49 protein-coding genes and 1 pseudogene (2 of these 50 running past the window's edge) are annotated in these 57205 nt (G+C 71.6%); 28 read left to right on the top strand and 22 right to left on the bottom strand.

Features of this window, described 5'->3' with window-relative positions:
* Window positions 1-250, top strand: partial view of an ATP-binding protein gene (locus ACQP00_RS46455; protein WP_433209979.1) — the end only. The gene continues 1424 nt to the left of window position 1, outside the view; 250 of the gene's 1674 nt are visible here — the last part of the coding sequence; the start codon falls outside the window, past its left edge; it ends in the stop codon at window positions 248-250.
* Here the strand turns inward: ACQP00_RS46455 and ACQP00_RS46450 are convergent.
* The 6 genes from ACQP00_RS46450 to ACQP00_RS46425 form a co-directional block, all read right to left on the bottom strand.
* Window positions 210-1709 (bottom strand): glycosyltransferase family 2 protein, encoded by a 1500-nt coding sequence (locus ACQP00_RS46450; protein WP_433209977.1) that lies wholly within the window; start codon window positions 1707-1709, stop codon window positions 210-212. The two genes, ACQP00_RS46455 and ACQP00_RS46450, sit on opposite strands and share 41 nt — an antisense overlap.
* On the bottom strand, window positions 1709-2839 hold the full coding sequence (locus tag ACQP00_RS46445) for a HEAT repeat domain-containing protein (protein WP_433209975.1): 1131 nt from the start codon (window positions 2837-2839) through the stop codon (window positions 1709-1711). Before ACQP00_RS46445 ends, ACQP00_RS46450 begins: the two co-directional genes overlap by 1 nt.
* Entirely contained in the window at window positions 2836-3210 is a 375-nt protein-coding gene (locus ACQP00_RS46440; RefSeq protein ID WP_432978563.1) for a response regulator transcription factor, read from the bottom strand. Before ACQP00_RS46440 ends, ACQP00_RS46445 begins: the two co-directional genes overlap by 4 nt.
* Before the next feature lie 92 nt (window positions 3211-3302).
* A complete protein-coding gene (locus ACQP00_RS46435; protein ID WP_433209973.1) occupies window positions 3303-3995 on the bottom strand; it encodes an SRPBCC family protein in 693 nt (230 codons plus the stop codon).
* 129 nt (window positions 3996-4124) lie between these two features.
* Window positions 4125-5780: a S8 family serine peptidase gene (locus tag ACQP00_RS46430; RefSeq protein ID WP_433209971.1), complete on the bottom strand. Its 1656-nt coding sequence runs from the start codon at window positions 5778-5780 to the stop codon at window positions 4125-4127.
* Between the two features lie 276 nt (window positions 5781-6056).
* Window positions 6057-7697 carry a CBM96 family carbohydrate-binding protein gene (locus ACQP00_RS46425; RefSeq protein ID WP_433209969.1) on the bottom strand — a complete coding sequence of 547 codons (1641 nt, stop codon included), beginning with the start codon at window positions 7695-7697 and terminating at the stop codon, window positions 6057-6059.
* 448 nt (window positions 7698-8145) lie between these two features.
* Between ACQP00_RS46425 and ACQP00_RS46420 the strand changes: the two genes are divergently transcribed.
* On the top strand, window positions 8146-8364 hold the full coding sequence (locus ACQP00_RS46420; RefSeq protein ID WP_433050807.1) for a DUF7455 domain-containing protein: 219 nt from the start codon (window positions 8146-8148) through the stop codon (window positions 8362-8364).
* A gap of 156 nt (window positions 8365-8520) precedes the next feature.
* On the opposite strand, the gene ACQP00_RS46415 is transcribed toward ACQP00_RS46420, so the two are convergent.
* Window positions 8521-8709, bottom strand: a complete 189-nt coding sequence (locus tag ACQP00_RS46415; protein ID WP_433209967.1) for a hypothetical protein — start codon at window positions 8707-8709, stop codon at window positions 8521-8523.
* 190 nt (window positions 8710-8899) lie between these two features.
* On the opposite strand from ACQP00_RS46415, the gene ACQP00_RS46410 reads away from it, so the two are divergent.
* Window positions 8900-10435 (top strand): putative bifunctional diguanylate cyclase/phosphodiesterase, encoded by a 1536-nt coding sequence (locus ACQP00_RS46410; RefSeq protein ID WP_433209965.1) that lies wholly within the window; start codon window positions 8900-8902, stop codon window positions 10433-10435.
* Between the two features lie 274 nt (window positions 10436-10709).
* On the opposite strand, the gene ACQP00_RS46405 is transcribed toward ACQP00_RS46410, so the two are convergent.
* On the bottom strand, window positions 10710-11654 hold the full coding sequence (locus ACQP00_RS46405; protein ID WP_433209963.1) for a GGDEF domain-containing protein: 945 nt from the start codon (window positions 11652-11654) through the stop codon (window positions 10710-10712).
* Between the two features lie 110 nt (window positions 11655-11764).
* On the opposite strand from ACQP00_RS46405, the gene ACQP00_RS46400 reads away from it, so the two are divergent.
* Together ACQP00_RS46400 and ACQP00_RS46395 are read left to right on the top strand one after the other, a co-directional pair.
* Window positions 11765-12010 carry a hypothetical protein gene (locus ACQP00_RS46400; RefSeq protein WP_433209961.1) on the top strand — a complete coding sequence of 82 codons (246 nt, stop codon included), beginning with the start codon at window positions 11765-11767 and terminating at the stop codon, window positions 12008-12010.
* A 38-nt stretch (window positions 12011-12048) separates the two neighbouring features.
* Entirely contained in the window at window positions 12049-13593 is a 1545-nt protein-coding gene (locus tag ACQP00_RS46395) for an ATP-dependent DNA ligase (protein WP_433209959.1), read from the top strand.
* A gap of 485 nt (window positions 13594-14078) precedes the next feature.
* Here the strand turns inward: ACQP00_RS46395 and ACQP00_RS46390 are convergent, their stop codons facing one another.
* The gene (locus ACQP00_RS46390) at window positions 14079-14885 is read right to left on the bottom strand and encodes an SURF1 family cytochrome oxidase biogenesis protein (RefSeq protein WP_433209957.1); all 807 of its coding nucleotides are present in this window, start codon (window positions 14883-14885) and stop codon (window positions 14079-14081) included.
* A 97-nt stretch (window positions 14886-14982) separates the two neighbouring features.
* Between ACQP00_RS46390 and ACQP00_RS46385 the strand changes: the two genes are divergently transcribed.
* Both ACQP00_RS46385 and ACQP00_RS46380 read left to right on the top strand, forming a co-directional pair.
* Window positions 14983-18783 carry a cobyrinate a,c-diamide synthase gene (locus tag ACQP00_RS46385; RefSeq protein WP_433209955.1) on the top strand — a complete coding sequence of 1267 codons (3801 nt, stop codon included), beginning with the start codon at window positions 14983-14985 and terminating at the stop codon, window positions 18781-18783.
* On the top strand, window positions 18784-19359 hold the full coding sequence (locus ACQP00_RS46380; RefSeq protein ID WP_433209953.1) for a GNAT family N-acetyltransferase: 576 nt from the start codon (window positions 18784-18786) through the stop codon (window positions 19357-19359).
* Window positions 19360-19383: 24 nt separating this feature from the next.
* Here the strand turns inward: ACQP00_RS46380 and ACQP00_RS46375 are convergent, their stop codons facing one another.
* A complete protein-coding gene (locus ACQP00_RS46375) occupies window positions 19384-21558 on the bottom strand; it encodes a transglycosylase domain-containing protein (protein ID WP_433209951.1) in 2175 nt (724 codons plus the stop codon).
* A gap of 47 nt (window positions 21559-21605) precedes the next feature.
* Here ACQP00_RS46375 and cobC point away from each other — a divergent pair, with 47 nt between their 5' ends.
* The 4 genes and pseudogenes from cobC to ACQP00_RS46355 form a co-directional block, all read left to right on the top strand.
* On the top strand, window positions 21606-22622 hold the full coding sequence (gene cobC / locus ACQP00_RS46370; protein ID WP_433209949.1) for an Rv2231c family pyridoxal phosphate-dependent protein CobC: 1017 nt from the start codon (window positions 21606-21608) through the stop codon (window positions 22620-22622).
* Window positions 22623-22627: 5 nt separating this feature from the next.
* Window positions 22628-23671 carry a nicotinate-nucleotide--dimethylbenzimidazole phosphoribosyltransferase gene (cobT, locus tag ACQP00_RS46365; protein ID WP_433209947.1) on the top strand — a complete coding sequence of 348 codons (1044 nt, stop codon included), beginning with the start codon at window positions 22628-22630 and terminating at the stop codon, window positions 23669-23671.
* Window positions 23668-24897 (top strand): uroporphyrinogen-III C-methyltransferase, encoded by a 1230-nt coding sequence (gene cobA, locus ACQP00_RS46360; protein WP_433209945.1) that lies wholly within the window; start codon window positions 23668-23670, stop codon window positions 24895-24897. Before cobT ends, cobA begins: the two co-directional genes overlap by 4 nt.
* 355 nt (window positions 24898-25252) lie before the next feature.
* Window positions 25253-25998 (top strand): annotated as a pseudogene (locus tag ACQP00_RS46355) (IS110 family transposase); the annotation flags it as partial.
* 67 nt (window positions 25999-26065) lie between these two features.
* Here ACQP00_RS46355 and otsB read toward each other — a convergent pair.
* Both otsB and ACQP00_RS46345 read right to left on the bottom strand, forming a co-directional pair.
* Window positions 26066-28624: a trehalose-phosphatase gene (gene otsB / locus ACQP00_RS46350; RefSeq protein WP_433209943.1), complete on the bottom strand. Its 2559-nt coding sequence runs from the start codon at window positions 28622-28624 to the stop codon at window positions 26066-26068.
* A 108-nt stretch (window positions 28625-28732) separates the two neighbouring features.
* Entirely contained in the window at window positions 28733-30133 is a 1401-nt protein-coding gene (locus ACQP00_RS46345) for an alpha,alpha-trehalose-phosphate synthase (UDP-forming) (protein WP_433209941.1), read from the bottom strand.
* A 110-nt stretch (window positions 30134-30243) separates the two neighbouring features.
* Between ACQP00_RS46345 and ACQP00_RS46340 the strand changes: the two genes are divergently transcribed.
* The 8 genes from ACQP00_RS46340 (at window position 30244) to ACQP00_RS46305 (ending at window position 37485) form a co-directional block, all read left to right on the top strand.
* On the top strand, window positions 30244-30813 hold the full coding sequence (locus ACQP00_RS46340) for a hypothetical protein (RefSeq protein ID WP_433209939.1): 570 nt from the start codon (window positions 30244-30246) through the stop codon (window positions 30811-30813).
* A gap of 99 nt (window positions 30814-30912) precedes the next feature.
* The gene (gene ettA / locus ACQP00_RS46335) at window positions 30913-32592 is read left to right on the top strand and encodes an energy-dependent translational throttle protein EttA (RefSeq protein WP_433209937.1); all 1680 of its coding nucleotides are present in this window, start codon (window positions 30913-30915) and stop codon (window positions 32590-32592) included.
* Window positions 32593-32609: 17 nt separating this feature from the next.
* Window positions 32610-33011 carry an acyl-CoA thioesterase gene (locus tag ACQP00_RS46330; RefSeq protein WP_433209935.1) on the top strand — a complete coding sequence of 134 codons (402 nt, stop codon included), beginning with the start codon at window positions 32610-32612 and terminating at the stop codon, window positions 33009-33011.
* Window positions 33011-33634, top strand: coding sequence for a hypothetical protein (locus ACQP00_RS46325; RefSeq protein WP_433209933.1), 624 nt, complete (start codon window positions 33011-33013; stop codon window positions 33632-33634). Before ACQP00_RS46330 ends, ACQP00_RS46325 begins: the two co-directional genes overlap by 1 nt.
* A 169-nt stretch (window positions 33635-33803) precedes the next feature.
* Window positions 33804-34358 carry a YbjN domain-containing protein gene (locus ACQP00_RS46320; RefSeq protein WP_433209931.1) on the top strand — a complete coding sequence of 185 codons (555 nt, stop codon included), beginning with the start codon at window positions 33804-33806 and terminating at the stop codon, window positions 34356-34358.
* Window positions 34359-34759: 401 nt separating this feature from the next.
* Window positions 34760-36637, top strand: coding sequence for a translation elongation factor 4 (gene lepA / locus ACQP00_RS46315; RefSeq protein ID WP_433209929.1), 1878 nt, complete (start codon window positions 34760-34762; stop codon window positions 36635-36637).
* Window positions 36634-37134: an NUDIX hydrolase gene (locus ACQP00_RS46310; protein ID WP_433209927.1), complete on the top strand. Its 501-nt coding sequence runs from the start codon at window positions 36634-36636 to the stop codon at window positions 37132-37134. The genes lepA and ACQP00_RS46310 overlap by 4 nt, the downstream gene beginning before the upstream one ends.
* Before the next feature lie 72 nt (window positions 37135-37206).
* Window positions 37207-37485, top strand: a complete 279-nt coding sequence (locus tag ACQP00_RS46305; protein ID WP_433209925.1) for a GlsB/YeaQ/YmgE family stress response membrane protein — start codon at window positions 37207-37209, stop codon at window positions 37483-37485.
* A 72-nt stretch (window positions 37486-37557) separates the two neighbouring features.
* Here the strand turns inward: ACQP00_RS46305 and ACQP00_RS46300 are convergent, their stop codons facing one another.
* The 3 genes from ACQP00_RS46300 to ACQP00_RS46290 form a co-directional block, all read right to left on the bottom strand.
* On the bottom strand, window positions 37558-38478 hold the full coding sequence (locus tag ACQP00_RS46300) for a phytanoyl-CoA dioxygenase family protein (protein WP_433209923.1): 921 nt from the start codon (window positions 38476-38478) through the stop codon (window positions 37558-37560).
* Between the two features lie 146 nt (window positions 38479-38624).
* Window positions 38625-39518 (bottom strand): hypothetical protein, encoded by an 894-nt coding sequence (locus tag ACQP00_RS46295; protein WP_433209921.1) that lies wholly within the window; start codon window positions 39516-39518, stop codon window positions 38625-38627.
* Between the two features lie 56 nt (window positions 39519-39574).
* A complete protein-coding gene (locus ACQP00_RS46290; RefSeq protein ID WP_433209919.1) occupies window positions 39575-40351 on the bottom strand; it encodes an enoyl-CoA hydratase-related protein in 777 nt (258 codons plus the stop codon).
* 17 nt (window positions 40352-40368) lie between these two features.
* On the opposite strand from ACQP00_RS46290, the gene hemW reads away from it, so the two are divergent.
* Complete coding sequence (gene hemW / locus ACQP00_RS46285) at window positions 40369-41565, top strand: radical SAM family heme chaperone HemW (protein WP_433209917.1); 1197 nt, start codon at window positions 40369-40371, stop codon at window positions 41563-41565.
* A 24-nt stretch (window positions 41566-41589) separates the two neighbouring features.
* Here the strand turns inward: hemW and ACQP00_RS46280 are convergent, their stop codons facing one another.
* On the bottom strand, window positions 41590-42177 hold the full coding sequence (locus tag ACQP00_RS46280; protein WP_433209915.1) for a DUF4870 domain-containing protein: 588 nt from the start codon (window positions 42175-42177) through the stop codon (window positions 41590-41592).
* A 184-nt stretch (window positions 42178-42361) separates the two neighbouring features.
* Here ACQP00_RS46280 and hrcA point away from each other — a divergent pair, with 184 nt between their 5' ends.
* Genes hrcA through ACQP00_RS46265 form a run of 3 tightly spaced genes read left to right on the top strand, consistent with a single transcriptional unit; the run spans window position 42362 to window position 45233 of the window.
* Window positions 42362-43384, top strand: a complete 1023-nt coding sequence (gene hrcA / locus ACQP00_RS46275; RefSeq protein ID WP_433209913.1) for a heat-inducible transcriptional repressor HrcA — start codon at window positions 42362-42364, stop codon at window positions 43382-43384.
* A 26-nt stretch (window positions 43385-43410) separates the two neighbouring features.
* Window positions 43411-44538: a molecular chaperone DnaJ gene (gene dnaJ, locus ACQP00_RS46270; protein ID WP_433209911.1), complete on the top strand. Its 1128-nt coding sequence runs from the start codon at window positions 43411-43413 to the stop codon at window positions 44536-44538.
* Window positions 44535-45233 carry a 16S rRNA (uracil(1498)-N(3))-methyltransferase gene (locus ACQP00_RS46265; protein ID WP_433209909.1) on the top strand — a complete coding sequence of 233 codons (699 nt, stop codon included), beginning with the start codon at window positions 44535-44537 and terminating at the stop codon, window positions 45231-45233. The genes dnaJ and ACQP00_RS46265 overlap by 4 nt, the downstream gene beginning before the upstream one ends.
* 11 nt (window positions 45234-45244) lie before the next feature.
* Here ACQP00_RS46265 and ACQP00_RS46260 read toward each other — a convergent pair whose 3' ends face one another.
* Window positions 45245-45967: an SDR family NAD(P)-dependent oxidoreductase gene (locus ACQP00_RS46260; protein ID WP_433209907.1), complete on the bottom strand. Its 723-nt coding sequence runs from the start codon at window positions 45965-45967 to the stop codon at window positions 45245-45247.
* 59 nt (window positions 45968-46026) lie between these two features.
* On the opposite strand from ACQP00_RS46260, the gene ACQP00_RS46255 reads away from it, so the two are divergent.
* The gene (locus ACQP00_RS46255) at window positions 46027-47349 is read left to right on the top strand and encodes a serine hydrolase domain-containing protein (protein ID WP_433224235.1); all 1323 of its coding nucleotides are present in this window, start codon (window positions 46027-46029) and stop codon (window positions 47347-47349) included.
* Window positions 47350-47454: 105 nt separating this feature from the next.
* On the opposite strand, the gene ACQP00_RS46250 is transcribed toward ACQP00_RS46255, so the two are convergent.
* Window positions 47455-48240, bottom strand: a complete 786-nt coding sequence (locus tag ACQP00_RS46250; protein ID WP_433209905.1) for a VOC family protein — start codon at window positions 48238-48240, stop codon at window positions 47455-47457.
* 232 nt (window positions 48241-48472) lie between these two features.
* Between ACQP00_RS46250 and ACQP00_RS46245 the strand changes: the two genes are divergently transcribed.
* Genes ACQP00_RS46245 through ACQP00_RS46230 form a run of 4 tightly spaced genes read left to right on the top strand, consistent with a single transcriptional unit; the run spans window position 48473 to window position 51674 of the window.
* Window positions 48473-49546, top strand: coding sequence for a PhoH family protein (locus ACQP00_RS46245; RefSeq protein WP_433209903.1), 1074 nt, complete (start codon window positions 48473-48475; stop codon window positions 49544-49546).
* A gap of 14 nt (window positions 49547-49560) precedes the next feature.
* Complete coding sequence (gene ybeY, locus ACQP00_RS46240) at window positions 49561-50016, top strand: rRNA maturation RNase YbeY (RefSeq protein ID WP_433209901.1); 456 nt, start codon at window positions 49561-49563, stop codon at window positions 50014-50016.
* 4 nt (window positions 50017-50020) lie between these two features.
* Window positions 50021-51343, top strand: a complete 1323-nt coding sequence (locus ACQP00_RS46235; RefSeq protein WP_433209899.1) for a hemolysin family protein — start codon at window positions 50021-50023, stop codon at window positions 51341-51343.
* Entirely contained in the window at window positions 51336-51674 is a 339-nt protein-coding gene (locus tag ACQP00_RS46230; protein WP_433209897.1) for a cytidine deaminase, read from the top strand. Before ACQP00_RS46235 ends, ACQP00_RS46230 begins: the two co-directional genes overlap by 8 nt.
* Window positions 51675-52050: 376 nt before the next feature.
* On the opposite strand, the gene ACQP00_RS46225 is transcribed toward ACQP00_RS46230, so the two are convergent.
* The 4 genes in view from ACQP00_RS46225 to ACQP00_RS46210 are tightly spaced (at most 15 nt apart) and all read right to left on the bottom strand, a layout consistent with a single transcriptional unit that may run on beyond the window.
* Window positions 52051-52848 carry an isoprenyl transferase gene (locus tag ACQP00_RS46225; protein ID WP_433209895.1) on the bottom strand — a complete coding sequence of 266 codons (798 nt, stop codon included), beginning with the start codon at window positions 52846-52848 and terminating at the stop codon, window positions 52051-52053.
* Window positions 52845-53639: a DNA repair protein RecO gene (gene recO / locus ACQP00_RS46220; protein WP_433209893.1), complete on the bottom strand. Its 795-nt coding sequence runs from the start codon at window positions 53637-53639 to the stop codon at window positions 52845-52847. The genes ACQP00_RS46225 and recO overlap by 4 nt, the downstream gene beginning before the upstream one ends.
* Window positions 53639-54532, bottom strand: a complete 894-nt coding sequence (gene era, locus ACQP00_RS46215; protein ID WP_433209891.1) for a GTPase Era — start codon at window positions 54530-54532, stop codon at window positions 53639-53641. The genes recO and era overlap by 1 nt, the downstream gene beginning before the upstream one ends.
* A gap of 15 nt (window positions 54533-54547) precedes the next feature.
* A protein-coding gene (locus ACQP00_RS46210) for an FtsK/SpoIIIE domain-containing protein (RefSeq protein ID WP_433209889.1) crosses the window boundary here: on the bottom strand, window positions 54548-57205 show its 3' portion. It continues 555 nt past the right edge of the window; only the last 2658 of its 3213 coding nucleotides appear in the window; its start codon lies beyond the right edge, outside the window; the stop codon is at window positions 54548-54550.

The raw sequence follows: 57205 nt of genomic DNA, 5'->3' as shown, positions 1-57205 counted from the left end.
CGAGCACGTCGAGATCGAGGTCCGCGACAACGGCGTCGGCATCGACCCCGAGGAGCAGCCGCAGCTGTTCACGCGCTTCTTCCGGGGCGCGTTCGCGGTGCGCGAGGCGGTCCAGGGCGCCGGGCTCGGCCTGGCCATCACCAAGACCATCGTGGAGGGCCACGGCGGCGAGATCGCGGTGGACAGCCTGCTCGGGCACGGCACCACGTTCACGATCCGGATTCCGCGCGCGCGTCCTCTCTGGCTTTAGCCGGCTCGTCCGCCGTCTGTTCAAAAGCCTGCGTTTGTACTGTCTGAAACCCCGTCCGCGTCATCTCGCCCCACACGTGCTTGCTCCCGCGGATCGCCGACCACATGCCCATGACCCGCCACAGCGCGGTGAGCTGCCGGTAGCCGACGTTCTCCAGAATGGACGCGAGCACCGAGGCGACCAGGTCCGTCCACCGGTGGTAGCGGTGGAACGAGTACTCCTCCACGGTGAGCGCGATCAGGTTCAGCAGCAGCGCGTAGCCGTAGGCGACGGAGATGTACATGAGCGCCAGACCCGCGTTGATGGCGCCGATGTACAGCCCGAGCGGCACCAGGATCACCCCGGCCAGCTCGATCAGCGGGGCCAGCAGCTCGAACAGGACGTAGTAGGGCAGCGCGACCATGCCGATCCGGCCGTACCGTGGATTCAGGATCATGCCCTTGTGCTTGCCGAGGATCTCGCTGATCCCGCGGTGCCAGCGGCGGCGCTGCTTGCCCAGGACCTTGAGCGTGCTGGGCGCCTCGCTCCAGGAGACCGGCTCGGCCACGAACACGATGCGGTAGTCCCGCTTCTGCCGGCGCAGGTGCTTGTGCAGCCGCACCACCAGCTCCGCGTCCTCGCCGATGCAGTCGTGGGCGAGGCCGCCGACCTCGATGAGCAGCTCGCGGCGGAAGATGCCGAAGGCGCCGGAGATGATGAGCAGGCCGCCGATGCGCGACCAGCCGGTGCGTCCGAGCAGGAACGCGCGCAGGTACTCGACCACCTGCACCCGTGGCAGCCACGCCTTCGGCATCTTGACGTCGACGATGCGGCCCGCCACCACGGTGCAGCCGTTGGCGACCCGGATGACGCCGCCGGACGCGACCGTGCGCACCGGGTCGTCGGAGAACGGCTTGGCCACCGACAGCAGCGCCTGCGGGTCCAGGATGGAGTCCGCGTCGACCATGCACACGAGCGGATGCTGTGCGACGTTGATGCCGGTGTTGAGCGCGTCGGTCTTGCCGCCGTTCTCCTTGCGCACCACCACGAGCGGGTCGGGGCGGTCGCGGGGCACGTGGATGGAGATGATGCCGCCGCGGGTCGGGGTCGCATCCGGTACCACCCGGGGCACCTCGACGAGTCCGAACTCCTCCCGCAGCCGCTCGAAGGTGTCGTCGGTGGAGCCGTCGTCGATGACGATGACCTCGAAGACGGGGTAGCGCAGGGCGAGCATGGCTTGGACGGACTGCACGATGCCGGCCGACTCGTTGTGCGCCGGGACGAGGACCGAGACGGGTTCGGTGAGCGGGCTGCGGTACGTCTCCTCGTGCCCGGCGAACGGGATCCGCCGCAGGTGGTGCACGAACTCAGCGCCCGCCAGCACGATCAGCACCAGGTAGCTGGTGTTGATGAGCAGGAAGTACGTCAGGATGAAGACATCGGTGACCTTGAGGATGTCCCGGATCCACTCGGCGAGCACTAGGGCACCGTCTGCTTCCGGCGGTCGTCGAGCTCGGCGGCGGCCAGGGCCTCGCGGGCGTGGGCGGCGCCGAGCACGATGTCGGGGTCGGGCTCCTCGTCGGGATCGGCGCTGTGCCGGGGCCGCACGTGCGCGCGGTGCTCGGTGGCGACCAGGGCGGCCCGGCCGGCGTTGCCCAGCCGCAGCAGCGAGCGGGCGGCGTTGTGGGCGACGGCGTACTCCCCGTCGGCCAGCAGCGCGGTCAGGTTCGGGGCCGCGCTCACCGCGCCGAGCTCGCCGAGGGCCCGGGCCGCCTCCGCGCGCAGGACCGGCGGGTGCTGCGGCTCCAGAGCGTCCAGCAGCGGGGCCAGGGCGGTGCGGGTGCCGAGCCGGCCCAGGGTGCGCGCGGCCGCGACGCGGACCTCGACGGCCGGATCGGCCCGCAGCGCGCTCTCCACCCGCACGGTCGCGCCGGCCGCCCCGATCAGCCCGAGCACCTCGGCCGCGCAGGCGCGGATCGGCGCCCGCGGGTCGTCGAGGGAGGCGAGCAGGGCGCCCTGGGCGGCGGTACCAAGGCGGGTCAGGGCGGTTGCGACCACGTGCGCGGGCACCGTGCGGCGGCTGGGCAGCGTGGCCAGCAGCGGCTGGGTCGCGCCGGCGTCGCCGATGCGCCCGAGCGAGCGCGCCGCGACCACGCGCACGTCGGCGTCCGGGTCGCCGAGCAGGTCGCACAGCGGCAGCAGCGCGTCCTTGCGCCCGAGGTTGCCCAGCACCTCGGCGGCGAGCGCCCGCGCGACCGGGTCGCGCCGCTTGAGCTGGCTGCGGGCCCGCCAGGCGGCACCGCGGCGCTCGAAGACGTCCACGAGCGCGGTGTGCGCCTCGCCGCGGACCTTGCCCAGCAGGGCGATCGCGCTCGGCTCGACGGCGAGCCAGACGTCCTCGGGAAGGCGCACCAGTTCCTCGATCTGCGCGGGGTCGTCGTCGCCGGCGGCGATGGCGAGCAGCAGTTGGCGGGCGGGCTTGGCGAGCCGCGCGCGCCGGGCCTCGCGGGAGCCGCGCACGGTGCGGCCGACCACGATGAGGCCACCGAAGAGGAGCGCGGCGAAGAGCAGGACGATCAGCGCCACCAGCGCGGCGCTCGCGAGCGTCACGTGCGCATGCGGGCCAGGACCGCCTCGACCCGGCTCACCAACTCCCGCGGGCTGAAGGGTTTGACGATGTAGTCGTCCGCGCCGGCGCCGAAGCCGACCTCGACGTCGCCCTCCTGGGCGCGCGCGGTCAGCAGGATGATCGGCAGGGCCTTGGTGCCCTGCTCCTGGCGCAGCTGCCGGCACACGTCGATGCCCGACATGCCGGGCATCATGACGTCGAGCACGACGAGGTCCGGGGGGTTCTCGGTCGCCGCGGTGAGGGCGGCCAGGCCGTTGTCCACCGCGACCACGTCGTAGCCCGCCTGCTCCAGCTTGAAGGCGACGAGGTCCCGGATGTCCATGTCGTCGTCGGCGACCAGGATCGCGGTCATGTCTTGATCTTATGCGGCATTTACGTTTGATGACCCGAAATATGGCGAAAGGGCGCCGGCCGTTGGCCGACGCCCCGTGTGCCTGGTGGCGGTCAGAGTGGCTGCTGCGGCGTGGGGCGGGTGCGCGAGGCGCGCTCGGGCGAGTGGTGCCCGCCGAGGTTGCCACTCGCCGGCATCGGCTGCGCGGGCCGCTCGTTGGCCGCGTGCGTGACGCCGGACGCCGAGGCGATGCCGCGCGCGACGGTGCCCGGGTTCGGCCGCGCCCCGGGCATGTTCGCCGGCGACGGCTTGATCTCGCGGGTCGGGGCGGTGCTGCTGGTGCCACTGGCCGTGATCGTCGTGTTCGCGGTGGTACGCATCGACGTGGTCTTCGCCGACTCCTCGCAGAACCGCTTGAAGCCCTTGAGGTCGGCCTTGAGCCGGCGGTTGAGCACCTCGACGGCATGCTCCTCGGCGGGCATCAGCTCGCGCGCGTCGATCTGCAGCTCGGCGATGACCCGCGTCATGTCCCCGGCCATCGGCTCCAGCCGCAGCGCCTCGATGACCTGCGGGCCGTCCGTCGCCTCCCAGCACAGGAACTCGTCCGTGCGGCTCTCGGTGATCCGCGCGTCGAACTCGGCCCGCGTGCCGCCGATGTCGAGCACCATGTGCGCGGTCGAGGCGTCGATCGGGGCCATGCTCATGACGCCGGACATGAACTGCGGATAGTTCTCGAAGTGGGTGAGCTGCTCGTAGGCCACTGCCACCGGTACGGCCACCTCGATCGATTCACGGGCGGTGCTCATGGTGGTCCCCCTTACCTTGGAATGACCAAACCGTACGGCCGATTCGCACCCTTTGCGGGTGATTTGCGGGAATGGAAGAGGGCCCCCGCCGACTCGGCGAGGGCCCTCGTGGTAGCTGTTCTGCGTGGGTCAGACGTTCAGCGTCCAGCCGGTCAGGGTGCCGGCGTCGCCCGCGAAGACGTCCTTGACCTGCAGGGTCCAGGTGCCGTTGCGGACCTCGGAGGACAGGTCCACCGTGTAGGTCGCGGTGCCGAAGGCCACGTCGTCGGCGGCGATGGAGCTCTTGACCTTGTAGTCGGTGCCGTCCGGGGCGATCAGGTCGATGCGCAGGTCGCCGCGGTCGGCGTGGTTGATCGCGACCTTGACGGTGGCGGTCTTGGCGCCGGTGCCGGCGCAGTTCGCGACGACGACCTTGCTGGCGACGGTACCGCGGTCGGCGATCGCGATCGGCGTGCTGTTCACGGCCGGGGTGCAGGTGGCCGGGGTGCTCGGGGTGCTCGGCGTGGTGGGCTTGGCCGGGGTGGTGACCGGCGTGGCCGGGGTGGCCGGCGTGGTCGGCGTGGCCGGGGTGGTCACCGGGGCGGTCGGCGTGGTGGCGCCCAGTGTGCCGGTGAACAGCAGCTTGTTCGGCGAGCCGCTGCCGCCGTTCTTCACGGCGCCGTTGGTGGCGGCGGCGACGAGGGCGTCACGGACCTGCTGCGGCGTGGCGGTCGGGTGCGCGGCCAGGTACAGCGCGGCCGCACCGGCAACCTCCGGGGTGGCCATCGAGGTGCCGCTCATCTTCTGCGTGCCGGTGTCGGACGCCTTCGAGCTGGAGGTGATGTTCACGCCCGGCGCGAAGATGTCGAGGCAGTTGCCGAAGTTGGAGAAGCTGGCGCGGGTGTCGTTGCTGTCGGTCGCGCCGACGGTGATCGCCTCCGGCAGGCGGGCCGGGGACTTGGTGCAGGCGTTGGCGGAGTCGTTGCCACCGGCGACCGCGTAGGTCACGCCGGACGCGATCGACTTCTTGACCGCGTTGTCCAGGGTGGCGCCCGCGGAACCGCCGAGGCTCATGTTCGCCACGGCCGGCTTGACGGCGTTCTTGGTGACCCAGTCGACGCCGGCGATGATCTGCGAGTACGAGCCGCCGCCGGAGCAGTCCAGCACGCGCACCGCGACGAGCTTGACGTCCTGGGCCACGCCGTAGGTCTTGCCGCCGACGGTGCCGGCCACGTGGGTGCCGTGACCCTGGCAGTCGCTGGCGTCCGCGTCGTTGTCGACGAAGTCGTAGCCGGAGCGGACCCGGCCGGCGAACTCGCTGTGCGTCATGCGGACGCCGGTGTCGATGATGTAGGCCGTGACGTTGCTCGCCGGACCGTACGTGTAGCTCTTGTCCAGCGGCAGCGCCTTCTGGTCGATGCGGTCCAGGCCCCAGGTGGCGTTGGACTCGACCGACTCGACCTGCACGCGGCGGTCCTGCTCGACGTAGGCGACGGCCGGGTCGGCCGCCAGGCGGCGGGCACCCTCGGCGCTCATGTGCCCGGAGAACCCGCGCACCGCGCTGTCGAAACGGTCCTTGACCTTGCCGCCGACCTTGCCCGCGAGGGCGTCCGAGGTCGTCGTGCTGCCGTCCTTCATGACCACGATGTACTGGTCCTTGAGCGCACCCGGGGCGTCCGTGTTCTGCACGGTGCCCTGGGCGGGCGCGGCGAAGGCGGCGGCGCCGAACGTGAACGCGGTAGCGGCCGAGGCGGCGGTGCCGAGGACGATTCCGGTAATGGCGCGACGGGCGATGTTCTTCGTCATTATGTCTGCATCCCTTTACGGTTAGCCGGCATATCGTTGCGTCATAAGATTTGCCGAGATGAGGTGGAGCATTTCCTTGCATTTCCTTGCTGAAATAAGATTGCGGGACCAGGGTGGTTGCTCCGGGACTCCTCCGGTAGCAGGGCAGTTGCCGCGCTTCTTTTCGCGCCCGCGGGGGCCGGTTGCACCGGGTTGCCGAACGGTTCTTGAGGGAAATGGCGAAGGCCGCCAGGACTTTTGTCCTGACGGCCTTCGCTCACCGGGGGGAACCGGGTGTCACAGCTTCACGTTGAAGCGCGGGTCGGCGGCGATCTTCTTGAAGCCGGCGAGCGCCTCCGGGGTGTCGTCCATGCGGATGTCGTGGCCGCTCTGGTCCTTGGCGGTCTCGAAGTACACCAGACCCTTGATCTGGGGCATCTTGGCGAGCTGCGGGAGCACGGTGGAGTACACGTCGGCCTTGTTCTTGCCCTGGACCGTCTTCGACGAGTCGTAGACGCCCCACTCGGCGACCATGATCGGCTTGCTCGGGTGCTTGGTGGTGGCCCAGGTGTAGAAGCCCGGGAACTTCGGGTCGTTGGTGCGGTTCATCAGGTAGTTGAAGTCGCCGTAGTGGAACGCGCCCTTCTCGGCGTTGTTGTACGTGTCCACGCCGACCCAGTCCACGACGTCGTCACCCGGGTACAGGTCGCCCCACCACGCGGTGTTGTTCCACTTCTCGTAGTTCATGTACGCGACGGTGAACACGGCGTTGGTGACGCCGTCGGCCTTCAGGCGCAGCGCGGTGTGCCGGAACATGGCCGCGAAGTCCTTGGCGGTCTGGCCGGAGCCGGCCGCCGGGTTCACGTCGTTCTCCGGCTCGTGGTGCAGCACCAGGAAGAACGGCTTGGTCGGGAAGTTGGCCTTGAGGTACGCGGCGGCCTTGTCGATGCGGGCGTCCTGGGCACCGGAGGCGACCTTGGCCCACGTGGTGCCGTAGCCGACCTTCCAGTTCAGCATCAGGGTGCGCGGGTGCGCCGGGTCGTTGGTCATGGCGATCTCGTCCTTGGTCGGCCAGACCTCGTCGCCCTTGTGGTACGTGTGGTAGATCGTCGACGTCCGGCCGGACTTGGCCTCGAACGTCTTCAGGGCCTCGTCGCGCGGCACGTCGGAGAAGCCGCCGGCCGCCGCGCCCCACAGCACGCCGCAGGTCGGGACGAGCTTGACGTCCACCTTGCAGTCGGCCGGGTTGGCCGGCGTGGTGGCCGGGGTGGTCGGGGTGGTCGTGACGGGCTTGGTGGCGACCGGGGTGGTCGGCTTGGTGGCGACCGGGGTGGTCGGCTTGGTCGCGACCGGGGTGGTGGGCTTGGTCGCGACCGGGCGGGCCACGGACACGTCGAGCGCCGGCTGGCCGGTGGTGGCCTCGGCCGAGCGGAACCGCGCCTGGGCGTTCGCGACCGTCGAGGTGACCGCGAAGGTGTACGTCCCGGCGCCCTTGACGACCGAGCTGACGTCGAACGTCACCGCGTTGGCGGTGGCGGCCGGCTTCACGGTGGCGACCGCGGCACCCAGCTTCGGGGCGGTCTTGCCGGTCAGCGACTTCTCGGTCCACGCGGTGTCGGCCACGCGGCTCAGGGTCACCGAGGCCGGCAGGGTCTTGGCGGCGTCGCGGGTCAGGGTGACCTTCGCGCCCTTGGCCGTCACGCCGGTGCCCAGCGGGCCGACCGTGAACTTGACGTAGCCGGTCAGCGTGTCACCGGCGTTGCGGCCGACGGCCAGCGTCGGGGCGGCGCCGAAGTTGTACGTGGGCCGGGTGGACGAGCTGTAGGTGTCCTCCGCGGCGCCCGAGCGCACGACGTCGGTCGTCTCCGCAGCGGCGGCAACCCCGCTGTGGATGGTGGTGCCGAATCCGGCACCCAGCGCAAGCGCGGCGATCGGCATGAATGTACGGGCGTTACGGCGAATCATCTATTCAAAGCCCTTCCGTGGCTGGTGAAATCCTGTGGAGCAGGTATTGCGTCCGGCGTTGTCATCCGGACCTCCACAAGATTCGGCCGCCCGGGTTACGCCCCTGGTTCGCCGCAAGTTGCCGTTGGGTTGTGCGCCCGCCGGCGGGTCTGTCCACTGTGGATTTGTGCCGTGTCCGCCACGCTCAGTGCCACCCTCCCGGGGGCCTGGTGTCGAAATGTTGCCGAGCGGGTATGTGAACCGCTCCAGTGATGCATCAGACGAACGGACAGAGGTGGCAACCGACTGGCGACCCAATGCCAACGCTTCCGAACTAGGCGGTCAAATCCGGCGAACGTAATGTTGGTCAGGTACGACGCAAGACACGGATAAGCCACAAATCGGACCGCAACTTCCCCGTCGCGACCTCGAGGAGACTGAGATGACCCCGATGCTGATCTCGCGCCCGGCCGTTCACGTCGTCCCCGAGCTGGCGGGTGAGCGCTGCGACAGCTGCGGCGCCGCGGCGAAGGCGATCGTGACCTTCGGTGCCGCCGGCGACCTGGCCTTCTGCGGCCACCACGCGAAGAAGTTCGCGGATCGGATCACGGCTACGGCGGACAAGGTCGTGGTGGAGCAGGGCTTCGACTGGCGTAGCTAGTTTTTTTTCTGAAGGGCGTCGCGGCTTTCTCTCTGGCCGCGGCGCCCTTTTTTTGTCCGATAAGTCGGGCGCTGGCGCGCCACGACTTATCGGATTTATAGCCCGACGGGGTTTATGTCGGGTTCGTGCGGTTTCTAGGCCATGATCGTTTCCGGTTCAGCGCTGGCCGAACAGGCCGGCAATGCGGCGCTGCCAGCCGGCCAGGATGCGCGGCGGTCGGTCGTGGGTGTGGGTCCTCGACGCGTGCCCGTGTGCGTGGGCGCGCGTCGCGTGCTGCCGGTTCTCCCGATGCTCCGGGACGCCGGGGATGCGGTGGAGCAGGCGGTGCAGCAGGTTGTCGGGCATCGCGGCCTCCGTCGCGGTTGACGTACGTCGTACTCCGTGGACGTATGGTGTACGTCTTAGACGTTAAACGTACGGTGTACGTCGCGTCAACGGGCGCGGTGGGGACACGTGGTCGGGGACGCCGGGGAAGCGTTCAGCGTGTTGGTCCTTAAGTCGGAAATATCGGACATTTGCCCGATAGCATGCGTGTGTGCGTCGCAAGCCGAGCCCTGGTCCGCGGCGGCCCGGGCTCGTGGGCCGCGAGACGGGGCTGCTCGTCGCCGTGTGGGTGGCCGGGGTGGCGTTTTTGGCGGCGGTACCGGCGATGCTGCACGAATTCTCGTCCCTGCTGGCCGGCTGCGTGGCGCTCGTGGCCGCCGCCGTCGCCGTGCTGCTGGTCCGCGCGCGGGCGCGGCGCCTCGCCTGCTCGCTGGAGCACTCCTCCGAGCGGCGGCGTGACCTGGAGCTGGCCCTGCGGGAGCGGGCCACCATCGACCCGGTGACCGGCCTGGCCAACCGCGCGCTGCTGACCGCCGTGCTCGACGGGCGCGGACCGGTGCGCGGGCCCGACCTCACCGTCATGCTGCTCGACCTCGACGGCTTCCAGGCGATCAACGACGAGCTCGGGCACGCGGCCGGCGACGCGCTGCTGCTGGAGGTGGCCGGGCGGCTGCGGTCCGCGCTGCCCAAGGCCGACCTGCTGGCCCGCCTCGGCGACGACGAGTTCGCGGCCGTCTGGCGCGGCGCGGCCCCGGCGGGCGCGGCCGAGCGGGCCCTGGCGCGGCTGCGGCCCGGGTACCGCCTCGAGGAGCGCACCGTCTACCTCACCGGCAGCGCGGGCCTGATCGTCGCCGACGGACGGCGCAGCTCGGCCGAGGTGCTGCGCGACGCCGGGCTGGCACTGCAGGCGGCCAAGGACGGCGGCCGGGACCGCATCGTGCGCTTCGAGGCCGGCCTGCGCACGGCGGCCGACCGCCAGCGCGAGCTCGCGGGCGGGTTGCGGCGGGCGCTGCGGGAGGGCGAGCTGGAGGTGTACTACCAGCCGGTCGTACGCCTCGCCGACGGCCGCATCACCGCCGTGGAGGCGCTGCTGCGCTGGTTCCCGCCGGGCGCGGAGGCGATCCCGCCGGGCGTGTTCATCCCCGTCGCCGAGGCCACCGGGCTGATCGTGCCGCTGGGCTGGTGGGTCCTCGAACGCGCGTGCGCGCAGGCCCGGGAGTGGCACGAGGGTGCCGGGATCAGCCTGACCGTCAACGTGGCCGCGCACCAGCTGCGCGAGCCGGACTTCGTGGACCGCGTCCGCGCCGCCCTCACCGCGGGCGGCCTCCCGGCGAGCGCACTGGTGCTGGAGGTGACCGAGAGCACCATGGTCGCCGACGCCGAGTCGACCGCCCGCCTCGACACGCTGCGCGCGGACGGGGTGCGGGTGGCGATCGACGACTTCGGCACCGGGTACTCCTCGCTCGCCTACCTCGTCCACCTGCCCGTCGACGTCCTGAAGATCGACCGCACCTTCCTGGCCACGGCGGTCGACACCACGCTGATGCGGGCGATCCTGCAGCTGGCGGGCGGGTTGTCGCTGCAGACGGTGGCGGAGGGCGTGGAGACCGAGGACCAGGCGGCCACCTTGCGGGCGCTCGGGTGCGAGCATGCGCAGGGCTTCCTGTTCTCGCGGCCGGTGCCGCCTGGGGAAATCGCGCCGCTGCTGTCGGGCCGCCTCGAACTGGGCGCCGCCCGCGCGGGCTGATCGGCGCGCCCGCGCGTGGTGGCGGCTCGTGCGGCGGACGTTGATTTTGGTGCGCGCAGGTTGATTAGCGCCCTCAACGTTGATTTTCGTCAACGTGGGTTGATGAGACGTTGATGAGCGCGCGGACGTTGATTGAGCGGCCATGCGGAGGTGCGAGGTGGCCGCGCGGCGAGCTGCGGCGGCGATGGGGTGCGGCGGGCGGCGAGGTGGGCCAGGCGGCGAGGTGGGGCCGAGCGGTGCGGTGCGGCGGGCGCGGCGAGCCCGGGGCGGTCTGTCAGGCGGCCTCGAGCTTCGTGCGGCGCGGGCGCGGCAGTGGAGCGGGCCACTCCTCGGTATCCGACGGCGGCCGGCTGGCCCCGTCGACCGAGATCCAGTCGCGCGTCGCCGTGGCGCTGGCGACGACGCGGTCGCGGCCGGTGCGCTTTGCGGCGTAGAGAGCGCGGTCGGCCAGGGGGATCAGCTCGTCGGGGTGGGCGGTGTCGGTGGGGAGCAGGGCCGTACCGGCGGAAATGGTCACGGAACGCAGCACTCCATCGCCCAGGTCGAGCGCGGCCGCGCCGATCGCTGCGCGCACCCGGTCGGCCAGGTCGGCGGCCCGGGTGCCGTCCGCGTCCGGGATGAGCAGGGCGAACTCCTCGCCGCCGTAGCGGGCGACGGTCACGCCGGGACCGGCGGTCGTGCGCAGCGTGTCCGCCACCGTGCGCAGGACCCGGTCGCCCGCGGGGTGGCCGAACGCGTCGTTGATGCGCTTGAACCGGTCCAGGTCGAGCAGGACCACGGCGGCCGGCCGGCCCGGGACCAGGTCGCGCAGGCGCTCCTCGAAGGCGCGCCGGTTCTCCAGGCCCGTCAGGGCGTCCGTGGTCGCGATCCGGTGCTGGCGCGCGAGCTCCACCGCCATGCGCCCGAGGACCAGGAGGAACAGCAGGGCACTGGCGGCCGCGACAACCGGGACGTCGTGCGTTTGGCCGCGGGTGTACTGCACGAGCAGTACACCCGGAGCGAACAACGCACCGAGCACCAGGGCGAACGGGCCGGCCGGGCTGACCGGCAGAGGCAGCCGCGGCCGAGGTAGCGCGATCACGGCGAGCAGCACCGCCGGCATCACCAGCAGGGCGCCCGGCCGGTCGAGGAATGCCCAGCTGAGCAGGCCCGCAGCGGTGGCCGCGACGCCGGCGTCGAGCAGTGCCGGGGCCGACCTGCGCTCACGGAACGTATTCACACCGCTATTTTCCGTCATTTGGTCAAGCGGATCCAACCCTGTCTGCAACCCGACGGGCACGGCCGTGCTCTGCGCGAAGCGTGGACTTGAGGCAGCGAAGGGAGCACAGCATGACGCCACAGCTGCTCGAACACGTTCGCGCGGAGGCGCTGTTCGTGTCGAACGTACAGTCGACGGACGCGCTTGATCCGGTGCACATCCGGGAGGCGGTCATGGTCACCGTCCGCCGGCACGGGCCCCGGGGGTGTGCCGCGCTGGTGGCGCACGAGTTCGGCGAACACCCCGACACGGCCGTGAGCCGGATGGGCTGGGTGCTGGACTGCATCCGGCGCGCCTACGCCCGCGCGATGGCCTGAAGCGATTTTTTGTCGTACCCCTGCGCGAGAATCCCAATATGCGATTCGAGCAGCTGGCAGAGGTTTCCCGGGCGGTGGCGGCGACCAGTGCCCGCAACGCCAAGATCGACCTGCTGGCCGCCGCCCTGCGCGACCTGGCCGCCTCCGGGGACGAGCGGACGGTGGCCGCAGGGGCCGGCTATCTCGCCGGTGAGCTGCGACAACGCCAGACCGGGGTCGGGTATGCGAGCCTGCGCGACCTGCCCCCACCGGCGGCCGAGCCGGCGCTGAGCGTCGCCGACGTCGACCTGGCCTTCGAGCGGATGGCCGCGCTGGCCGGCAAGGGTTCCCAGGCCGCCCGCCGGGCCGAGGTCGACGCGCTGTTCGGCGCCGCGACCGACGTGGAGCGGGGCCACCTGATCGGGCTGCTCAGCGGCGAACTGCGCCAGGGCGCCCAGGCCGGCCTCCTCGCCGACGCCGTCGCCCGCGCGGCCGGCATCCCCTCCACCGCCGTGCGCCGCGCCCTGCTGCTCGCGGGCGATCTCAAGGCCGTCGCCGCCGACGCGCTCCTGCACGGACCCGAGGCCCTGGACGCATACCGGCTCACCGTCGGCCGCCCGCTCGCCCCGATGCTCGCCTCCAGCGCGCCCAACGCCACCGAGGCCCTGACCGACACCGGCCTCCCCGCGGCCGCCGACATCAAGATCGACGGCATCCGGATCCAGGTCCACAAAAACCCCGAAATCATCCGTGTGTACAGTCGCAGCCTCGACGACATCACCGCCCGCCTCCCCGGCGTCGTGGCCACCGTCGCGGCGCTGGACGCGGCCACGATCGTCCTCGACGGCGAGGCGGTCGGCGTGGATCCCGGCACCGGGCGCGCCCTGCCGTTCCAGGAGACCTCCAGCCGCGCGGCCCGCCGCGACGGGGTGTCGATCCTGCACCCGTTCTTCTTCGACGTCCTGCACCTCGACGGCGAGGACCTGCTCGACCGCCCGGCGGGGGAGCGGTGGGCGGCGCTGGAACGGGTCGTACCCGAGCCGCTGCGGGTCGGTCGCACCATGGTCGACTCGCCCGAGCAGGCCGAGGAGGCCTTCGCGGCGGCGGTCGCGGCCGGCCACGAGGGCCTGGTCATCAAGTCCGTCGCGGCCACCTACGACGTGGGCCGCCGCGGCGGGGCCTGGGTCAAGGTGAAGCCGCGGCACACGCTCGACCTGGTGGTCCTGGCCGTCGAACGGGGCCACGGCCGCCGGCGCGGCTGGCTGTCCAACCTCCACCTGGGCGCCCGCGACCCGGAGACCGGCGGGTTCGTGATGCTGGGCAAGACCTTCAAGGGCATGACCGACGAGATGCTGCGCTGGCAGACGGAGAAGCTGCAGTCCCTGGCCGTCTCGGAGTCCGACTGGGTGGTCACGGTGCGGCCCGAACTGGTAGTCGAGATCGCCTTCGACGGGGTCCAGACCTCGCCCCGCTACCCGGGCGGGATGGCGCTGCGGTTCGCGCGGGTGCTGCGGTACCGCGAGGACAAGACCCCCGCCGAGGCCGACACGCTCGACACCGTCCGCGCCATCCACAAGGGCGCGCCCCACCGGGAGTCGACGTGAGCGGCTCGGTCGCTCCGATCACGCCCCGGCCTGGCGCACCATCCACAAGGGCGCACCCCACCGGGAGGAGACGTGAGCGGCTCGGTCGCTCCGATCACGCCTCGGCCTGGCGCGCCGCCTCGGGGTTGTTCCGAACACGCCTCGGTCTGGCGCGCCGCATCGGGTGTTGACGTGAGCGGCTCGGTCGCTCCGTCGCCCCGGCCGCCGCCGGCGAGTTGCCGCGCGGGTTGTTGTTGCCGGCCGCCGGCGAGTTGCCGCGCGGGTTGTTGTTGCCGGCCGCCGGCGAGTTGCCGCGCGGGTTGTTGTTGCCGGCCGCCGGCGAGTTGCCGCGCGGGTTGTTGTTGCCGGCCGCCGGCGAGTTGCCGCGCGGGGTCGGGCGTGCCTGCTGTCGGCGAGGTCCCGCAGACGGCCGGCCTGGTTCGGAGGAGGGGTGCCATTGGGAGCGTGGTGATCCGCCTGGTCTGGCCGCTCGCGCCGCGGTGGCCTCAGCGAGGCGATTCGTGCAGCTGGTCCTCGTCCTCGTCCTCGTCGTCCAGCAGGTTGTCCGGGCGCGGTCCGCGGCCCTCGCGGCGGGCCAGGTAGCCGAAGCCGTAGAGGGTCATGGCGGCGAACAGCCACCACTGCAGGACGTAGCCCGCGTTCTGCAGGGCGTTCTGCTTCTCGGCCGGCACCGCGACGAAGCCCGGGGCGGGTTCGTCGGCGCTGACGTAGGCGTCGAACAGGGCGTACGGCATGGTGGGGGCGATCGCCGTCGGGGTGATGCGGCGGATCTCCGCGTGGCTGGAGACCTCCTGCGGGCGGCCGCCGCGGCTCTCCGGGGGACGCAGCCGGCCGGCGACGGTGACCGGGCCGGAGGGTGCGGCGGGCACGTCGGGCGTGGTCAGGGCGCCGGAGGAGGCGGGCCGGACCCAGCCGCGGTCGACCAGGACCGCGGTGCCGTCGGGCAGCACGAGCGGGGTGAGCACCTCGAAGCCGACGGCGCCCTCGACCGTACGGCCGCGGACGAGGATCTCGTGCTCCGGGTCGTAGTGGCCGGTCACGGTGACGCGCGTCCACTCGGTGTGCTCCGCGGGCTGCGGGCCGACGGTCCCGGCGCCCCCGTGCGGCGCGCCGACGACGTCCGTCAGCGCCACCGGGGTGGCGGAGGTGCCCGCGTCGATCCGGGCGTTGATCTCCGCACGCTGGTGGTAGCGGTCGAGCTGCCACAGGCCGAGCAGCACCATGACCGTCGCCGCGGCCAAGGTCAGCGCGGCGTAGCCGAGCCACCGGGGCGTCGCGAGAAACCGGTACACAACCATGCACGGTAGCCCGTCCACTTTGCGGACGGTCATGGTGGCGCCCGTTCGGTATCGTCCGGGTCACACGTATGCCTCAGGGCCGGAGGAGCACATGAGCACGATCCCGCGGCTGGTGATCAGCGCCCCGTCGTCCGGTCACGGCAAGACGGCCGTGTCGGTCGGGCTGCTCGCGGCGCTGTCCGCGCGTGGCTACCGCGCCGCCGGGTTCAAGATCGGACCGGACCACGTCGACGCCTCCTACCTGGGGCTCGCCGCCGGGCGGCCCGGCCGCAACCTCGACCCGCGCATGGTCGGCGCGAAGCGGATGGGGCCGCTGTTCGCGCACGGGGCCGCGTCGCTGGACATCGCCGTCGTCGAGGGGACGATGGGGCTGTTCGACGGGCTGGCCGGGCGTACCGACAGCGAATCCACCGCGCAGATCTCCGGCCTGCTGCGCGCCCCGGTGATCCTGGTCGTCGACGTCGGTGCCATGGGGCAGTCGGTCGCGGCGCTGGTGCACGGCTTCCGCGCGTACGACGAGCTGCTCTGGCTCGGCGGCGTCATCCTCAACCGGGTCGCCTCCACCCGCCACGAGCAACTGCTGCGGGAGGCGTTGGACGACATCGGCGTACCGGTGCTGGGTGCCCTTCGCCGGCACGCGCTCACCGACGCCGGCGAGTCCGGCGCCCCGCTGCCCTCCCGCCACCACGGCGTCGCGCCGGTGGTGCACCACAATCTGGACGCCGTGCGCGCCGTACGCCGCCTGGGCGAGGTCATCGCCGGCGCCGTCGACATCGACCGCACCATGGCCCTGGCCCGCTCCGCCCCGCGGCTGACCTCCGACCCGTGGAGCGCCGAGGCCGAGATCGCCGCGGCCGCCGAGTCGCAGTCCTCGATCGCCGCGACCCGCATCGGCCGCCGTCCGGTGATCGGCGTCGCGTTCGCCTACCCGGAGACCGCCGAGCTGCTCACCGCGGCCGGCGCCGAGGTCGTCCCGTTCGACCCGCTGCGCGACGAGGTCCTCCCGGCCGGCGTCGACGGCCTCGTCATCGGGGCCGCCCTGCCCGAGTCGTACGCCGAGGAACTCACCTTCAACGGCCGCCTGCGCACCGCCGTGGCCGCCCACGCCGCCGCGGGCAAGCCGATCGCCGCGGAGGGCACCGGCCTGGTCTGGCTCTGCCGCGACTACAACGGCCGCCCGATGTGCGGCGTGGTGGACGCCTCGGCCCGCGAGACCGACCTGGTCGTCCTGGGCTACCGCGAGGCCACCGCCCGCTCGTCGTCGGTCATCCTGCCGGTCGGCGCCCAGGTCATCGGCCACAAGATGCACCGCACGAGCATCACCCCGCGCGCCGGCCTCCAAGCCGCCTGGACCTGGGCGGGCGGCCCGGCCGAGGGCTTCGTCCAGCGCGGCGTCCACGCCTCGTACCTCGGCCTGCACTGGGCCGGCACACCGGCGATCGCGTCGCGCTTCGTGACCGCGGCCGGGGCGACGGCGGCCCCGCAGCCGGGCCTGTGGAGCACCCCGTCGACGAGCCCGTACGGCCGCCCGTCAGTCCCGGTGATGAACTTCCCGACCGCCCCGATGCTGTCGGCGGCGACCCCGGTCACGGCGGTCCCGGCCGCGGCGGCCCCGGCCGCGGCGCCGGTCACTCCGGCGATGGTCGACATGCCGGGCGGCACGCCGAGCTACGCGGCCGACTACACGACCCCGGACGCCCCGCCACCCCGCCTGCCGGCCGCGATCCCCGGCTCGATCCTGGCCAGCCCGGCCGGCCCGGGCTCAATCGCCGCCTCGGGTGGCCCAGGCTCGGCCGCCACGTCCTCCGCTCCGGGTTCGGCCGCCACGTCGGGTGGCCCGGGTTCGGTTGCCGCGTCGGGTGGCCCGGGTTCGGCTGCCACGTCGGGCGGCCCAGGCTCGGTTGCTGCGTCGGGTGGCCTGAGCGATCCTGCCGCCCAGCCCTCTGTCCCTGTCATGGCCACCCCGGCTGATCCGGCGGCCGCAGGGTGGGACGCCGCCTCCGCTGCTGCGGGCGATGCGTCGGCGGTGGGTGGTGCGCCGGCTGCGGGTTGGAACGCCACGTCGGCCGCCGCGGGCGATGCGTCGGCCGTGGGTGGTGCGCCGGTCGCGGGTTGGAACGCGCCGACGGCCGCCGCTGGCGATGCGCCGCTCCCGGGCTGGACCGCCTCATCGGCCGGCGGGCCGGTCGCGGGGTGGATCGCGCCGTCGGCCGCGGCGGGCGATGCCGCGGCTCCCGGCTGGACCGCTCCGTCGGCAGCGCAGGGTGCCCCGACCGTTCCGGCGACCGCCTCGGCCACCGGGTCGTATCCGGTGACCGGCACGACCTACCGGGCCGCGGTTCCCGCGAGCGCGCCGACCTCACCGGGCGCGTCGTCGCCGTTCGGCCCCGCGCTCGGCCCGGCGATGCCCACGCCGTGGACCTCGTCCGACGGCGCACCGAGGGGCTCGGCGGCCGCCCAGGGGGCTTCGCCCGCCACCGGCTCCGCCTCGGTCGCGGCCGCATCGGTTTCCAGCCCGGCCGCTTCCGTGGCGTCGGTTTCGGCTCCGGCCGCCTCCGTTTCGGCTGTTCCGATCTCCGCGGTTCCGGTTTCCGCTCCGGGTGGCTTTGTTTCGGGCACGACTCCGCTGACCCCGCCGCCGAGTGGCTCCGTCTCCGGTGTCCCTGGGCCGAGCGCCCCGCTGTCCGCCGTCCCTGCCTCGGGCGCGCCGAACTCCAGCACTCCTGTCCCAGGCGCCCTCGTCTCCGGCTCCGCTGGTCCGGGCCCGAGCGCGCCGGTGGCCGGCGTGAAGAGCGAAGAGTCGTCGGCCGAGGGCGTGACGAGCGAAGAGTCGTCGGCCGAGGGCGTGACGAGCGAAGAGTCGTCGGCCGAGGGCGTGACGAGCGAAGAGTCGTCGGCCGAGGGCGTGACGAGCGAAGAGTCGTCGGCCGAGGGCCTGACGAGCGAAGAGTCGTCGGCCAAGGGCGTGACGAGTGACGGTCCGCTGGTCGGGGGCGCGACGACCGACGGTTCGCCGAACGCGGGCGCAGTGGCTGGCGGCGTGGCAAGTGAAGGGCGTGAGCGGTCAACTGCCTCCAATGCTTCGGCTGAGGTGACTTCGGGCGGGGAGGCCGGCGGCTCGGGCTCCATCCCCTCATCGTTTTCCGAGACCGGTTCGGTTCCCGCCGGCGCCAGGGCTACGGGCAGTGCATCAAGCGACATTTCAGACACCAACCCCGACCTGCGCGGCGACGATGGTGAGGCCACGACCGTGTTGGGTGTGGCCGGTGGTGGGGGTGGGAACGGCGAGGCGAGCGTTGGGGTGCCTTCCGCGGGGAACGGGCCCGCGGCGGCGAGTGGGCTGCCATCGTCTTTGGTTGTGCCCGTCCAGAGTTCCGCAGCTCAGCCCGTCTCCTCGCCCTCCAGTGCGCCGGTTTCGGGGTCGGTGACGGGGCCGATCACCGCGTACGGGCCGGGGGCGGTCGCCGGGCCCGGGCCCTCGACCTCGGCCGCCGTGCCGGTGTCGTCGGCGCCGGTTCCTGTGTTTGCCGACTCGGCTTCGCAGACCTCCGCGCCCGTGTCCGCCGCGCCCGGTGGGGTCACCGCCATGCCCGCGGGGGAAGCCGGACTCCAAGACGCCACCGCCATGCCGGCGGGGGACGCCGGGCTCGAGGACGCGGCGCCCGTGTCGGCGCCTCCGGTCTCGGGGCCGCCGGCGGCGCAGCGTTCTGTCGGAACTGCGTCGATTCCCGTCGTGTCCGTGTCGGGGCCCATCTCGGTACCCCCGGGTTCGGTAGTGTCCGATTCCGTGCCCACTTCGCCAGTTTCAGGAGCGGCGTCCCAGAACGCCGAAGAAAAGCCCGCAGCGGGAACCGCAAAAGGCAAGAACGGCGACGGGGACGAGGCGGCCTAGGTGTCGACCTGGTCGGTGGCGCTGCGGCGCTTTCCATCGCTGCTCGTCCAAACGCCGCGGCTCACCGTGCGGCCGCTGTGTGCCGATGACGACAAGCGGGTCGGAGAGATTTTCGCCGACCGGCTCGTGCGGCGGTGGCTTCCGGTCGCGGCCGACGAGCTGGAGGCCTTCGACGGGTACGCCTGGTGCACCGAGCTGGCCGTCGAGCGGCGCGACAGCGGCGCCGGGGACCATTACGGCATCGTGCGCCGCGAGGACGAGCGGCTCGTGGGCTGTCTGTGGACCAAGAACACGGACTGGCTGACGCGGTCGACCGAGATCGCGTGCGCGGTGGCCGCCGACGCCCGCGGGTTCGGGGTCGCGCCCGAGGCGGTCGACGTGCTCGCGCTGTCGCTGCTGCTGGAGCACCGGTTCCAGCGCATCGAGCTGCGGGTCGCGCCCGGGAACGTGGCGTCGCGGCGGGTCGCGGAGAAGGCCGGGTTCACGTACGAGGGACTGCTGCGCAACGCCGGCTCCCTCGCCAGCGGCCGGGTCGACCTCGAAAGCTGGTCACTACTCCCGTCAGACATCCGCTAAAAAACTACTCCCGTCAGACATCCGCTAAAGGCCGCGCGACGATTTCACAGCCTTCTTGCCGACGATCTGGGGACTCGGCGGGGTGAATCCGCGCCAAGGCATGGCCGCCAGGGAGTCGTGCAACGTGTCGGCCACCGTCTCCCGCGGCTTGGAGGCGTTCCCCGCGCCCACCCGATGCAGCGGATTGTCCGGGTCGGCGATGAACCCGGCGATCGTGAGACCCGGTGTCATCCCGACGAACCAGGCCGTCCGGTCGTCGTCGGTCGTGCCGGACTTGCCGGCGACCGGACGCCGTACCGTCGAAAACACCCGGGACGCCGTCGACCATCCGCCGCAGTCCCCGGTCGCGGCCTTGTAGCCCGTCACGCACCGCGCCGCGTCCACCGCGCCCCGCGCCACGTCCGGCGAGAGCACCTGCGCGCACCGCGGCTTGGCCACGTCGACGCCCTTGTCGTCCACGACCGGCTTGCCGTGCACGTCGGTGATGGACACGACCGGGGTCGGCTCGCAGTGCACCCCGTCGGCGACGACCGTGGCGAACGCGTTTGCCATCTCCATCGGCGTCGTGTCCGCCACGCCCAGGGTGAACGCGCCCCAGCCCTTGGCCCGCGCGGGGGAGGCGAGCTGCTGGTCGATGCTGGTCCGCCAGTGCAGGCCCAGCCGCTCGGCCATGCGCACGGCGGAGTCGGCGCCCACGCGCTGTTCGAGTTGCACCCAGTACGTGTTCACGGACTTGCCGAAGCCCGACCACATGGTCTGCCGCCCGGTCATCGAGTCCGAGGCGTTGGACGGGCACCAGAAGTCGTTGCCGCAGTGGGCGGAACTGCTACGACCCGTCTTGTACTTCGTCTGCACCGTCTTCGGAGAATAGATCGACGTCGACAGGGGCAGTCCCTGTTCGAGCGCCGCGAGCATCGTGAACATCTTGAAGGTGGAGCCGGCCTGATATCCCGCCATGCCGTCCCCGCCGCCGAGGAGCGGGTTGACCGTGTTCGGATAGTTGCCGCGCAACCGCTTGCGCTGCCGCGGGTCGGAGTGCGGGCCGTTGCTCGCGCGGTCCAGGGAGTACACCCGGTTCACGGCCATCGCCCGCACGAGTCCCGTCCCCGGCTCGATCGCGACCTGCCCGAGCGCATAGGGACTGCGGCTCTTCTCCCGCTTGTTGATCTGGGCCTGCGCGATGTCCTGCACGCGCGGGTCGATCGAGGTGACGATGTTGTACCCGCCGCGGCGCAACGTGTCCAGGCGCTCGGTCGAGTTCGCGCCGAACACCGGCTGGTCGGCCCACCAGGAGCGGAACATCGCGCAGAAGAAGCCGTACCCGGGACGCGTGGCGAGGCAGTCGTTCGGCGGCTCGGTGAGCTTGAGCGCGATCGGCACGCCGTGCGCGGTCGCGGCGTCGGCGCGGCTGAGGTACTTGAGGTCCACCATCCGGTCGATCACGTAGTCGCGCCGCGTGGTGGCCGCCTTCGCGTCGGAGCCGGAGGGGTCGTACGACGACGGCGCCTGCACGAGACCGGCCAGAAGAGCCGCCTCCGGTACCGTCAGATCGCCCGGCTTCTTCGAGAAGTACACCTCCGCCGCGGCGAGGATCCCGTAGGCGCGGTGGCCGAAGTAGGCGACATTGAGGTACCGCTCCAGGATCTCCTGTTTGCTCATGTGCTTCTCGAGCTCGAGGGCCAGCTTCATCTCGCGCAGCTTGCGCGCGCCGGTCTGCTCGGTCGCCTCGTTCACTTCCGCCGGTGTACGCGCGGTGTCGCGCAGGACGTTGCGCACGTACTGCATCGTGATGGTCGACGCGCCCTGGGACACGCCGCCCGCCTTCTGGTTGGCCACGAACGCGCGCGCGACGCCCTTGAAGTCCACGCCGTGGTGCTCCCAGAACCGCGCGTCCTCGGCGGCGACGATCGCGTGCTGGATGTTCGGCGACATCGACGCGATCGGCGTGTACGTGCGGTACTCCTCGTAGAACTGCGCGAGCAGCGCGCCGTCGGCCGAGTACACGTGCGAGGTCTGGGCCGGCATCGACTGGCGCAGCGCGTCCGGCGGCATCACCAGCGCGTCCGCGCCCTTCTTGGCCCCCATGCCGCTCACGGCGGCCAGCGGATAGATCAGCGCGGCCACCGCCAGCCCGACGATGAGGCCGGTCCGCAGGAGCGCGAGGAAGCCGCCGGCCACTCGCAGCGTGCGCGCGATCACATTCTTAAGCTAGGACAAATCGGTTCGCCGTACGCGACGATCGCCTGATGCTGCGGTTCCACGGCGATCGCGAAGTCGCGCCGGGCCTTGTCGACCTCGCCGTGAACGTGCGGCAGGAGGCGCCCCCGGCCTGGCTGATGGGGCCCGTCACGGCCTCCCTGGCCCACCTCGGCGCCTACCCGGACCCGGCCGAGGCCACCGCGGCGATCGCGGCCCGGCACGGCCGTCCGCCCGAGGAGGTGCTGCTGACCTCGGGCGCCGCGCAGGCGTTCGTGCTCGTCGCGCAGGCGCTGCGGCCGGAGCGGGCGGTGGTGGTCCACCCACAGTTCACCGAGCCCGAAGCCGCCCTGGTGACCGCGGGCCACGCGGTCGAGCGGGTCGTGCTGCGCGAGTCCGACGGGTTCCGGCTCCGCGGCGGGCAGATCCCGGAAACGGCCGATCTCGTCGTCATCGGCAACCCCACCAACCCCACGTCGGTACTGCACGAAGCAACCGACCTCGCCCGCCTCACCAGGCCCGGGCGCGTCACCGTGGTCGACGAGGCGTTCGCCGACACGGTCCCCGGCGAGCCCGAGTCGCTGGCCGGCGCGCGCGACCTCCCCGGCCTGCTGGTGATCCGCAGCCTGACCAAGACCTGGGGCCTGGCCGGGCTGCGGATCGGCTACGTGCTCGGCCCCGCGCCGCTGCTCGACCGGCTGCACGAGCACGCTCCACTGTGGAGTGTCTCGACGCCCGCCCTGGCCGCGGCGATCGCGTGCGCGTCCGAGCGCGCGGTGCACACGGAGCGCGAGATCGCCGTCCGGCTCGTGGCCGATCGCGCCCACCTCGTCGCGGCCCTGGAGCGGGCCGGTGTGCCCGTGGCCGGCCGCCCCGCCAGTTCGTTCGTGCTGATCAGGGTGGACGATGGCGAGAGGGTGCGGGCCGCGCTGCGCGAGCGTGGGTTCGCCGTGCGGCGGGGCGAAACCTTCCCGGGGCTGGGCCAGGACTGGTTACGTATTGCCGTGCGGGACACTGCCACCAGTGACGCCTTCGTCGCGGTGTTGTCCGAGGTACTGGGAAGGTGAGCAACATGCTGCACGAGACGATCGCCGCGATCCGGCCGCTCGACGACGAGGCCATCGCGGCCGCGCGGGCCCTGCAGGGGCGCCTGACGAAGCCGATGGGGTCGCTGGGGTCACTGGAGACCCTCGCGGTCCGGCTGGCGGGTTTGGCCGGCACGTGCCCGCCGCCGATGCCGGAGCCCGCCGCGCTGGCAATCTTCGCCGGGGATCACGGGGTACACGAGCAGGGTGTGACGCCATGGCCGCAAGAGGTCACCGCGCAGATGGTGGCCAACTTCGTGGCCGGCGGCGCGGTCGTGAACGCCTTCGCGCGCCAGGCCGGGGTCTCCGTCACCGTGGTGGACGTCGGCGTGAAGGCCACCCTCGACCCGGCCGAGGGCCTGCTCGACCGCAAGGTCCGGGCCGGGACCCGCGACCTGAGCGTCGAACCGGCGATGACCCGCGAGGAGGCGGTGCAGGCGCTGGAGGTCGGCATGCAGGTGGCCGCGGACCTCGTGGCGGGCGGCGCCCAGGCGCTGCTCACAGGGGACATGGGCATCGCCAACACCACGCCGTCGGCCGCGCTCATCGCCGCGTTCACGCACGCCGATCCGGCCGCGGTGACCGGGCTGGGCACCGGCATCGACAGCGAGACGCACGCCCGCAAGGTCGCCGTGGTCACCTCCGCGGTCGTCGGGCTGCAGGCGGACGACCCGATCGACGTCCTGGCGGCCGTGGGCGGGCTGGAGCACGCGGCCATCGCGGGCTTCATCCTCAAGGCCGCCGAACTGCGCGTGCCCGTCGTGCTCGACGGCGTGATCGCCGCCTCGGCCGCGCTCGCCGCTCAGGCCCTGGCCCCGGCCGCGACCGCCGCGATGGTCGCCGGGCACCGCTCGGCCGAGCCGGGGGCCACCGTGGCCCTGGGCTATCTTGAGCTCGAACCGCTCGTCGACCTGGGCCTGCGCCTGGGCGAGGGCACCGGCGCCGTGCTGGCGCTGCCGATCGTGGCCAGTGCTGTCCGCGTCCTGCACGAGGTTGCCACCTTCGATTCCGCTGGAGTAGCCCACAAGTGAACCCCTACCCCCTCGGTTTGCGGCTGGAAGGGTTGCGTGTCCTGGTGGTCGGCGGCGGTACCGTCGCCACCAGGCGCGTGCCCGCTCTGCTCGACGCGGGCGCGGACGTCGTGCTCGTCTCGCCCCACGTCACCCCCGCCCTGCGCGCGCACGTCGACGCCGGCCGCCTCACCTGGCGCGAGCGGCGCTTCGAGCCGGCCGACGCCGACGACGCCTGGCTGGTCCACGTGGCCGTCAGCGACCCGGTGGCGGCCCAGGCGATCAGCGACGTGACCGCGGCCAGGCGGATCTTCACCGTCCGCGCCGACGACCGGCACGCCGCGACCGCGTGGACGCCCGCGGTGACCCGGCAGGGCCCGGTCACGGTGGCGGTCCTGGCCGGCGGCGACCCGGTGCGCGCGGTCGCGGTGCGCGACGCGATCGGCGAGCAGCTCACCGCCGGCGTCCTCACCGCCGGCGTCCTCGACGCCGGGCTCCTCGACGCCGCGGACGAGGGCCGCGCGGGCACGGTGGCACTGGTCGGCTCCGGCCCGGGCGACCCGGAGCTGCTGACCGTGAAGGGGCGCCGGCTGCTCGCCGCGGCCGACGTGGTCGTGATCGACCGGCTGGCCGCCGGACTGCTCCTGGACGAGCTGCGGCCCGAGGTCGAGCTGGTCGACGCGTCCAAGATCCCGTACGGGCCGTCAGCCGCCCAGGAGGAGATCAACCGCGTCCTGGTCGACCGCGCCCTGGCCGGCAAGTTCGTGGTCCGGCTCAAGGGCGGCGACCCGTACGTCTTCGGCCGCGGCGGCGAGGAGCTGCTGGCCTGCGCGGCGGCGGGCGTCCCGGTCGTGGTGGTGCCGGGCATCACCAGCGCGATCGCGGTGCCGTCGGCGGCCGGGATTCCGGTCACCCACCGCGGCGTGGCGCACGAGTTCACGGTGGTGTCGGGCCACCTGGCGCCCGGCCACGCCGAGTCGCTCGTGGATTGGGCGGCCCTGGCCCGGCTGCGGGGGACCGTCTGCGTGCTGATGGGGCTGAAGAACCTGCCCGCGATCGCGGCGGTGCTGCAGTCGCACGGGCGGGCGCCGGACACGCCGGTCGCCGTTGTGCAGGAGGGTACGACGCGGGACCAGCGGACGCTGCGGGCGACGCTGGCCACGGTCGCGGACGCGGCGAAGGAGGCGGCGCTGCGGCCGCCTGCCGTCGTTGTGATCGGGCCTGTGGTGGACGCGCTGGTGGGGTGAGGTTTTTGTCCCGATAAGTCGGGCGCTGCCGCGCCGCGACTTATCGGACTTTTCGCTGGACGGGGTATAAATCCTATAAGTCCGATCACGGAGTGTCGGACTTATCGGAAAAAAGGCGCCGCGTTACCTTTTTCAGGTCCCCGTTGGGGACGCTCGGTCGTCTGGTCCGGTATGACTTCCTGCCCCTGTCGTTTGGATGATCCGGGGGATGTTGTCGCCGGGCCGGGTGGCGCCGACGGGCCGCTGATTGGGACACGACCACCCGTGGCGCTGGGTAGGTCTCTTCGTAACGTGGCTGCCGGCAGTCGACGCCAGACGGGGCGATCGAGGCTGGGGCTCGTTGCGGGGAGGCAAACTCGCCCGCCACGGCCGGGTCCTGGTGGTGGTTGACCAGCCCGGCTCGATCGGCGCGCTGCCGGTCGCGGTCGCCCGTTCCTGCGGCCACCAGGTTGCTTACCTGCCTGGACTGGCGATGCGTCGCATCGCCGATCTGCACCCCGGCGCGGCAAAGACCGACGCCCGCGACGCCTACGTCATCGCCGACGCCGCCCGCACGCTGCCGCACGCCCTGCGCCGCGTCGATGTCGGCGACGATCTCGCCGGTGAGGCTACCCGGGTCTCCAACCGCATCCGCGGGCTGCTGACCCAGATCCACCCCGCCCTCGAGCGGGTCCTCGGCCCGAAAGTCCAGCACAAAGCCGTCCTTGAGCTGCTGTCGCGCTGCGGCGGCCCCGCCAGGCTGCGCAAGGCGGCCGATCGAACCTGGCCGAGATCGTCCGTCCGCACGCGCCCCGCATGGGCGAACGCGTCTGGCTGAGCAGATCGTCGCCGCGCTGGGCGAGCAGACGCGCCGGCCTGGCCCCGGCCACCCGCCGCTCCGGCAGCAGCATCCGCAGCGAACACCCACCCAAAGGCGGCAACAAACAGCTCAAACGCGCGTTCTTCCCCGCCGCGTTCGCCAGCCTCTCCCACCCACCCTCACGCGCCGCCGGGAAACGCCACAACGCCGCCCTCATCCGCCTCGCCCGCCGACGCATCGACGTCCTGTTCGCCATGCTCCGAGACAAGGTGCCCTACCAAACCCGCCAAGCTGCCGCTTGACGAAACCCATAGGGACCCCGCAAAAAGGGCGCCCCCCGCTGAAGAGGGGCGCCCCGGGAAAAGCGAATTACGCGCGATCAAGCTCCAGCGCGCACCGAATCAGCCCCAGGTGCGAGTAAGCCTGAGGATGGTTGCCCAGCGCCCGCTCCGTCATCGGGTCGTACTCCTCCGGAATCAGCCCGGTCGGCCCCGCGCACTCGATGAACTGGGCGAACAACTCCTCCGCGTCAGCCCGCCGGCCGGTGCGCAGGTACGCCTCGATCATCCAAGTGGTGCACAGGTGGAAGCCGCCCTCCACGCCCGGGAGGCCGTCGTCCCAGCGGTAGCGGTACACCGTCGGGCCCTCGCGCAGGTCGGCCTCCACGGCCAGGACCGTCGCCAGGAAGCGCGGGTCGTCGTCCTGCAGCAGGCCCGACAGGCCGATCCACAGCACCGAGGCGTCCATCTCCTCGTAGCCGTAGGCGACCGTGTAGGCGCCGATCTTCTCGTTCCAGCCCTTGTCGAGCACGTTGTCCGCGATCGTCTTGCGCAGGGTCTGCCAAGCGTCGGGGACCGGGCGGCCCTGGCGCTCCAGGAGTTGGATGCCGCGGTCGACGGTCATCCAGCACATGACCTTGGAGTACACGTAGTGCCGCGGGCGCCGGCGGGCCTCCCAGATGCCGTGGTCCGGCTCGTGCCAGCGGCGCTCGACGGCCTCGACCATGGCGGCCATGAGCGCGAAGTCGCCCTCCTCGGGCGGGCGCACGTCGGCCAGGGCGCAGATCAGGTCGGCGACCGGGCCGAACACGTCGAGCTGGACCTGGCCGTTGGCGGCGTTGCCGATGCGCACCGGGCGGGAGCCGGCGTACCCGGGCAGCGCCTCGATCACGGCCTCGGGGCCGAGCTCGTTGCCGTCGAGGGTGTACAGCGGGTGGAGCCGCTCCGGGTGTCCGTCGGTGTTGTCGGAGACCCGCAGCGTCCAGCGCACCAGCGACTCGGCCTCCTCGGTCGAGCCGAGGTCCACGAGGGCCTTGGCCGTGAGCGAGGCGTCGCGCAGCCAGCAGTACCGGTAGTCCCAGTTGCGGGAGCCGCCGATCTCCTCCGGAAGCGACGACGTGGCCGCGGCCAGGATCGCGCCGGTCGGCTTGTGCCACAGGCCGCGCAGGGTGAGCGCGCTGCGGCGGACGAGGTCCTTGGCCACCGAGGGCAGCTTGAGCGACTCGGCCCAGTCCCGCCAGGCGGCCTCGGCGGCGATCTGGCGCTCCTCCAGGGCCACCCGCGGCGCCTCGATCGAGTCGGTGCCCAGGCGCAGCTCCAGCATGGCCGTGCCGCCGGCCGCGTTCAGGTCGACGGTCGCGCGCGCGGTGTCGCTGTGGCCGTCGGAGGTGATCTCCCATTCGATGCCGGGGGAGTACAGCGCGATCGGCTCGTTGCTGCCCAGCACCAGCAGGCCGTCGCCGCCGAGCGGCTGCAGGCGGATGTGCACCTGGCCGAAGTCGGGGCGCGGGACGAAGTCGATGCGGGCCCGGGAGCTGCCCGACAGCACCCGGATCAGCGAGTTGCCGGTGCGGTGGTGGTCCAGCCAGTCGGTGACGGTCAGCCCCGACCAGCGGGTCTCCACGGTCATCGTGCCCGGGCGGTAGCGCTGCCCGAGGGGGGTGCCGCCGCGCTCGGGCTGCACCGTGAAGTGCCCGGCCGCCGTGTCGCCGAGCAGGTCGGCGAAGACCGCGCCGGAGTCCGGCTTCGGGTGGCACAGCCAGGTGACCCGGGCCGCCGGGGTGAGCAGGGCGACGGTGTGGGTGTTCGAGAGCATCGAGTGCCGTTCGATGGGCACGGCCTGCTCGCCGAAGAGCCAACGGCGCCGGGTGTACAGCAGAAGCTCGAGAATCCCCACCGCCGCCGAGGCGTCGTCGATGCGGAAGCGGGCCTGAGTCTCCTCCTGAGCGTCACCGACCTTGATGCCGAGGTCGGGCCCGTGCAGGTGCGCGAAGGCCTTCTCGTCGGTGGCGTCGTCGCCGAGGTACACCACCGCGCTCGCGCCGACCTGCATGCGCAGCGCGTCGACGGCGAGGCCCTTGTCGGTCGGCACGACGGAGAGCTCGATGACCTCCTTGCCGGTGGTCACCTCGATGTCGGGCCAGAGCGCGGCCCCGCTGCGCACGGCGTCGAAGACCCGCTGGGCCACGTCGCGCGGCGCGGCCCGGGTGTGCACGGCGATGCTCGCGGGCTTGCCCTCCAGCCGGACGCCCGGCTGGTCCTTGCAGATGGCGTTGAGCGCCGCCTGCAGCTCGTTGCGGCGCTGCTGGCGCTCCGGGGGGAGCTCGTCGATGTAGCCGACGTCGAACTCGGAGCCGTGGCTGCCGACGAGGCGCACCTCGGCGGGGAGGCGGGACAGGGCGGCTAGATCGCGCAGGGCCCGGCCGCTGATCACGCCCACCGTCGTCTGCGGCAGCGACGAGAGGGCGCGTACGGCGGCTACGGACTCGGCGGTCGGAGTCGCCTTGGTGGGGTCCGCGACGATCGGCGCGAGGGTGCCGTCGTAGTCACATGCCACCAAGAGGTTGGGCACGCGGGCGACGCGAAGCACCGCCGCGCGGAGGTCCGGGTCGAGCGAGAGGCCGTTGCCTGTCGCCGAGATCTGGTTCATGTCCGGCCTGTTCGTGGAAGTCGGTTGTGCATGCAGGGTGTTCGACTGGGTGTCGAGTGATCGGGTGTCGGGTGGTGCGGTCGTACGGGCGCCGAGCCGACGGGCGGGTCATGATGCGGCGCCGAGCGCGTCCAGAAACGAGTCCGCCCAAGTTCGGACATCGTGGGCGCGCAGGTGGGAATGCATAGCATGCATTCGCTTGCGGCCCTCGACCGGGTCGACCTGGATCGCACGCATGAGTGCGTCTTTCACCCCGTCGAGGTCGTGCGGATTGCACAGGAACGCCTGGCGCAGCTCGGCGGCCGCGCCCGCGAACTCGGAGAGCACGATGGCGCCCCGGCCGTCGGCGTGGGCGCCGACGTACTCCTTGGCCACCAGATTCATGCCATCCCTCAGCGGAGTCACCATCATCACGTCGGCCGCAACATACAACGCGGCCAGCTCAGCCCGACTGTACGACTGATGGAGATAGTGCACGGCGGGTTGGCCAACTCGTCCGTACTCCCCATTGATCCGCCCGACCTCACGCTCGACGTTCACCCGGAGCGTCTGGTAGTGCTCCACCCGCTCCCGGCTCGGCGTAGCCACTTGTACCATCACCGTCTCGGGCGCCGTGAGTCGTCCATCCGACAGCAGTTCCCTGAATGCCTTGAGCCTTCTTTCGATGCCTTTGGTGTAGTCGAGCCGGTCCACCCCCAGAATGATCGTCCGCGGCTCACCCAGCTCGGTGCGGATGGCGGCCGCTCTGGCCTGCACTTCCGGGGAAGCCGCGAGCCTGCGCATCTCCTCGACGTCGATCGAGATCGGGAAGGCCTCGGCGCGCACGGTGCGCCCCTCCCACTCAACGATTCCGCGGCGCACTCGGGTGCCCAGCAGATGTCGGGCCAGTTGGACGAAGTTCTGTGCGCCGAGTGGACGTTGGAAACCGACCAGATCGGCACCGAGCAGACCCTTGAGAATGTCCGCGCGGCGCGGTAGTTGCATGAACAGTTCGACGGGCGGGAATGGGATGTGCAGAAAAAAGCCGATCTTGAGATCGGGGCGGGACTCGCGCAACAGTGCGGGTACGAGCTGCAACTGATAGTCCTGGATCCACACCGTCGCGCCCGGTGCGGCATCGTCCGCGACGGCCTTGGCGAATCGCTCGTTGACCAGGCGGTACGACTCCCACCATCGACGCTTGAAGATCGGTGTCTCCACCGCGTCGTGGTAGAGCGGCCACAGGCTGGAATTGGAGAAACCCTCGTAGTAACGCTCGATCTCACCGGCGCTGAGCGGGACCGTGTGCAGGTGGATGCCGCCGGCCTCGAACGTCTCCTCCTTGGCGTCGGCGTCCCCCGCCCCGCCGGGCCACCCCACCCACGTGCCGTTGCGCTGCTGGAGCACCGGCTCGAGCGCCGTCACGAGTCCGCCCGGGCTTCTGCGGTAGCTGACCTCTCCGTCCGGGCCGACCACCTTGTCGACGGGCAACCTGTTGGCGACCACTACGAATGCACTGTCTCCAGCCACGTGTCGAGTCCTCCCCCTGGGTGATCCACCCTCGTACTTTCAGCCTACTGATCCCCGGAGCGACCTGGCAGCATGCGGAGTGCTGGCTCACAGGTGCGATCCTGCTGTGCATGTCGCGAATCGGGGCCGATCAACCCGAACAGGGATCGAGCCGCACCCCTACCGTCGTTCTGCTGTCGTTGCTGATCCTCGCCGTCGCCGGGGCGCTGTTCGGATACGTCCTCGGATTACGCGACATCGATGAGAATAAGTCAGCGTCCGGTGACGTTCCGTCGGCGGTACCGTCGGATGTGACCTCGGCCGGCGCCGCGCCGCCCAGCAAGGTGGTGGACTGCCCGCCATTCATCAGCGCCGCCGTCAAGCAGCTGCGCCCGGACGCCGCGACGCCGCTGCAGCAGGTGCAGTACGTGCGGACCGACAGCAACAAGGAGGCCTGGATCTGCCGCGAGAGGGACGGCTCCGGGCTGTGGTACCAGGGCCACGACCGCAAGGAGAACTGGTTCGACGGCGGCGAGATCCCGGAGGAGGGCAAGAACGGCCTGCTCCGCCCCGACGTGCAGGATCGCGGCAACCGGACCTACGCGGTGACCAACCAGGATGTCACCTACGTGGTGACCCCGCGGGGCCTGTCGATCGGCTCGCGGACCTACGGCGCGATCCAGGCCTACCCCGCTCCGTGAGGGGCCGGTTGGGCGGTTCGGGCCGGGCCTGGAAAGATTGGGCCCATCCGCACGCAAACATTTCGCAGACATACAGCTGACCGGAGGTAGGGGCGCACCGTGGCGCAGTACATCTACGTGCTCGAGAAGGCGCGCAAGGCGCACGGCGACAAGGTCGTGCTCGACAACGTCACGCTGTCGTTCCTGCCCGGCGCGAAGATCGGTGTGGTCGGCCCGAACGGCGCCGGCAAGTCGAGCCTGCTCAAGATCATGGCGGGGCTGGACAAGCCCAGCAACGGCGAGGCCCGGCTCATGCCCGGCTACACCGTCGGCATGCTGCTGCAGGAGCCGCCGCTCAACGAGAGCAAGACGGTCCTGGGCAACATCGAGGAGGCCGTCGCCGACACCAAGACCAAGCTCGCCCGGTTCAACGAGGTCGCCGAGCTCATGGCGACCGACTACACCGAGGAGCTCATGGAGGAGATGGGCCGCCTGCAGGAGGAGCTCGACCACGCCGACGCGTGGGACATCGACTCCAAGCTGCAGCTGGCCATGGACGCCCTGCGCTGCCCGCCGCCGGACGCGGACGTGACCCAGCTCTCCGGCGGTGAGCGCCGCCGCGTCGCGCTGTGCAAGCTGCTGCTCGAGGCGCCCGACCTGCTGCTGCTGGACGAGCCGACCAACCACCTCGACGCGGAGAGCGTCAACTGGCTGGAGCAGCACCTGCAGAAGTACGCCGGCGCCGTGCTGGCCGTCACCCACGACCGGTACTTCCTGGACCACGTGGCCGAGTGGATCGCCGAGGTCGACCGCGGCCAGGTCCACGGCTACCAGGGCAACTACTCCACCTACCTGGAGAAGAAGGCCCAGCGCCTCGCGGTGGCCGGGCGCAAGGACCAGAAGCTGCAGAAGCGCCTCAGCGAGGAGCTCGAGTGGGTCCGGTCCAACGCCAAGGCCCGGCAGACGAAGTCCAAGGCCCGCCTCGAGCGCTACGAGGAGATGGCCAACGAGGCCGAGAAGACCCGCAAGCTCGACTTCGAGGAGATCCAGATCCCGCCGGGCCCGCGCCTGGGCAACCTCGTCATCGAGGCCAAGGACCTGGTCAAGGGCTTCGACGAGCGCGGCGTGCTGATCGACGGGCTGTCCTTCTCGCTGCCCCGCAACGGCATCGTCGGCATCATCGGCCCCAACGGTGTGGGCAAGACCACGCTGTTCAAGACCATCGTCGGGCTGGAGAAGCCGGACGCCGGCACGGTCCGGGTCGGCGAGACGGTCAAGCTGTCCTACGTCGACCAGAACCGTTCCGGCCTCGACGGCGACAAGACGGTGTGGGAGGTCGTCTCCGACGGCCTGGACCACCTGATGGTCGGCAAGGTCGAGATGCCCTCGCGGGCCTACGTGGCCGCGTTCGGCTTCAAGGGCCCGGACCAGCAGAAGCCGACCAAGGTGCTGTCCGGCGGTGAGCGCAACCGGCTCAACCTGGCGCTGACGCTGAAGATCGGCGGCAACGTGATCCTGCTGGACGAGCCGACCAACGACCTCGACGTCGAGACGCTCTCCTCGCTGGAGAACGCCCTGCTGGAGTTCCCCGGCTGCGCCGTGGTCATCTCCCACGACCGGATGTTCCTGGACCGCGTGGCCACCCACATCCTGGCCTGGGAGGGCGACGACGAGAACCCGGCCAAGTGGTTCTGGTTCGAGGGCAACTTCGAGTCGTACGAGAAGAACAAGGTGGACCGGCTCGGTGCCGAGGCGGCCCGGCCGCACAGCGTCACCTACCGCAAGCTCACCCGCGACTGACGGTGACGGCTCGCTAGGTGGCCCGGTTCATCTATCACTGCGCCCTGCGCTGGTCCGACCTGGACGCGTACGGGCACGTCAACAACGCGCGCTTCCTCACGCTGTACGAGGAGGCGCGCGTTGCCCTGATGTTCACCGCCGCCCGGGCGGCCGGCCTGGAGTCGTTCGAGAACGGCATCGTCATCTCACGTCATGAGATCGACTACCTCCGGCCGGTCGACTACGGCGACCCCGTCCGCATCGAGCTGTGGATCGAGGAGATCCGGGTCTCTCGATTGACGGTGGCCTACGAGCTGTTCGACGGCGACGAGCTCGCGTCAAGGGCGCGCACGGTGTGCGTCCCTTACGACCTGGAGGCCGGCCGGCCCCGCCGGGTGCGCGACATCGAGCGCGAGTTCCTGTCGCCCTGGCTCGGATAATGGGCTGGCTGGCCGAATCCGGACGGGCCGAGGCCCGCGCGTTCGCCGCGCGGGTGGCCCGGCTGGACCCCGCCGCGGTGGTGCGGTTGCGCCCGGCCGGGCCGGGGTCGACGGCGCTCTGGTCGCGCCTGCCGTGGGGGGTGCTGGTCTGCCGCGGCATCCCCGTGGCGGTCGACCGGGACCGCACCGCGGCCGCCCGCGACCTGGGCGCGCCGGTCGATGACCGCGTTCCCACATCGCGGGACACGGATTGGCGCTGGTCGCTGCCGCCGCTGCCCGGCACCGTCGTCGAGCGGATCCCCGCGGCCGACGTGCTGCGGGTCGGGGCGGCCGCCGCCGCGACCCTGCGCACCGCCGCGACCGAGGGGGTCGGCGGCCGGCCGGTCGGCTCCCGGATGCTGCGCGACGCGCTGCTCGATCACGAGCCGATCGTGGTGACCACCGAGGGCGGCCGGCGTATACCGGTCTCGCAGCGGCTGGTCCAGGCGGTCATCCGGATGGGCTTCGTCGCCGACGGCTCCGGAGACTTCGTCGATGTCCGGATTTCGGGCCCATGGACGGCCCTGGCCTGCGCATATGGCTCTGCCTGGCATCGCGGGGGCGGATCACCCCTCATCGGATAGACGGCTGTAAGACCCTCACCCGAACGGGTGGTGCGAGGGTGAAATTGGGGGCTGCTGAAACTCGACCGAACGGGTACCGTCCTCTTTCGGGTCCACCGCCGAGCGAATTCGCCCGGCGACGGACCGCACATGCGGGTGGAGGCGCACGGGGGAGCAGGGAGCCGGGACGATGCCAAGGTGGCCATGGCGGGCCGAGCAGTCGAACGGGTCGAAGACCGACTCGATCGTCGCTCAGCTGCCGCGGGAAGACGCGACCCCGACGATCGACGGAGCGTGCGAGAAGCCGCAGGATGACGGCGCGGGAGTCATCGCGCCGGTGACACTGCTACGGGTCGCGGAGGCCCTCGAGAAGCTCGACATCCGATACCTGACCGACGGCGACGGCAGCCTGCTCGCGCTGTGGGAGCGCCACGCGGTGCTCTTCGCGCTGGAGGGCCCGTCCGACGAGATCCTGGTCATCCGGGCCCGGCCGCACGCGACCGTGCCGCCGGACTGGTCCGACCGCGCCTACCGGGTGATCAACGAGTGGAACCACACGCGGCGCTTCTACAAGGCCTACGTGGCGGATCCGACCGACCGCGGCCAGCTGCCCATCTACGCCGAGATGCAGGTGCCCCTGCTGTCGGGCGTGCATGACGCGCTCGTCGCCGAGCTCGTCGACTGTGCGGCCGTGGTGGCCCTCGGCTTCGTCGACTGGCTCCACGACGAGGGCGCGCTGCTGTAGCGCCGCCCTGCCGGCGCGCGGTTCGAGCTATGCAGTTGTCCGCCGCGGATGAAGGCGACAGGACCCGCTCCGGAGCGTTCCTGATGCGATCCCACGTGACGCCCGGCCGGCGAGGCCGGGCGCGCGACCTGACTCGCCGACCCTCGTCCGGACGGGACGGGGGACCGCGGTCCAGTATTCGATGCAGGTCTCTCGATGTCCTCTCGGCCGGCTCTCACGGGCCTCTCGGACTCGTCCCGCGCGGGGTCTGTACCCCATGATGCCCGATTTATGCGTTGGACTGGCCGGAAATCCGCAAAGCCGACCCGGAAGAGACCTCCGGAAGGCACGGCCGTGAGCCGGTTTCGCGGCGGGCGTGGGACGATGTAGGAGATCCCCAGCCCGATGAGGAACGGACGCCTGTGCCACCGACGATCGACCCCGGCGTGAACCGCCCCGGCGCCACCGCGCCGGACCGGATTCGCAACTTCTGCATCATCGCCCACATCGACCACGGCAAGTCGACCCTGGCCGACCGGATGCTGCAGCTCACCGAGGTGGTCGACGTCCGGCAGATGCGGGCGCAATACCTCGACCGCATGGACATCGAGCGCGAGCGCGGCATCACGATCAAGAGCCAGGCCGTGCGCATGCCCTGGACGGTGCGCGAGGGCGGGCTGGCCGGCGAGGGCTTCGTCCTCAACATGATCGACACCCCGGGGCACGTGGACTTCACCTACGAGGTCTCGCGCAGCCTGGCCGCCTGCGAGGGCGCCGTCCTGCTGGTCGACGCGGCCCAGGGCATCGAGGCGCAGACGCTGGCCAACCTGTATCTCGCGCTCGAGAACGACATGCAGATCATTCCCGTGCTCAACAAGATCGACCTGCCGGCCGCGCAGCCGGAGAAGTACGCGGAGGAGCTGGCCCACCTCATCGGCTGCGAGCCGGACGACTGCCTGCGGGTCTCGGGCAAGACCGGCGTGGGCGTCCCGCACCTGCTCGACGAGATCGTGCGGCAGATGCCCGCCCCGACGCCCGGCGACGACACCGCCACCCGCGCGATGATCTTCGACTCGGTGTACGACGTCTACCGCGGCGTCGTCACCTACATCCGGGTCGTCGACGGCCGGCTGGGGGCCCGCGACCGGATCAAGATGATGTCCACCGGCGCCGTGCACGAGCTGCTGGAGATCGGGGTCATCTCGCCCGAGCCGATCAAGGGCGACGGCCTGGGCGCCGGCGAGGTCGGCTACCTCATCACCGGCGTGAAGGACGTGCGCCAGTCCCGGGTCGGCGACACCGTCACCATCAACGCCAAGCCCGCCACCGAGCCGCTGGGGGGCTACAAGGACCCCAAGCCGATGGTGTACTCCGGGCTGTACCCGATCGACGGCTCGGACTACCCGCTCCTGCGCGACGCGCTGGACAAGCTGAAACTGAACGACGCCGCCCTGGTGTACGAGCCGGAGTCGAGCGCGGCCCTGGGCTTCGGCTTCCGGTGCGGCTTCCTGGGCCTGCTGCACCTGGAGATCATCCAGGAGCGGCTGGAGCGCGAGTTCAACCTGGACCTGATCTCGACCGCGCCCAACGTGGTGTACCGCGTGATCACCACCGACGGCACGCAGGTCGCGGTCACCAACCCCAGCGAGTTCCCGGACGGCAAGACCGGCGAGATCTTCGAGCCGACGGTCCGGGCCACGGTGCTGACCCCCAACGACTTCGTCGGCGCGGTCATGGAGCTCTGCCAGGGCCGCCGCGGCACGCTGCTGGGCATGGACTACCTGTCCGCCGACCGCGTCGAGCTGCGCTACACGCTGCCGCTCGGCGAGATCATCTACGACTTCTTCGACCAGCTCAAGAGCCGCACCAAGGGCTACGCGAGCCTGGACTACGAGCCCTCCGGCGAGCAGGCCTCCGAGCTGGTGAAGGTCGACATCCTGCTGCACGGCGAGCCGGTCGACGCCTTCAGCTCGATCGTGCACAAGGACAAGGCGTACAACTACGGCGTCACCATCGCCGGCAAGCTGCAGAAGCTGATCCCGCGCCAGCAGTTCGAGGTGCCGATCCAGGCCGCCATCGGCAGCCGGATCATCGCCCGCGAGACGATCCGCGCCATCCGCAAGGACGTGCTGGCCAAGTGCTACGGCGGTGACATCAGCCGCAAGCGCAAGCTGCTGGAGAAGCAGAAGGAAGGCAAGAAGCGGATGAAGATGGTCGGGCGCGTGGAGGTGCCGCAGGAGGCCTTCATCGCCGCGCTGTCGACCTCCGACGCACCGGCGGGGGACAAGCCCAAGAAATGAGGCACTGTCCGCGCTGCGGGGCTCCCACGGGGGCCCTGCCGGCCAAGTGCGGCGCGTGCGGGTACGAGGCCTACCTCAACCCCCGCCCGACCGGCACCGTCATCATCGTGCGGGACGGGACGTTCCTGGCCGTCCGGCGGGCCCGCGACCCCCGGGCGGGCTGGTGGGACCTGCCCGGAGGGTTCTGCGACGGCTTCGAGCACCCGGCCGACGCCGCCGTGCGCGAGGCCCGCGAGGAGCTCGGGGTCGCCGTCGAGCTGGGCGAGTTCGCCGGCATGCACATCGGGTCCTACGACTTCCAGGGCGAGCGCCTGCCGGTGCTGGACTGCTTCTGGCTCGCGACCATCGTCGGCGGCGAGATCGCGCTGGACCCGGCGGAGGCGAGCGAGTACACCTGGCTGCCCCTGCACGACCCGCCGGAGATGGCGTTCCCGACGATGGACCTGGTATTACGCAATCCGGTCATTGGTCGTTTCGGATCGCGTTTGGCGCACTGAGCCTCCGGGCAATACAAGTTCAACCGCAAAGCACGACCCCCCTGGTTGAGCTTGGTAAAAGGAGGAAGACCAGTGACTGTCACCGGAATCATCACCGCGCTGATCGTCGGTCTTATCATCGGCGCGCTTGGCCGGCTGGTCGTCCCCGGCCGCCAGAACCTGCCGATCTGGCTGACGATCGTGGTCGGCATCATCGCCGCCTTCCTGGGCACGCTGATCGCCAACGCCATCGGCATCTCGACGGACACCCCGGGCGTCGACTGGGGCGAGCTGCTCGTCCAGGTCGTCGTGGCCGCCATCGGTGTGGCCCTGGTGGCCGGGTTCGCCGGCCGCGGCCGCCGCGCCCTGTAAGTTTCACCATCTGCAAAACGCGCAACGCCCCCGGCCGGGAATGGCCGGGGGCGTTGCGCGTATCTCAATTCTTTAACGCAGCCAGGGAATCGAACGGTCGAGCAGGCCGCGGGTCTTCAGCTCCTTGCGGAGCGGAATCTCCTCGTCGATGTAACCGTTCCAGTTGATGCCCCAGTAGTTCGCCGTGTGGCTCGCCTCACCGAGCAGCTGGCGCTGCACCGGGGTGCGGTTGTTCCACCACTCGCCGTCGAAGTCGATCGGCATGTCGTCGAGGATGCGAATCCACCGGTACGTGTAGCCCACGAACAGCATCTTGCGCGTGATCGTGGAGTAGTTGGGCGACCGGGAGTGCCAGAGGCGGCGGTCGAAGATGAAGCAGTCACCGGGGTTCGCGGTGATCTCGACGGTGCCCTCGGGGTCGGGGTTGTGCACCGTGGTGTCGGCCGGGCGGGGCAGCGAGTTCCAGAGGTGGCTGCCCGGGATGACCTTGGTGGCACCCCGGCCGGTCTCCGACAAGTCGGAGATGACGTACGCGACCTTCAGCGAGAACATGGGCCGCGGCAGGTTCGGGTCCATCGTCTCCGGGTCGGAGTTCTGGCGGTACCCGTCCTGGTGCCAGCCCCACGAGGGCGGCTCCTCCTCGGAGGTGGGCGGGGTCACGTCCAGGTGGTTGTGGTGCGTGTAGATGTTCCACCCGGCCAGGCCCCACATGTACGGGAAGATGGTCGGCTGGGTCAGCAGGTGCCCGAAGAGCTCGTCGCGGTTGAGGAAGCCCAGCAGGTGGAGCGTGCCGTCCTTCTTCATGCTCTTGGAGCCGGCCGCCTTCTCCTCCTCGTAGACCCGGTCCATCGCGGCCTCGAGCTGGTTGCGGTGGTCCTCGGTGAGGACGTTGCGCACGAGCAGGAAGCCGTTGTCCAGGAACTCCTTGCGGTCGGCCTCACTGATCGGCTCGTAGCCGGTGAGACCGCCGTAGTCGGGTGCAGCGGACGTCATGTCCTCCCCTTACCTTTGTCTTGCGCTCGCGTTGTCTCGAACGACCGATGGTAACGCGAGGTGCATGGGCGGCCGATTCGGGAGTTGGCCACCTGACAATGTCCGATCGGGCGACAACCCGCTGGTCGCGCGGAACGTCAAGGTCTTCAGTAGACCTCGGCGACGACCCGTTCCCCGCCGGGACCGGCGTCGATATCGCCACGCTCCGTCACGTGCGCCCACGCTCCGCTCGCGGCCGTCCACTGCATGTCGCCGTAGACGACCCGCTTGACGCCCTGGTCCTGGGCGTGGGCGACCAGCCAGTGGGCGTACTGCCAGCCGGACTTCGCCTCGTTGACCTTCAGCGCGACGCCGACGACGTTCTGCACGTCCGCGGTCTTCACCGGGCCCCAGTCCAGCTTCAGGCTCGCCCCGAGCGACTTGACCGCCTCCGGGCCGCGGCTGGCCTCCTCGGTGACGCTGCACGCGACCGCGCCGGTGACCTCGCCGCTGAGCGCCTTGACCATGGTCTCGGACTCGTCGGTCCACTTCTCGTACGCCTCGGGGTGGGCGCTGCGCTGCACCTCCTGGGCGGCGTCGGTGACCCGCATCTTCTCCCAGCCCTTGACCTTGAGCAGGGCGGTGAAGAAGGCGTTCGCGGCGTACCGCGGGTCGGCGATCTGCTCCGGCTTGCCCCAGCCCTGGCTCGGCCGCTGCTGGAACAGCCCGATCGAGTCGCGGTCGCCGCCGGTCAGGTTCTCCAGCTTGGACTCCTGCCAGGCGGTGGCCAGGGCGACGACCAGGCCGCGGTGCGGGACCTTGCGGGTCAGCCCGACGGCGGTGATGGTGGCCGCGTTGGCCAGCTGCTCGGTGTCGAGTTCGACCTCGGCGGCGTCGCCGGAGGTCCCCACGGCCGCGTTGCCGGCGTTGACCACGCAGGCCCGGCCGGTGGCGATGGTCAGCGGGAGGTCCTTGCCGACCTTGTTGATGACCACGTACGCGCACAGCGCCACGGCCACGGCCGCCAGGGCCGCGATCGTCACCGTTCGTCGCGCGCGCATGCTGATCACCTCCCGGTAGAGCGAACAGCGTACTTGCCGGAAGCCAGCGAACAGCGTCAGGCGGCGCCGTCGGGTACCCAGTTCGGGTCCCTTTTCTCCCGGAACGCCAGCATGCCCTCCCGGCCCTCGGGTGAGCCGAAGTAGGAGACGGACAGGGCCGTCATGGCCCGGATCTCGTCACCGAACGTGTCGGCCCGCCGACTGCGCAGCAGCTCCTTGGTGCCGGCCAGGGCCCCGGGGGCGCCACGGACCAGGGCGGCCACGTAGCCGGCCACGGCTTCGTCGAGCTGTTCGGCGGGGACGGCCGCGGTCACCAGCCCGATCCGCTCGGCGCGCGGGCCGTCGAAGGTGGCGCCCGTGAGGTACAACTCGGCGGCGTCTCGTGAGGAGAGGCGAGGAAGCACTGTGGTGGAGATCACCGCCGGCACCACGCCGATGCGCACCTCGGTGAACGCGAAGGTCGCGTCGGTGCTGCACACGGCGATGTCGGCGGCGGCGATCAGGCCGAGGCCGCCCGCCCGGGCCGGGCCCGCGACCCGCGCCACGACCGGCTTGCGGCCCTCCCAGATCGCGGCGAGGACGTCGCCGAGCCGGGTGATCGGCGGTTTGCCGGAGCCGATGGCGGCCGCGGTCTCCTTCAGGTCGGCGCCGGAGCTGAACACCGGGCCGGTGTGGGTGAGCACGATCGCGCGGACCGCGTCGTCGGCGTCCGCCGCGGCCAGCGCCGCGAGGAGCTCCTCGATGAGCGCCGTGGACAGCGCATTGCGGTTGGGCGGGCTGTCCAGGGTGAGGGTCGCCACGCCCCGGGCCGTTTCGGATCGCACCAGAGACATGCGGGCACACTAGTGAAATGCCAGGAGCACTACCAGAAGGCGAGCCGGTACCCCGGGACGGCGCCCTCCCCCCGGGCGTCGCGGAGGGGGCGGGCCGCGGCGGCTTCGGCGTGTACGTCCACGTGCCCTTCTGCGCGACCCGGTGCGGGTACTGCGACTTCAACACGTACACGGCGAGCGAGGGCGTGCTCAGCGCCGGCTACGCGGAGCAGGTCCTCGACGAGCTGGCGCTGGCCGCGAAGGTGGTCGGCCCGCCCCGCGTCGACACGGTCTTCTTCGGCGGCGGCACCCCGACGCTGCTCCCGCCGGCCGAGCTCGGGCGGATCCTGGAGGGCATCGACCGCACGTGGGGCCTGGCCGCCGACGCCGAGGTGACCACCGAGGCCAATCCCGAGTCGGTCGACCCGGCCGGCCTGCGCGAGCTGCGGGCGGCCGGATTCAACCGGATCTCGCTCGGCATGCAGTCGGCGGCCCCGCACGTGCTGGCCGTCCTGGACCGCCGGCACACCCCGGGCCGGCCCGCCGCGGCCGCCGCCGAGGCCCGCGCGGCCGGGTTCGAGCGGGTCAACCTGGACCTGATCTACGGCACGCCGGGGGAGCGGCCCGAGGACTTCGCCGCCTCCCTGGCGACCGTGATCGACGCGGGGGTGGACCACGTCAGCGCCTACGCGCTCATCGTCGAGGACGGCACCCGGATGGCCGCGCGGATGCGCCGCGGCGAGCTGCCCTACCCGGACGACGACGTCGCCGCCGACCGCTACCTCGCCGCCGACGAGGCCCTGCACGCGGCCGGTTTCAGCTGGTACGAGGTGTCGAACTGGTCGACGGACTCGCCGTGCCGGCACAACGAGCTGTACTGGCGCGGCGGGGACTGGTGGGGGCTCGGCCCGGGCGCGCACAGCCACGTCGGCGGGGTGCGCTGGTGGAACGTCAAGCACCCGCACACCTACGCGGCGCGGCTGGCGGACTCGGCGTCGCCGGGGCAGGCACGGGAAGTACTGACGGCGGAAGAACGGCACATGGAGGACGTGCTGCTGCGCATCCGGCTCGCCGACGGGCTGCCGCTCGATGCGCTGGACGCGGCCGGTCTGGCGGGCGCGCGGGACTGCCTGGCCGACGGGCAACTCGATCCCGGGGCCTTCGCGGCCGGCCGGGCGGTGCTCACGCTGCGGGGCCGGCTGCTCGCCGACGCCGTGGCGCGGGCTCTGACGTGAGAGCCCGCGCCGGACGCGTGCGGCTTACTTGATCAGGCGGATGGTCATCGGGTAGTGGTACAGCTCCCCGTTGTTGGCCTTCATGCCACCGAGGATGCCGAACACGATGATGACGATCCACACGAGGAACGGCAGGAAGAACAGGATCCCGAACGAGCAGATCGAGACGATCACCGCCACGATCATGGCGATGCCCCAGGTGATCTGGAAGTTCAGGGCCTCGTTCGCGTGCGCCTTGACCGTCGGCGACTCGTTGCCCTTGGCCAGGAGCGCGACCAGCGGGGCGATGAAGCCGACGATGATGCCGCCGAAGTGGGCGATGAGCGCCCACGTCTTCTCGTCGCTGTTGGCGTAGCCGGCCGGCGCACCGGGCTGCCCGTAGGCGCCGGGCTGCTGGTAACCGGGCTGCTGGTACCCCGGCTGCTGGTATCCGGGCTGCTGGTAGCCGCCGGGCTGCTGATATCCCGGCTGCTGGTAACCCGGCTGCTCGTAGCCGGCGCCCGAGGTGGGCGGGGTGCCGTAGGCCCCGCCACCACTGGACGGCGGGAGGTACCCGGAGTTGGGGTCCTGCGGCATGCCGTAGTCCCCCGGGGGGCGAGGTGGTTCACTCATGGGGGCCACGGTAGGTGCATCGATCAAGTGGCGCCAGCGACACGACATGACGTCTTTTGGACAACTTTTGCGCAGCCCAGCCTTACTGCCGACTATCGTGCGCCAAACGATCATCGCGTGCCCTCGCGCGACTGACGTAGACTGGCACTCACGAGTTGGGAGTGCCAGTCCTCGAGGAGGTGCCATGGGCCTTGACGAGCGGAAGCTCGAAGTGCTTCGCGCCATCGTCGAGGACTACGTCGCCACCCAGGAACCGGTCGGGAGCAAGTCGCTCGTCGAGCGGCACAACCTGCGGGTCTCCCCGGCGACGGTCCGCAACGACATGGCCGTCCTGGAGGAGGAGGGCTACATCCGGCAGCCGCACACCAGTGCGGGGCGGGTGCCCACCGACGCCGGCTACCGGCTGTTCGTCGACAAACTCTCCCGGGTGAAACCGCTGAGCCAGGCCGAGCGCCGGGCCATCGAGCGGTTCCTGATCGGCGCGGTCGACCTCGACGACGTGGTGCACCGCACAGTCCGGCTGCTCGCCCAGCTGACCCGGCAGGTCGCGGTGGTGCAGTATCCGAGCCTGTCGCGGGCCAGCGTGCGGCACTTCGAGCTGGTGCCGATCTCCACCACCCGGCTCATGGTCGTCATGATCGCCGAGACCGGCCGGGTCGAGCAGCGCCTCGTGGACCTGCCCGGCCCGATCCTGGCCGACGACGTCACCGAGCTGCGCCGCATGATCAACGAGAAGCTCGTCGGCAAGCGGCTGGCCGAGACGCCGCCGCTGGTCGTGGCCCTGGTCGAGGAGACCGCGCCGAGCCTGCGGCCGCCGATGACGGCGCTGTCCACGGTGCTGCTGGAGACGCTGGTCGAGCGGACCGAGGAGCGCATCGCGCTCGCCGGCACCGCGAACCTGGCCCGCGGCGGGCTGCTGGACTTCCAGGGCTCGCTGCGCCCGATCCTCGAGGCCCTCGAGGAGGAGGTCATCCTGCTCAAGCTCTTCGGCGAGGTCGAGCCCAGCATGACCCGGGTGCGCATCGGCGACGAGAACGAGATCGAGGACCTGCGGACCGCCTCGATCGTGGCGACCGGCTACGGACCCGGCACCATGGTGGTCGGCGGGATGGGCGTGCTCGGCCCGACCCGCATGGACTACCCCGGAAACATCGCGACCGTGCGGGCCGTGGCACGCTACGTCGGCGACCTGCTGGCACAGAGTTGACATCTATCTCAGGGGCATAGGACTCAGTGGCGAAGGACTATTACGGGATTCTCGGCGTCAAGCGGGACTCCACAGCCGATGAGATCAAGCGGGCCTACCGGCGGTTGGCCCGCGAATTCCACCCGGACGTGAATCCCGACCCGGCGGCGCAGGAGAAGTTCAAAGAGATCAACGCCGCCTACGAGGTCCTGTCCGACCCCCGCAAGCGGGAGATGGTCGACCTGGGCGGCGACCCCCTCGCGCCCAGCGGCGGCGGCGCCGGCGGCCCGGCCGGCGGCGCGTTCGTCGGCTTCCAGGACATCATGGACGCCTTCTTCGGCACCCAGTCCGCCCGCGGGCCGCGCCCGCGCGTGCGCCCGGGCGCCGACGCGATCCTGCGCCTCGACCTCGACCTGCACGAGACCGCGTTCGGCGTCGAGGCGCCGATCCAGGTCGACACGGCCGTCGTCTGCACCACCTGCCAGGGCGCCGGCACCGCGCCGGGCACCCACCCGCAGACCTGCGAGATCTGCCAGGGCCGCGGCGAGGTCCAGTCGGTCCAGCGCACCTTCCTCGGCCAGGTCGTCTCGGCCCGCCCGTGCGCGGCCTGCCAGGGCTTCGGCACGGTCATCCCGCACCCCTGCGCGACGTGCGGCGGCGACGGCCGGGTCCGCACCCGCCGCTCGCTCACCGTCAAGATCCCCTCGGGCGTCGAGGACGGCATGCGCATCCGCCTGGCCCAGCAGGGCGAGGTCGGCCCCGGCGGCGGCCCGCCCGGAGACCTCTACGTCGAGATCCACGAGCGCCCGCACGACGTGTACTCGCGCAAGGACGACGACCTGCACTGCCGCGTCACGGTCCCGATGACGGCGGCCGCGCTCGGCACCCGGCTGACCATCAAGACCCTGGACGGCGAGGAGACGGTCGACGTCAAGGCGGGCACCCAGCCCACCTCGACCCTGCGCATCCGCGGCAAGGGCGTTCCGCACCTGCGCGGCGCCGGCCGCGGCGACCTCTACGTCCACCTGGACGTGCGCACCCCGACCCGCCTGGAACCGGAGCAGGAGCGCCTGCTGCGCGAGTTCGCCCGCACCCGGGGCGAGGAGGTCGCCGAGCTGTCGAAGCAGGGCGGCTTCTTCTCACGCATGCGCGACGCCTTCAACGGCCACGCGTGAGCCTGCCGCTCTTCCTGGTCCCTGCCCTTCCGCCGGGCCCGTCCTACGTCCTGGACGGCCCGGAGGGTCACCACGCCGCCGACGTGCAGCGCCTCCTCCCGGGCGAGGCCCTGCTGCTGTCCGACGGCGCCGGCGGCCTGGTCCGCGGCGAGGTCACCGCGGCCCGCAAGGGTGCTTTGACGCTGTCTCTGGATGAGCCTTCGTCGGTACCCGCACCCGACCCGTCGCTGACCGTGGTGCAGGGCATCGCGAAGGGGGAGCGGGCGGAGCTGGCGGTACAACTGCTGACCGAGGTCGGCGTGGACCGCATCGTGCCCTGGCAGGCCGCGCGGAGCATCGCCCGCTGGAAGGACGAGCGGCCCTTGCTGCGCTGGCAGGCAACGGCCCGGGAGGCGGCGAAGCAGTCGCGGCGCGCCTGGGTTCCGGCGGTCTCCACGGCGTGTGCGACCCGGCAGCTCTCGTTGTCGGGAACGGTGCTGGTGCTGCATGAGGAGGCTTCGGTACCGCTCTCCGCCGTGCCCCTCCCGTCCTCCGGCGAGATCACGCTGGTCGTCGGGCCGGAGGGCGGCGTGGCGCCCGAGGAGCTGGACGTCCTCGGAGGGACGGCCGTGCGGCTCGGGCCCGAGGTGCTGCGGACCTCGACCGCTGGAGCGGCGGCGGTTGCGGCAATTTCCGTCCGGCTCGGGCGCTGGTAGGTCTTGCTCTCCTACCGGAAGTAACTGGCGCCGGTCAGATCGAGAATGGTGCCGGAGGCCCACTCGGAAGACGCCAGGAACAGCACGGCGTCGGCGATCTCGGACGGCTCGGCGACCCGGTTGAACGGGCTCTGAGCGCGAATGACGTCGCCCTCCGGTGAAGCCAGCAACCCGGCCACCAGGTCCGTGGCGACAAAGCCCGGCGCGACCGCCGAAACCGCGATGCCCTGCGGGGCGAGCGCCTTCGCCAAGCTCTGCGTCATCGCATTGAGCGCCGCTTTCGCCGCCCCGTAAGCGGGGTGATCAGGCTCCCCGCGATAGGCACCCCGCGAGCTCACATTGATGATGCGGCCCCCGCGCGACAGGTGGCGGGCCGCGCACCAGCAGACGTTCGCCGGGGCCAGGAGGTCGACGGCCAGGGTGGCGTGCCAGGCGGCCTGCCACTCCTCGTACGTGGTCTCGGCGATCTTGTGCTCGAGGTAGACCGCGGCGTTGTTGACCACGACGTCCAGGCCGCCGCCCAGGGCCTCCGCGGCCTCGTCGACCAACGACCGGATCGCGTCCGGGTCGGTCAGATCGCCCGTGACCAGCGCGTGGCCCGTGCCCGGAAGGTCGAGGGGGGCGGGGGAGCGGCGGTGGACGGCCACCCGGTCGCCGGCGGCGGCGAAGGAGTGGGCGATGGCGGCGCCGATGCCGCGCGCCGCGCCGGTGATGAGGACCCTGCGTGCAGCCATGGGGCGAGCGTAAACGCCCATAGGATGCGGGGGTGAAGGTGTCGCAGCGGTACGAGCGCATGGCCCGGCAGGTCCAGTCCGAGGCCCGGGTCCCGGCCCTCAGCGTCGCGGTGCATCGGGCCGACCGTCCGCTGTGGACGTTTCAGGTCGGTGACGGGGTCGACGCCGGCAGTCAACTGCGCATGGGGTCCATCACGAAGACCTTCACGGCGGTACTGGTGATGCAGTGTCGTGACGAGGGCCTGCTCGACCTCGACGACCAGATCGCCCGGCACCTGCCCGTCAAGGCGCACGGCGAGCTGACCGTGGGCCGGATGCTCGCGCACCTGTCGGGGCTGCAGCGCGAGCCGTTCGGGGACGTGTGGGACACCATGCAGGCGCCCGACGTCGAGGGGCTGCTGGCCAAGCTGGACCGGGCCGAGCAGGTGCTGCGGCCGGGGCTGCGGTTCCACTACTCCAACCTGGCGATCGCGCTGCTCGGGCACCTCGTCGGGCGGCTGCGCGGGGGGACGTGGGCCGAGGTGCTCCAGGACCGCATCCTCGACCCGTTCGGGCTGCAGGACACCGCGGTGACGCCGGAGCGGCCGATCACCGGCTACCAGGTCGACGCCTGGTCCGACTACGCCCATCCCGAGCCCGCGACCGACTTCGGCGCCGTCGGGCCGGCCGCGCAGCTGTGGAGCACCGCCGGTGACCTGGCGCGGTGGGCCGCGTTCCTGGCCGATCCGCGCGAGATGGACCCGAACGGGACCGTCCTGTCGGCGGCGACCGTCGAGGAGATGCGGGTGCCGCAGGTGGTCACCGAGGACGTGCTCTGGGCCCGCGGCTTCGGGCTGGGGCTGGTGCTGCACCCGCGGCCGGGCGGGGAGCGGATCGTGCACGTCGGGCACGACGGGGCCATGCCGGGATTCCTGGCCGGCGCCTACGGCCGGGTCGGCGGCTCCGGCACGCCCCGGGCGCTGGGGGTGGCGTCGCTGGGATCGTCCGGTACCGCCGGGGAGATCTGCGAACTGCCGCACGAGCTGCTCGACGCCGTGGTCGAGCACGACCCCGCCGACATCGCACCGTGGGTTCCCGGGCCCCAGGCGCCGCCACGGTACCGCTCGGTGCTCGGGCGATGGTGGGGCGAGGGCTTCGAGTACGCGTTCAGCTGGCACGACGGGACGCTGCACGCCCGGTCCATCGACGCGCCGGGCAAGCGACCGCCGGCCGTGTTCGCGCCCGTCGACGGTGACCCGGACGTGTTCCGGACCGTCTCCGGCCGCGAGGCGGGCGAGCTGCTGCGCCTCACCCGCGACGCCGGCGACACCGTCGTGCGGATGCACTGGGCGACCTACCGCTTCACGCGGCGGCAAGAGGCGTTCGACGGGCACGAGTTCTAGGCAGGACCCGGTGCGGTCTTGAGGGGGTGTGGGTGGAGCGGAGCTCCCCCACCGCTTTCCAGGACATCGAGCGGTAGTCAACCGTGCCGGAAAGACCGTCCGTCGCTACCGGCTGATCATGGTGAAGACGGCCCCGTTCGGGTCCTCGATCACGGCGAGGCGGCCGTGCGGGGAGTCGAACGGGCCGTGCTGGACGCGGCCGCCGGCCCGCAGGACGCGCTCGGTGGCGGCATCGGTGTCGTCGGTGGCGAAGTAGACGCTCCAGTGGGCGGGTACGCCTTCCCAATCCGACGTCATCGTGAGCCGTCCGGCGACCGGGTCGGCGTCACCGAGACTCCACGCGGAGTAGTCGAAGGGTTCGTCCCCGGCGTCAACCGTGCCGGGGATCTTGATCTGGCGGTAGCCGAAGAGGCCGTGGTAGAAGAAGTCGGTCACGGTGGGTTCCCGGGTCGTCACCTCGGCCCAGCACAGGGCGCCGGTCTCGTCGAACAGCTGCGAGCCGGTGTGCCGGCCGGGCTCCCACGCGCCGAACGCGGCGCCCGACGGGTCCATGGCGAAGAGCATGCGGCCGGTGTCCGGGATGTCCATCGGCGCGACCAGCAGCTTGCCGCCGTGCTCCTCGATGCGGTGGGACGTCTCGGCGAGGTCGTGCGACATGAGGTACAGGCTCCAGGCGGCCGGCAGCTGCTCGGAGCCCGGCATCGGCGGGCTCATCCCGGCCACGATCCGGCCGTTCCTCAGGCACATGACGTAGTTGCCGAAGTCCGCCCCGGTGTCGGCGTACTCCCAGCCGAAGACGGTGGCGTAGAAGTGCTGCGCGGCCGGTACGTCGGCCGCCACGACATCCGCCCAGCAGGGCTCGCCGTCGATGTATCCGGTGCGCTCGACCATGGCTTGCGGCCTCCTCGGGAAATCGGTCAACTGCCTCCCTACCAGCGCACGAGGGTCCTTCGTGGCGGTTTCGGCGCAGACGGCATGAACGGCCGAACACGTACGGGGTGGTGCGCCGCAAAAAATCGGGCGGGTCGCTGCAGCGGGTAGCCGATACCATGAAGAGCCTGGACATGAGCCCAGACTGGAGCGAGCCCGGAAGCAGGTGCTTGAGGCCCATCGCGGCCAAGGTATGACCGAGACTCCGAACCCCGTGCCGGCAACCTCGTCGGAGCCGCCCGTGCGGGCCATCAGCAAGATCACTGTTCCCGACCCGCACGTCATGGTCAGGCTGCTCGGGGCCGGCGACGAGATCCTCAAGCTCGTCGAGCGGTCGGTGCAGAGCGATGTGCACGTCCGGGGCAACGAGATCACCATCACCGGCGCGGCCGCCGACAACGCCATGGCCGAGCGCATCTTCAGCGAGCTCATCGAGCTGGTGCGCAAGGGCGAGACGCTCACTCCGGACACCGTCCGGCGCACCGTCGGCATGCTGCAGCAGAACACCACCGAGCGCCCGGCCGAGGTGCTGACCCTCAACATCCTGTCCCGGCGGGGCCGCACCATCCGGCCCAAGACGCTCGGGCAGAAGCGCTACGTCGACTCGATCGACCAGCACACGATCGTGTTCGGCATCGGACCGGCCGGCACCGGCAAGACGTACCTGGCCATGGCCAAGGCCGTCCAGTCGCTGCAGGCCAAGCAGGTCAACCGGATCATCCTGACCCGCCCGGCGGTCGAGGCCGGCGAGCGGCTCGGCTTCCTGCCCGGGACGCTGTACGACAAGATCGATCCGTACCTGCGGCCGCTGTACGACGCGCTGCACGACATGATCGACCCGGAGTCCATCCCGAAGCTGATGGCGGCCGGGACGATCGAGGTGGCGCCGCTGGCGTACATGCGCGGCCGTACCCTCAACGACGCCTTCATCATTCTCGACGAGGCCCAGAACACCACGCCCGAGCAGATGAAGATGTTCCTCACCCGGCTCGGCTTCGGCTCGAAGATCGTCGTCACCGGCGACGTGACCCAGGTCGACCTGCCGGGGGGTACCCGCTCGGGCCTCAGGGTCGTCCGTGACATCCTCGACGGCGTCGAGGATGTCCACTTCGCCCAGCTCGGCAGCGCCGACGTCGTGCGCCACCGGCTGGTCAGTGAGATCGTCGACGCCTACGCCCGATGGGACGAAGCGCAGGAGGCTGAGCAGCCGGTGCGTGCCGTCCCGGACCGTGCCGCACAAGGCGGCCGGCCCGGGCGACGCAGATAGCCACGGGAGCGCTGTTGTCCATCGAGATCGCCAACGAGTCCGGCGTCGACGTCAACTCCGACACCATTCTCGCGGTGGCTCGGCACGCGCTCGACGAGATGGGGGTCAACCCCCTCGCCGAGCTGTCGATCCTGTGCGTCGACGTCGAGTACATGACCGAGCTCAACCACCGCTGGATGGACGGCGACGGCCCGACGGACGTGCTGGCCTTCCCGATGGACGAGGGCAGCGTCGACCACGGGCCGGGCGAGGGCTCCGGCGAGCCGGCGCTGCTCGGCGACATCGTGCTCTGCCCGGAGGTGGCCGCCAAGCAGGCCGCCACCGCCGGGCACGCCACGATCGACGAGCTGGCGCTGCTGACCGTGCACGGGATCCTGCACTTGCTCGGGTACGACCACGCGGAGCCCGAGGAGGAGGCCGAGATGTTCGGCCTGCAGGCGAGGCTGCTGGAGAGCTGGCGAAAGTCGTGAATCCGTGAGTGACGTCACACTGCTGACCACGGCGGCCGGGCTGGTCGTCCTCGCGGGGCTGTTCGCGATGACCGACGCCGCGCTGAACGTGGTGTCGCCCGCGCGCGCGCACGAACTGGCCCGCGAGGGGAAGCCCGGGGCCGGAGCGCTGGAATCGATCGCGGCGGACCCGGCGCGGTACATCAACCTGCTGTTGCTCCTGCGACTGCTGTGCGAGTTGACGGCGACGACACTCGTCGCGCTCGAGACCGCGGCCGCCGTCGGGGGCCATCGCGACTGGCTGGCCGCGCTCATCACGGCCGGCGTCATGACCGTCATCAGCTTCGTGGTGGTCGGGGTGGCCCCGCGCACGATGGGGCGCCAGCACGCGTACCACGTGGCCCGCTTCGCCGCGCCGCTGGTGCGCTGGCTCGGCACCGCGCTCGGCCCGCTCGCCCGGCTGCTGATCCTCATCGGCAACGCGGTGACGCCCGGCAAGGGGTACCGCGAGGGCCCCTTCGCCACCACGATCGAGCTGCGCGAACTCGTCGACATCGCCGAGCAGCGGGGCGTCGTCGAGCACGGCGAGCGCGACATGATCCACTCGGTGTTCGCCCTCGGCACGACCATCGCCCGCGAGGTCATGGTGCCGCGCACCGAGATGGTCTGGATAGAGGCCCACAAGACCGTCCGGCAGGGCCTGATGCTCGCCATGCGCAGCGGGTTCTCGCGCATCCCGGTGGTCGGCGAGAACGTCGACGACATCCTGGGCATCGTGTACCTCAAGGACCTTGTCCGCCGTACCGCCGGCAACGAGTCCGGAGCCGGCGAGATGCCGGTCGCCCAGGTCATGCGCGACGCCACGTTCGTGCCGGAGTCCAAGCCGGTCGACGACCTCCTGCGCGAGATGCAGGCGGCGCGCACGCACATGGCGGTGATCATCGACGAGTACGGCGGCACCGCCGGCCTGGTCACCATCGAGGACATCCTCGAGGAGATCGTCGGCGAGATCACCGACGAGTACGACGTGGCCGAACGCCCGCCGGTCGAAGAACTCCCGGACGGCGCGATCCGCGTGACCAGCCGCCTGCCGATCGAGGACCTCGGCGAGCTGTTCGGCATCGAACTCCCGGCCGACGAGGTCGAAACCGTCGCCGGCCTGTTGGCCCAGGCCCTGGGCCGCGTCCCGATCGCGGGCGCGACAGCGGTGGTGGGCGGCCTGGTCCTGGTGGCCGAGGGCACCGCGGGCCGGCGCAACCGCATCGACACCGTCCTCGTACGCCGGGCCGACCCCGACGACGAGGACCAGGCCAGCCACGAGACCGAAAGGCAGCACGCCGATGCCTGACCTGTCCGCCGAGGACGCCAAACTGGTGACCCTGGCCCGGGCGGCCCGGGCGCGCATCGGCGCCGTGGAGGGCGCGGCCGTACGCGACCAGGACGGGCGCACCTACAACGCGGCCTCGGTATCCTTGCCGTCCTTCTCGCTCACGGCCCTGCAGCTGGCGGTGGCCTCCGCCGTTTCGTCGGGCGCCACGAAGCTGGAGGCGGCCGCGGTCGTCACGGAGGCCTCGACGCTGGACGACCTCGGGCGCGCCGCGGTTCGCGAGGTTTCTCCAGCGGCGCCTATCCACCTGGCCGCTCCGGACGCGACCGTCTTCGCCACCGTCACCGACTGACCACACCGCCCGGCCGCACGCGGGCATCCACGCGCATGCCGCGGACGCCCCGCCGCATGCCGCGGAACGCCGGGCAGCGGCGCACACCACGCCCCATCGCGTAGTCGGCGCACTGGCGTTCGTGCCCGCGTCCGGCGGGCTGTGTGTGCGTCTTGGCCGCCGCATGTCGTGGCCCGCTGGTGCCGTTTGATCGCGTTGGTCACGCTCTCGCCGTTGCGGTTCCAAACCACGGCTGGTGGGCGACTAAATGCTGATAAGTCCGAAATGTCGGGCGCGCCAGCGCCCGACATTTCGTGGACCCAAGCCCCGTGCGGCAGGGACGCGAGGCGGAGATCGTGAGGGGGTGTGGGTGGAGGCGAAGCCTCCCCCACGGAAATCAGACAGTCAGCGTTGGCACGACGGGGTTGGGGATGGCGCCGCCGAAGCGGCGGTCGCGCTTTGCGTAGACCTCGCACGCGTACCAGAGGTGGCGGCGGTCGAAGTCGGGCCACAGCGTGTCGACCGAGACGAACTCGGCGTACGCGGCCTGCCAGATCATGAAGTTTGACGTCCGCATCTCGCCTGAGCTGCGGATCAGGAGGTCTACGTCCGGGAGGTCCGGTTCGTCCAGGTAGCGGGCGAAGGTCTTCTCCGTGATGCGGTCGGCCTTCAGGCGCCCCGCCTTCACATCCGCCGCGATGCGGGCGGCCGCGTCGGCGATCTCCGCTCGGCCGCCGTAGTTCACGCACATGGTGAACGTCAGGAGGTCGTTGTGGCGGGTCAGCTGCTCCGCGTACTCGAGCTCCGAGATCACCGAGCGCCAGAGGCGGGGGCGGCGGCCGGCCCAGCGGACCCGGATGCCCATCTCGTGGAACTCGTCGCGGCGGCGGTGGATCACGTCGCGGTTGAAGTTCATGAGGAAGCGGACCTCGTCGGGGGAGCGCTTCCAGTTTTCCGTGGAGAAGGCGTAGGCGCTGACGTACCGCACGCCGAGCTCCAGGGCGCCCTCGATGACGTCGAAGAGCGCGGCCTCGCCGGCGGTGTGGCCGGCGGTGCGGGGGAGTCCGCGTTCCTTGGCCCAGCGGCCGTTGCCGTCCATGATGATCGCCACGTGCTGGGGCACGGCCTCCTTCGGCAGCGCCGGCGGGCGGGCGCCGGTCGGGTGTACCGACGGCGGGCGGAACTTGCTGCTCACGGACGTTCCTTTCCAGAAACCGGGCGGGGGCGCTCCTCGCGATCAACCAAGGGTAGTGATCGCAGGGAGCGTTCCAGGTGCCACTGCAGGTGCGCGGCCACCAGGCCGCTCGCCTCGCGCTGATGGACCGGGGACGCGGCGTCGGCCACCGTCCAGTCGCCCTCGGCCAGGGCGGCCATCAGGTCGATGGTGGCGGGGGCAGGGTGGGCGGCACCGGGCGGGCGGCAGTCGGGGCAGACCGCGCCGCCGGCCGGGATCGAGAAGCCGCGGTGCGGGCCGGCCGTACCGCACACCGCGCACTCCCGCAGCGCCGGCGCCCAGCCCGCGGCGCCCATCGCGCGCAGCAGGTACGCGTCCAACACCAGGCTGCAGGCGTGCTCGGCCACGGCCAGGGCCCGCAGCGCGCCCAGCGTGAGCTGGAAGAGCCGCAGCGACGGCTCCTGCTCGACCGGCGTCAGGCGCTCGGCGGTCTCCGCGATCGCGCTCGCCACGGTGTACCGCGAGTAGTCCTCCAGGAACCGCCGCCCGAACAGGTCGACGCCCTCCACCTGGCTGATCACGTCGAGGCTGCGGCCCTCCAGGAGCTGCACGTCGATGTGGCCGAACGGCTCCAGCCGGCCCCCGAACTTCGAGGTGGTGCGGCGCACCCCCTTGGCGACCGCGCGGATGCGGCCGTGGTGGCGGGTGAACAGCGTGATGATCCGGTCCGACTCGCCGAGCTTCTGCACCCGCAGGACCACGGCATCGTCCCGGTAGAGCTTGCCGCGAAAACCCGAGCCCCCGCCGGACATCAGAAGCCCAGGCGGCGCAGCTGCTTCGGGTCGCGCTGCCAGTCCTTGGCCACGCGCACGTGCAGGTCCAGGTACACCCGGCCGCCCAGCAGGTCCTCGATCTCGCGGCGGGCCCGGGTGCCGACCTCCTTGAGCCGGCTCGCCTGGTGACCGATGACGATCGCCTTCTGGCTGGGCCGCTCCACGTAGATGTCGGCGTAGATGCGGGTCAGGCCGTCCTCGGGGAGTACCTCCTCGACGAGGACGGCGATCGAGTGCGGCAGCTCGTCGCGCACCCCGTCGAGGGCCGCCTCGCGGATCAGCTCGGCCATGAGCACCTGCTCGGGCTCGTCGGTGAGCATGCCGTCCGGGTACAGCTGCGGCGAGCGCGGCAGGTGCGAGACCATCACCTCGACGAGGGTGTCGACCTGTTCGCCGGAGCGCGCGCTCACCGGCACGATGTCGGCGAACGCGGCGAGGCGGTGCACGGCCAGCAGGCGCTCGGCCAGGGTCGCCTTGTCGACCAGGTCGATCTTGGTGACGACCGCGACCAGGGTGGCCTTGAGCTCGGCGATCTCGCCGCTGATGAACCGGTCGCCGCGGCCGATCTCCTCGTCCGCGGGCAGGCACAGGCCGATCACGTCGACCTCGCTCCAGGTCGCCCGGACCAGGTCGTTGAGGCGCTCGCCGAGCAGCGTGCGCGGGCGGTGCAGCCCGGGGGTGTCGACCAGCACGAGCTGGGAGTCGTCGCGGTGCACGACGCCGCGGATGGTGTGCCGGGTCGTCTGCGGCTTCGGCGACGTGATCGCGATCTTCTGCCCGACGATGGCGTTGGTCAGCGTCGACTTGCCGGCGTTGGGACGGCCGACGAAGCAGGCGAAGCCCGCGCGGTACTCACCCGGTGTGTGCTGCACGATGGTTCAGCGTACTCAAACCTCCAGCTGCAACTGGCGCGGGCGCTGTGCAGGAGTTGTGGGCACGTGTGCGGAAGCCATGGCGACCTGCAGTTCGACCGTGCTCTCGACCACGCCCCGGCCCGCCGCGCGCAGCACGATCCGGCCCGGCATCAGCCGGGAGAGTGACGTCGGGATCGCGCTGCGCTGTTCAGTGGCGAGCACCAGGTGCACCCCGACCGCCTTGCCGCCGGTCGCGATCGCGGTCAGCTCGTCGTTGAGCAGCGGGTCGTAGCCGTCGACGAGGACGAGCACGCGCGCGCCGTCGTGTTCCGCGAGGGCCGCACGCTCCGCGACGAGCTTGCCGATGGTCCCCAGCAGCTTCGACGCGCCCTTCGCATCGTCGAAGTCCACGCGGTACACCCGAAGTGCGCCGCCGTCGTAGCGCTTGGCGAACGCGACCGCCACGGTGTCCAGCAGGGTCGACTTGCCGGCGCCCGCGGGGCCGAAGACCAGCAGGTGGCCGAGCTCGTCGAGGTCCAGCGGCCAGACCTGCACGGCCTGGGAGTTGGGCAGGTCGACCATGCCGATCGGCGCGGCGAACGCCTCCCGGCTCGACTCGGGCAGCTCCGGCAGCGCCTCCAGGTCGTAGCTCGCGTCCAGCGGCGCGTGCCAGGCCTTCGGCTGGTCGGGCACCCGCGCCTCCCGGTGCGCGGCCGAGATCGCCGCCACGAGCCGCTGCAGGTCGGTGACCTCGCCGTCCTCCACCACGAGCGGCTCAAGATCGTCAGGCTCGTCGGTGTCGAACGGAGGAACCGGCGTGTGCAGGCCCGACTCGAAGCGCCACTCGCTGACCAGCGTCGGTCCGTGCGAGCGGTCGGACGGGGAGCGCGCCCCGCCGTAGGCGATCTGCACGGCGTCGGGGTCGGAGGTCACCGTCCGCACGAACGCGCGGCCGGGCAGCAGCGGGGACAGGTGGGCGGCGTCCGGGCGCTCCAGGACCTCCAGGCTGTCCTGCTCGTCCTCGACCCGCAGCGCGATGCGCAGCGGCGCCTCCGCGCGCATCTCGTCGTCGATCTCGCCGGCCGGGCACGCCGTCGACAGCAGCAGGTGTACTCCCGCCGTCCGCCCCCGTTTCGCCAGCTCGCGCAGGCCGGTGACGAACTCCGGCGGCGCGGCGGTGAACTCGGCCACCACGATGAGCAGGTTGGCGGGCGCGGCCGCCGGGTGCCGCCGCTCCATCTCCACGATGTCCTTGACCGCGTGCCGGCGCAGCACCGCCTCGCGCCGGCGGACCTCGGCCCCGAGCGAGACCAGGATGCGCCGCGCCATGTACGCGTCGTCGCCGGTGAACAGCCCGACCGTGTGCGGCAGCTCGGTGCACTCGGCGAACGTGGTGCCGGCGTGGTCGACGAGCACGAACGTGAGCCGGTTGGCCGGGTACGTCGCGGCCAGGGCGGCCAGGTAGGAGCGCAGCAGCCAGGCCCGCCCGGAGCCGGGCGCGCCCGCGATGATGCCGTTGGGCCCGTCGCGGCGCAGGTCGACCACGAGCGGGCCGGTGCCGCCGAAGCCGATCGGGGCGGCCAGGCCGCGGTCGCGGGTGGCGGGCACCCAGCGCTTCACGATCGCGCTCGGGGCCGGCTCCCCGCCGAGGCCGAGGACCTCGCCGAGCGGAGCGATCCGGGGTGCCGCCCCGCCGGCCGCGTCGCGGTTGGCGGCCAGGGCGTGGGCGACCCGGTCGGCGACCTCGGCGCCGATCCCGTCGCCGGTCAGCGCCACGACCCCGGCCGGCAGCTCCTGGGCGGTCGCGGCCGCCGTGAGCAGGCTGATCCCCCCGCGCGGGCCGTCCTCGACGAGACGGGCGAGCGACTCATGCGGTACCGAATCCGGATCTGGCAGTAAAACGACGACATGGGGCACGAACTGCTCGGCGATCGCGTGCCGGCCCAGCCGCCGCTGCCGCAGCAGGGCCTCGACCAGGGCCAGGACCCGGCGGCGGTCCTCGTCCTGGGCGGCCACCGTGCGGGCGCCCGGCGCGAAGGCCGCGGTCAGCGTGCGGGTGTGCGGCAGCCAGCCGGTCCACCGCCAGTGCTCGGCCTCCTCCGGCGTGGCCAGCACCACCAGGGCCAGGTCGTTCGGGCCGGCCAGGGTGGCCAGCTGCACGACCCAGGAGCGCAGCACGGCCCGGCGGGTCTCCTCGTCGCCGTGCGCGCCGAGCGCCCCGAGCGTGCGCAGGTCGGCCTCGACCGGGACGTCGGGGTCGGTCGCGTACCGCTGCCGCAGCGCCGCGATCCGATCGGTGTGCGCGGGATCGAAGTCGCCGGTGGTCGCCGCCTGCTCGAAGCGCAGCCGGCTCGGCTGGTCGGCGGTGGCGATGCGCAGCGTGAGGAAGTCCCGGTCGTCGGGGCGGCGGGCCGGCTTCTCCTGCCGGTCGGCCGCCCGGGCCAGGTGGGCCACGCTGGGTGCCTCGGTGCGGCGGGCCTGCACGACGGCGCGGTGCTTGATGGCCGCGTCGGCCTCGGCCCGCTCCATGGCCGCTTCGAACTCGGCGGCGGGGTCGGCGGACCGGCGGCGCAGGGCCAGGCGGCGGCGTTTGAGCGGCTGCGGTACCACGGGCAGCCACACCGCCGGCGGAGGACCCTTGGGCAGCGGATCGTCGGCCGGCACCTCCTCGACCGTGATGAGCGTGGCCCC

Source organism: Dactylosporangium sp. CS-047395 (assembly GCF_050942185.1).
Lineage (GTDB): Bacteria > Actinomycetota > Actinomycetes > Mycobacteriales > Micromonosporaceae > Dactylosporangium.
This window is presented reverse-complemented; position numbering and strand designations above follow the sequence as displayed.

What these genes read in the sequence shown, in the direction of transcription:
- ACQP00_RS46440 (WP_432978563.1), bottom strand. Translation starts at nt 3,210, where the DNA reads ATGACCGCGATCCTGGTCGCCGACGACGACATGGACATCCGGGACCTC.
- ACQP00_RS46435 (WP_433209973.1), bottom strand. Translation starts at nt 3,995, where the DNA reads ATGAGCACCGCCCGTGAATCGATCGAGGTGGCCGTACCGGTGGCAGTG.
- ACQP00_RS46430 (WP_433209971.1), bottom strand. Translation starts at nt 5,780, where the DNA reads ATGACGAAGAACATCGCCCGTCGCGCCATTACCGGAATCGTCCTCGGC.
- ACQP00_RS46425 (WP_433209969.1), bottom strand. Translation starts at nt 7,697, where the DNA reads ATGCCGATCGCCGCGCTTGCGCTGGGTGCCGGATTCGGCACCACCATC.
- ACQP00_RS46420 (WP_433050807.1), top strand. Translation starts at nt 8,146, where the DNA reads ATGACCCCGATGCTGATCTCGCGCCCGGCCGTTCACGTCGTCCCCGAG.
- ACQP00_RS46415 (WP_433209967.1), bottom strand. Translation starts at nt 8,709, where the DNA reads ATGCCCGACAACCTGCTGCACCGCCTGCTCCACCGCATCCCCGGCGTC.
- ACQP00_RS46400 (WP_433209961.1), top strand. Translation starts at nt 11,765, where the DNA reads ATGACGCCACAGCTGCTCGAACACGTTCGCGCGGAGGCGCTGTTCGTG.
- ACQP00_RS46395 (WP_433209959.1), top strand. Translation starts at nt 12,049, where the DNA reads ATGCGATTCGAGCAGCTGGCAGAGGTTTCCCGGGCGGTGGCGGCGACC.
- ACQP00_RS46385 (WP_433209955.1), top strand. Translation starts at nt 14,983, where the DNA reads ATGAGCACGATCCCGCGGCTGGTGATCAGCGCCCCGTCGTCCGGTCAC.
- cobC (WP_433209949.1), top strand. Translation starts at nt 21,606, where the DNA reads ATGCTGCGGTTCCACGGCGATCGCGAAGTCGCGCCGGGCCTTGTCGAC.
- cobT (WP_433209947.1), top strand. Translation starts at nt 22,628, where the DNA reads ATGCTGCACGAGACGATCGCCGCGATCCGGCCGCTCGACGACGAGGCC.
- otsB (WP_433209943.1), bottom strand. Translation starts at nt 28,624, where the DNA reads ATGAACCAGATCTCGGCGACAGGCAACGGCCTCTCGCTCGACCCGGAC.
- ACQP00_RS46340 (WP_433209939.1), top strand. Translation starts at nt 30,244, where the DNA reads ATGTCGCGAATCGGGGCCGATCAACCCGAACAGGGATCGAGCCGCACC.
- ACQP00_RS46325 (WP_433209933.1), top strand. Translation starts at nt 33,011, where the DNA reads ATGGGCTGGCTGGCCGAATCCGGACGGGCCGAGGCCCGCGCGTTCGCC.
- ACQP00_RS46320 (WP_433209931.1), top strand. Translation starts at nt 33,804, where the DNA reads ATGCCAAGGTGGCCATGGCGGGCCGAGCAGTCGAACGGGTCGAAGACC.
- ACQP00_RS46310 (WP_433209927.1), top strand. Translation starts at nt 36,634, where the DNA reads ATGAGGCACTGTCCGCGCTGCGGGGCTCCCACGGGGGCCCTGCCGGCC.
- ACQP00_RS46300 (WP_433209923.1), bottom strand. Translation starts at nt 38,478, where the DNA reads ATGACGTCCGCTGCACCCGACTACGGCGGTCTCACCGGCTACGAGCCG.
- ACQP00_RS46295 (WP_433209921.1), bottom strand. Translation starts at nt 39,518, where the DNA reads ATGCGCGCGCGACGAACGGTGACGATCGCGGCCCTGGCGGCCGTGGCC.
- ACQP00_RS46290 (WP_433209919.1), bottom strand. Translation starts at nt 40,351, where the DNA reads ATGTCTCTGGTGCGATCCGAAACGGCCCGGGGCGTGGCGACCCTCACC.
- hemW (WP_433209917.1), top strand. Translation starts at nt 40,369, where the DNA reads ATGCCAGGAGCACTACCAGAAGGCGAGCCGGTACCCCGGGACGGCGCC.
- ACQP00_RS46280 (WP_433209915.1), bottom strand. Translation starts at nt 42,177, where the DNA reads ATGAGTGAACCACCTCGCCCCCCGGGGGACTACGGCATGCCGCAGGAC.
- hrcA (WP_433209913.1), top strand. Translation starts at nt 42,362, where the DNA reads ATGGGCCTTGACGAGCGGAAGCTCGAAGTGCTTCGCGCCATCGTCGAG.
- ACQP00_RS46260 (WP_433209907.1), bottom strand. Translation starts at nt 45,967, where the DNA reads ATGGCTGCACGCAGGGTCCTCATCACCGGCGCGGCGCGCGGCATCGGC.
- ACQP00_RS46255 (WP_433224235.1), top strand. Translation starts at nt 46,027, where the DNA reads ATGGCCCGGCAGGTCCAGTCCGAGGCCCGGGTCCCGGCCCTCAGCGTC.
- ACQP00_RS46250 (WP_433209905.1), bottom strand. Translation starts at nt 48,240, where the DNA reads ATGGTCGAGCGCACCGGATACATCGACGGCGAGCCCTGCTGGGCGGAT.
- ACQP00_RS46245 (WP_433209903.1), top strand. Translation starts at nt 48,473, where the DNA reads ATGACCGAGACTCCGAACCCCGTGCCGGCAACCTCGTCGGAGCCGCCC.
- ACQP00_RS46230 (WP_433209897.1), top strand. Translation starts at nt 51,336, where the DNA reads ATGCCTGACCTGTCCGCCGAGGACGCCAAACTGGTGACCCTGGCCCGG.
- recO (WP_433209893.1), bottom strand. Translation starts at nt 53,639, where the DNA reads ATGTCCGGCGGGGGCTCGGGTTTTCGCGGCAAGCTCTACCGGGACGAT.